We start from the raw sequence: 56,892 nt of genomic DNA on the forward strand, positions 1-56,892 counted from the left end.
AACCGTCAGCAAGGCGGAACAGATTTCTTCCGTACAGATTCCCTATTTGGGGCTGGCGGGGCTGCTGATTATCCTTGCCGTATTTGTCAAACTGATCCGCCTGCCCGACGCGCAAAAAATTGCCGCCGAAAAAAGCGAACACAACCATGACGGCAAAACCGGCGTGTGGCAATACAAACATCTCGTGTTCGGTGCGGCAGGCATTTTCTGCTACGTCGGTGCGGAAGTCTCCATCGGTTCGCTGATGGTCAACGTATTGGGTTATCTGAAAGGGCTGGATCATGCTTCTGCCGCGCATTACCTGTCGTTTTATTGGGGCGGCGCGATGGTCGGACGTTTCCTCGGTTCGGCAGTAATGGCGAAATTCGCGCCCAACCGCTATCTGGCGTTTAACGCATCGGCTGCGGTCGTGCTGCTTGCCGTCGCGATGGCGACGGGCAGCGGCAATGCGGATGTGGCGATGTGGTCGCTGCTTGCCATCGGTTTTTTCAACTCGATTATGTTCCCGACGATTTTCTCTTTGGCAACCAAAGGATTGGGCAAATTCACCAACGCGGCTTCCGGTGTGCTGTGTACCGCGATTGTCGGCGGTGCGGTCGTGCCGGTGATTCAAGGTTGGGCGGCGGATACTTACACCCTGATGTCTTCGTTTGTCGTTTCCGTTATCTGTTACCTGTATATCGTGTTTTTTGCGGTGTACGGATATAGGGCGGACAAATAATCTTTTTCTTGAGAAATGCCGTCTGAACACCTTTCAGACGGCATTTTTGCGTACCGGTGTTTGCGGCGTGTGTGCCGAGGTTTTAATACTTCAATCCATAAAAGTCTTATATGCCAACAAACAAAAAAATAAAAAATTATATTTCAAGAAAATTAATTTAAATTGAGAAAATTGCCGTTTTGTTTCTATCAGGCTTTTGTAAAACGCTAAAATGCCGTCTGAAAACGTCGGGCGGATTCGGTATGGTGTGTTAGAATCCGTTAACTTTATATCAAATCGGGCAAAGAATCATGTTTGCTTTCAAATCCTTACTCGATATGCCGCGCGGTGAGGCACTTGCCGTCGTCGTCGCTCTGATTTCCGCGATGGGCTATACCATCATTTCATTGGAGTGGCTGCCGCATATGTCCATTATTGCCGCCATCGTCGTGCTGATTTTGTACGGCTTGGCGCGCGGTTTGAAATACAACGATATGCAGGCGGGGATGGTTGGCGCGTTGAATCAGGGTATGGGCGCGATTTACCTGTTTTTCTTCATCGGGCTGATGGTCAGCGCGCTGATGATGAGCGGCGCGATTCCGACGCTGATGTATTACGGTTTCGGACTGATTTCCCCGACTTATTTTTATTTTTCCGCCTTCGCGCTGTGTTCCGTCATCGGCGTGTCCATCGGCAGCAGCCTGACCACCTGCGCCACGGTCGGCGTTGCCTTTATGGGTATGGCGGCGGCGTTTCAGGCCGATATGGCGATGACGGCGGGCGCGGTCGTCTCGGGTGCGTTTTTTGGCGACAAAATGTCCCCGCTTTCCGATACGACGGGCATTTCCGCGTCCATCGTCGGTATCGATTTGTTTGAGCACATCAAAAATATGATGTACACCACCATCCCCGCGTGGCTCATCAGTGCGGCACTGATGCTTTGGCTTCTTCCCAGCGTCGCCGCGCAGGATTTGAACAGCGTCGAATCCTTCCGCAGCCAGCTTGAAGCCACGGGATTGGTGCACGGCTATTCGCTGATTCCGTTTGCGCTGTTGGTCGTTTTGGCATTGATGCGCGTCAACGCCGTCGTCGCCATGCTCTTTACCGTCATGGTTGCCGTTGCTGTAACGTATCTGCACAGCACGCCTGATCTGCGTCAGCTCGGCGCGTGGTTTTACGGCGGCTACAAACTCGAAGGCGAAGCGTTTAAAGACATCGCCAAACTCATTTCGCGCGGCGGTTTGGAAAGTATGTTTTTCACGCAGACCATCGTGATTCTCGGTATGAGCCTTGGCGGGCTGCTGTTTGCGCTGGGCGCGATTCCTTCCCTGCTGGATGCCGTCCGCAGCTTTTTGACGAATGCCGGACGCGCGACGTTCAGCGTCGCCATGACTTCGGTCGGAGTGAACTTCCTGATCGGCGAACAATATTTGAGCATCCTGCTTTCGGGAGAAACGTTCAAACCCGTGTACGACAAACTCGGACTGCATTCGCGCAACCTGTCGCGGACTCTGGAAGACGCGGGTACGGTCATCAATCCGCTTGTTCCGTGGAGCGTGTGCGGCGTGTTCATCAGCCACGCCCTCGGCGTACCCGTTTGGGAATATCTGCCGTATGCCTTTTTCTGCTATTTGAGTCTGGCTTTGACACTTCTGTTCGGTTGGACGGGGCTGACTTTGAGTAAAAAATAAGCGGATAAGCGAAATGCCGTCTGAACTTGTTTTCTGGTTTCAGACGGCATTTTTATAGTGGATTAAATTTAAACCAGTACGGCGTTACCTCGCCTTGCCGTACTATCTGTACTGTCTGTGGCTTCGTCGCCTTGTCCTGATTTAAATTTAATCCACTATTAGTACGGTAGCCGTCTTTCACACATTGTTTTCGGCCGGTATACCGTATTTCAGGCTGCCTTTGCAGGCAGCCTGAAATGCGGAAAGCAGCCTAGTCGTGCTGGCATTGCTCGTAGATTTTGTTTTCGGGATAGGTATCTTTGCCCGAAGGGTACCAGCCTTTCTTGCGCACGCAGGCATCTTGCTCACTGTCTCCGCCGCCAATCGGGTCATAGCCGCAGGAAAACATATCGTCGAGCTTTCGCTGTCCATACAGATTCATCTGCCGCAGCATTTCATCACGCTTGGCTCTGCTGGCTTCCGGTGGAGTTTTTTTAGCAGGATAAATTTTGTCTTCGTTGCACAGCTCCCACCAGCCCGACGCATCGGGCGGCACACGAAAGCCGCTGCCGATGTTCAGGCAGCCTGAAAGCAGGACGCAGAGCATAAGGGACGGTATCAGTTTGTTCATTTGGGGTCTCCTGATCGGGGATGATTGGGATTGGTACGGTGGTTTTGCTGTATGTTTGTCGGATGGGGCGGATTGAAACAGAAAACGCCCGTACCGTCATCCTAAACTGTGCAGAAACGGCGGTGCTTACTTCACGCGGGTCGCCATCAGCGTGTGCAGGCGGCGGTTGTCGGCGCGTGCGACGGTAAATTGCAGGTTGCCGATGATGACTTTTTCGCCGCGTACGGGCAGGTGTCCCAATTCCTGAATGACCAGACCGCCGATGGTGTCGGCTTCTTCGCTGCTGTATTCCGTGCCGAAAAAGGCGTTGATGTCTTCGATTTCGGTAGCCGCGTGGATACGCCAGCGTTCGGCGGAAACGGCGTGGATGTTGTCGGCGCTTTCGTCTTCGTCAAACTCGTCTTCGATGTCGCCGACGATTTGCTCGATGATGTCTTCAAAAGTGACCAAACCCGATGTGCCACCGTATTCGTCGATAACGATTGCCATATGGTTGCGCTGTTCGCGGAACTCTTTTAAAAGCGCGTTCAGTGATTTGCCTTCGGGGACGAAGACGGCGGGACGGAGAATGGATTTGAGGTGGAACTGCTCGGGGTTGAACATATATTTGAGCAGGTCTTTGGCGTGCAAAATGCCCAAAACTTCGTCTTTGTCTTCGCCGATGACGGGGAAGCGCGAATGGGCGGTGTCGATAACGTAGGCGGTGATGCGTTCGATGCTGTCGTTTTCTTTCAAAACGTTCATACGGCTGCGCGTAATCATCGCGTCGCGCACTTCCAAATCGGAAAAATCGAGGACTTTTTCCAACCTTAAAAGCGTATCCGCATCAAATACTTCCTGTTCGTGCGCCTGCCGAAGCAGGTTTAATACGTCTTCGGCGGAATCGGGTTCGCGGGCGAGTCGGGCAATCAGGCGTTCAAAAAAATTTGTTTTCGGTTGTGCGCCGTCCATTTTAATGTCCGTCCTCTCGGTAGGGGTTGGGGAAGCCTGCCGCCCGCATCAGGCGGATTTCTTCGGCTTCCATTATTTCGGCTTCATCGTCTTCGATGTGGTCGTAGCCCATCAGGTGCAGCGTACCGTGTATGGTCAGGTGGGCAAAATGCTGCTCGGATGTTTTGCCTTGTTCGGCGGCTTCTTTCAATACGACTTGCGGGCAGATAATCAAATCGCCGTACAGTTTTTCCGAAACTTGACCGGGCAGGGTTTCGCCTTCGTTGAGCGCGAAACTCAATACATTGGTGGCGTAATCTTTGCCCCGGTAGTCGCGGTTGTAGGCGCGTGCTGCTTCTTCGTCCAAAAGGATCAAACCGATGTCGGCGCGGCGGTATCCGCTTTTCAGGGCAGACCAAGCCCAGCGGTAGAAATCACGTTCGGCGGGGATGCCGGCGGCGGAAGAGGCGTTTTCAAAGTTCAAATGGAAACGTTGCCGCTGCAACGTTAAGAAAGGGTATTTTTTGGCGCGTTTCATTGTGGCGGGTTTCGTGTTTTGTGGGCGTAAATATAACATAGACCTGACGGTGCCGTCTGAAGAAACGTTCAAAATATGATAGACTTCACGCCGTTTCCATTCTTTGAACGCATTGAACATGAACCCGAAAAAACTCGTCATCGCCAGCCGCGAAAGCCTGCTTGCTATGTGGCAGGCGAAACATATCCAAGGCCGTCTGAAGGCGCTGTATCCCGATTGCGAAGTCGAAATCTTGGGCATGACCACGCGCGGCGACCGGATTTTGGACAGAACTTTGTCAAAAGTCGGTGGTAAAGGCTTGTTTGTCAAAGAGTTGGAACAGGCTTTATATGACGGTCGCGCCGATTTGGCGGTGCATTCGATTAAGGACGTGCCGATGGATTTGCCCGAAGGTTTCGCGCTTGCCGCCATCGGCGAACGCGCCAATCCGTTTGACGCGTTTGTGTCCAACCAATACGCGCGTTTGGAAGAAATGCCCGAAGGCGCGGTTGTCGGCACATCCAGCCTGCGCCGCGAAGCCCAGTTGCGCGCGCGCTATCCGCATTTGCTTATCAAACCTTTGCGCGGCAATGTGCAAACCCGTTTGTCCAAGTTGGACAATGGCGAATACGACGCAATTATCCTTGCCGCCGCCGGTTTGCAGCGTCTGGAATTGGACGGACGCATCCGCATGATTTTGTCGGAATCCGACAGCCTGCCTGCCGCCGGACAAGGCGCATTGGGTATTGAAATTGCCGCGCACCGCGAAGATTTGTATGAGGTTTTGAAACCCTTGAACCACGGCGTTACCAATGCCTGCGTTACCGCCGAACGCGCCCTCGCACGCGCTTTGGGCGGAAGCTGCCAAGTGCCGCTGGCCGCATATTGCACGGAAGAAAACGGCTTGCTGACCTTGTGCGGCTTGGTCGGTCATCCTGACGGTTCGGTTGTGTTGCAGGCGGACGCGCAAGCACCTGCCGAATACGCCGACGCGCTCGGACGCGCAGTCGCTAAGAAATTGGCGGACGACGGTGCGCAGGAATTGATTGAGGCGGTATTGAATACGGAAAATTGATTTTATCGAAAATTTAAGAAAATAATATAAGTTATTGTTTTTAATTAATTTGTTCCATCATTTTTGCTCGCCTTATTTCGTCATTCCCGCGCAGGCGGGAATCCAGTTTGCTCGGTTTCAGTTGTTTCTAATCAATTCTTGCAGCATTGGGTTCCCGGATTCCCGCCTGCGCGGGAATGACGGCGGAAAGGTTTTTGTGGCTTCGGATAATATAGTGGATTAACAAAAATCAGGACAAGGCGACGAAGCCGCAGGCAGTACAGATAGTACGGCAAGGCGAGGCAACGCAACGCCGTACTGGTTTAAAGTTAATCCACTATACTGTGGCGTTCAAATTTTGAATTTGAGAATGATGATATTCGTATTTTTTATTTGAGTTCATCATATTGGGTTGGTTTTATAGATGTTTTCAGCTTGTTTGAAATTGTTATAGTTTATTGTTTTTTAACAAAAAACAGATGCCGTCTGAACTGGTTGAGGTTCAGACGGCATTTCATATAGCTGCGCTTTTTACAGTACTTTTACAGTACTTTTACAATGCTTTCGCACAGATAATCGATGTTGTCGTCGGTAATGCCGGCGACGTTGATGCGGCCGGAGCGGACGGCATAAATGGCAAACTCGTTTTTCAAACGGTCAACTTGTTCGGGAGTCAAGCCGCTGAAAGAGAACATGCCGTTTTGTTCGATAATGAAATCAAAGTCTTGGTTAGCACCTTTGGCCTTGAGCAACTCGACAAATTTTTGGCGCATGGTTTTGATGCGGCCACGCATTTCATCGAGTTCGGCAATCCATTGTGCTTTCAAATCATCATTTTTCAACACCAGCGCAATGGTGTTCGCACCATGTGAAGCCGGGTTGGAATACAAGGTACGGATGATGGTTTTGACTTGGCTGTGGGCGCGGGCTGCGGTTGCTTCGTCTTCGGCCACCAAAGTGAACGCGCCGACGCGCTCGTTGTACATACCGAAGTTTTTGGAATAAGAGCTGGCAATCAGCAATTCTGTATTGTGTTTCAAGAACACGCGCAGGCCGTAGGCATCTTCTTCCAAACCATTGCCGAAGCCTTGGTAGGCAAAGTCAAACAGCGGCAGCCAGCCTTTTTCGGCAGAAAGTTTCGCCAGAGTTTCCCATTGTTCGGGAGTAGGGTCGATGCCGGTAGGGTTGTGGCAGCAGCCGTGCAGCAGGACGATGTCGCCTTTTTGCGCTTGGTTCAAATCTTCAATCATACCGTCCCAATCCAAACCGTGTTTGGCGGCATCATAGTAGCGATAAGGTTGGTCTTGGATGCCGACGGCTTTGAAAATGGCGTTGTGGTTGGGCCAGGTCGGATTGGAAATCCAGACGGTTTGCGCGTTCAACTGGCGTTTGGCAAACTCGGCGGCAATACGCAATGCGCCCGTACCGCCGAGGCTTTGCGCTGTTTTGGCGCGACGGCTGGCGATAATTTCGTGGTCTTTGCCGAACAGCAGAATTTGGGTTTGCGCGTTGTAGTCGGCAACGCCGTCGATGGTCAGGTAGTTTTTGGTGGTTTCGCTTTCCAACAGGCGTTTTTCAGCCTCTTTGACGGCTTTGACAATGGGTGTTGCGCCGGATGCGTCTTTGTACACGCCGATGCCGAGGTTGACTTTTTCAGGGCGGGTTTCGGCTTTGAATGCTTCGCCCAAACCGAGAATCGGATCGGCGGGGGCGGCTTCGATGTGCTTGAAGAACATAGCTTGCTCCTTGATGGGGACGGAAGGTAATTCGGGTTTGCCGATTTTACGCTGTTTTATATGTGCTGGAAACAGCAGTGCCTATACCTGCCCGATATGGGCGAAGGTTTCCCAGTTTGACCGTATGTGTTCGGCAAGCAGGGGCAGGTCTTGTTCGGCGGCTTCGTAGTATGCGCCGTCCCATTCTTCAAAGTCGGGGAACTGTTTGCGCAGGGATTCGATGTCTGCGCCTCCGTCGGCGAGCGTTTCGATGGTTTCGCCGTGTTGTTCGTAGAGGGCTTTGGCTTTGTCCAAGACTTTCGGCACGGCTTTGATTTTCCAGCGGCGCAGGCTGTCGGCAAGCGGGTTGCGGAAAATGTATTCGCCGTAGCCGGAGGCGATAAGCTGTACGAAGCCGCCTTCTTCGACTTGGCTGTCGAGGTAGCAGAATGCGGTCAGCGTGTGCTGGTCGTCGGACAGGCAGGAGAGGGATTCGTCGCCGGTTTGGGCGGTGTGTTCGAGGTAGGCGGAAACGAGGGTATAGAGCAGAACGGATGGCTCTTGTTGGCGGATGTCTTCCGGAAGGGTAAGCGCAGTCATAGTATGCCGTCTGAAAAGTGGGGATTATAGCGGATTGCGGCTTTGCGCCGAAAATATCCTTTAGCCTGCCGATGGCGTAAAATAGGCGTACACCAACCACGTGAAGGAAAATCGAATGGACAATCTGAATCCGCAGGAAATTTCCGTGTTGCCGGAAAATCTGCCGCTGTATTGCTCGGGACCGGACAACGAGCAGTGGAACGGACATCCGAGGGTGTTTTTGCCTTTGGGCGAAGGAGAGTCGGGCAGCGTTGCCTGTCCGTATTGCGGCACGCGCTACCGCCTTGACGGAAAGATGCCGCATCATCACTACGCCTGAATGCAAACGGCGGAAAAATGCCGTCTGAAGCCTTTTCCGGTTTCAGACGGCATTTGTTTGGCTGGGCGGGCTTGTTCCGGCACGGGTATTCTGCCCGACGCGCCGCCCTGACGGGGGAACGGCGGTTTCCGTTCCCCGTATGGTGCTGCCGCTATGGATGGCGGCGTTTCGCCTAGAGGAAGAAAATCATTGCCACGACGACGGCAATCACGCCGTAAATCGCCATCGGGATAACGGTTTTCTTGATAATCGCACCTTCGGAATTTTTCACGTCCAATACGGTACATACGGCGATGATGTTGTTGAGGCACACCATATTGCCCATCGCGCCGCCGACGGATTGCAACGCCAGAATCAGGGTAACGGACAGGCCGGTATCCAAGGCGATTTGCTGCTGAATCGGGCCGAAGGTCAGGTTGGACACGGTGTTGGAGCCGGAGAAGAACGCGCCGATCGCGCCCAAATACGGCGAGAAGTAAACCCAGTGTTCGCCCGCCATTGCGGCAAATTCCTTACCGATGATTTTCACCATCGAATTGTCGCCGCCGACCAGCATCAGCTGAACCATAATCAGCGCGCCCATCAGGGCAAGCAGCGGTTTTTTGGTTTGATTGAAGGTTACGGCATAAATCGTCCAAGCATCTTTGAATTTGGTCTTATACAGCAGGATGCAGATCCAAACGGTAAAGACAAACGGAATCCAAGCGGGAACGTACAGCGTTTGGTAGGACGCGCTGACATCTTGTCCGAAAATATTGCCGAAGGTAATTGTCAGGGAGTCGCTGACGGTAATTTTGGACAAATCAAACGGCAGTTGGAAGCTGAACCATTCTTCTTTGCTGGTCAAAATGCCTTTGATGCCAAGTTGTTTGATGCGCGTAACCACCAGCATACCGATCAGCATACCCAAAGGGGCGAGTGCTTTGGCGACTTGGGCGAACGGCACTTTTTCGGCATTCGGGTCTTTGGCGTGGTCTTTGCTCAAGCCCCAGCCTTTATTAGCTGCAAATACGGAAAACATCAGACCGATTGCGCCGGCAACCAAAGAAGGAAATTCTTCGTTGACCATTGCCAATGCGACATAGGGAAGGGTACAGGAGAAAACGGCAATGGCGACGAAGCCCAAGTTTTTGCGGATTTCAGACCAAGGTACGATAAAACTCAAGCCGATGACGGGGATGACGAAACCTGCGAAGAAGTGCATCACGCCGGTCTGCCTGCCGATGGCGAGGATATCTTCGGCACTCAGGTTCAGCGGTGCAAAACCGAACCAAGTCGGCGTACCGACCGCACCGAAAGAGACGGGGACGGAGTTCATCACCAAAGTGAAAATCGCTACTTTCAACGGATTGAAGCCCAAGCTCATCAGAATCGGCGCGGCAATCGCGGCAGGCGTGCCAAAGCCGGATGCGCCTTCAATCATAAAGGCAAACGACCAGCCGATAATCATCAGTTGCGCTACGGGGTTCGGGCTGATGGTCGCCAGCCATTTGCGGATGACATCGATGCAGCCCGTGGTTTCCATCATACGGTTGAACATAATCGCGCCGAAAATCACGGTAATCGGCGTGAGCGTTTTGACGAGGCCGGAAGCGGCGGTGGCGTTGAGCAGCATTCCCGCATCGCCGAAGTAGAAAAGTTTGATGGCGTAAATCAGCACTGCGGTAATCGGCAGTGCGACGTAGGAAGGCATACTGTTTTTTTTCACCATCAGCCAAATCAGCAGGACGATGGGGAATATGCTGAGGAAAAGTGCCATAACGAATCCTTTTTAGGCATTTGCATCATAAGGCGCGTCGAGGTTTGGAAAGACGTTCAAATCCCGCACACCCGATATTCTGGTTAAAAGATAAATTGGTAAGACCAATTATTATGCGTTTGCACACTTTACGTAATCTTATGTAATCGGTCAAGCATTTTATCGATAATAGCTATTAATGCGGGTTAAGGATGGTGATGATGCGGCGGAGGGAGTGTGGGAAAGGGGCGTGTAAAAAAAGCCGTCCGAAAGGCTTCAGACGGCATTTTCAGCATTTTTCCAGCGGCACGAATACCGCGCCGTCCCCGTCCACACGGAGGATTGAAGCATAGTCGTTATGCCAGTCGCCCAAAACGATGCGGGTAAAGCCGTTTTCGTGATGGATATGCTCGCGGTGGGTGTGCCCGTGTATCAGCCTTTCCGCGTTAAAGGCGCGAACCTGCCGCGTGGTAAAGGCGGCATTGACATCCATAATATCGGCGGGCTTGACCTGTTTTTCCATTTTGCTGACACGCCTGATTTTGGCGGCAAGGCGTGTGCGCCACTTCAGAGGCAGCATCAGGAACAGTTTTTGCAGCCGCTTCCGATGCACGATTTTGCGGAAACGTTGGTATGCCCTGTCATCCGTACACAGAGTGTCGCCGTGGCAGATGAGGGTTTTGCAGCCGAACAAGTCCAAAACCGAGTAATCCGGCAGTAGCGTCATGCCCGCACGCCGGCAAAAATCCTGACCGATTAGGAAGTCGCGGTTACCCCTGACAAAGAACACGGCAACGCCTTTGTCGGACAATTTCCTGATTTCACGCGCAACCGAAGTATTCAACTCGGAAACTTCGTCATCGCCCACCCAGAAATCAAACAAATCGCCCAAAATATAAACCGCCCGCGCCTGTCCGGCGGCGGAAGAACGTAAAAAACGCAGCAACAGCGCGGTCAGTTCGGGATGCTTTTCGCTCAAATGCAGGTCGGAGATGAAATAGGCGGGTTTCATAGGTTGCTTTCCAATCGGGCGGATGTAGTGGCGGATTATAACGCGCCCAGCGGCGGGGCAATACGGCAAATGCCGCGCCAAGCATCGGGCGTTGGCGGAACCGGGGTTCGGGCGCGTTAAAAATGCCATCTGAAGGCTTCAGACGGCATCGCGGGTGCGGGATGCGGTAAGGTTTTGCCGGAAAGATATGGGGTGGTGCAGCGAGATTTCCGTTAAAATACGCTTCTTTTTTATTTTTTCCGACCATTATGCGCCTGACCCACATCAAACTCTCCGGCTTCAAATCTTTTACCGACCCGACCACGATTCATGTTCCGGGGCAGCTTGTTGCGGTTATCGGGCCGAACGGCTGCGGCAAGTCGAATGTGATTGATGCGGTGCGCTGGGTGTTGGGTGAGGCTTCGGCGAAACAGCTTCGCGGCGAGAGTATGCAGGACGTGATTTTTAACGGTGCGGCGACGCGCCGTCCTGCGCCGAGGGCTTCGGTGGAGCTGGTGTTTGACAACAGCGACCACAGTTTGCAGGGCGCGTGGGGGCAGTACGCCGAGGTAAGCATCAAGCGGCAGCTGACGCGGCAGGGCGAATCGACTTATTTCATCAACAATCAGACCGTGCGCCGCCGCGACATTACCGATTTATTTTTGGGTACGGGCGTGGGTGCGCGCGGTTATGCCGTTATCGAGCAGGGGATGATTTCGCGCATCATCGAAGCGCGGCCGGAGGAGTTGCGCGCCTATATCGAGGAGGCGGCGGGCGTGTCCAAATATAAGGAACGCCGCAAGGAGACGGAAGGCCGTCTGAAAGACACGCGCGAGCATTTGCAGCGTTTGGGCGATTTGCAGAACGAGTTGGCGCGTCAGGTGGAAAAGCTGGAAAAACAGGCAGAAACCGCCGAACGCTACCAATCCCTGACCGCGCAGTTGAACCAACAACAGGATTTGCTCGATTACGCCCAATGGCAGCAATCGCTTGCCGCCGCCGACAAGGCGACCGCGCAGCATCAGTCTTTGCAGGCGCAGCAGGACGAAACCGCCGCGCAGGTTCAGGCGTTAAACGACGAAGTACACGCCTTGCAGACCGCCGAGCAGTCGCAGCAGCAGGCGGTACACGAATTGAGCAATAAACGCGGCGTGTTGCGCGAACAGATTGCCCGTTTGGAAGAACAAATCCGCCATCAACAAAACCTGCACCAACGCATCGAACGCGACAAGCAGGCGGCTCAGGCGCAGTTGCAACGCATCCATCAGGAGCAGCAGCAAATCCGCGTGCAGCTTGAAGAAAACGAGTTGCAGGCCGAAGAAAAGCAAACCGAGCTGGCGGAATGGGCGATGCAGGTTGCCGAACACGAAGAACGTCTGCCCGAATTGGAAGAAGCCCAAGCCACGCTCAACACCGCCTTCCAAACCCAGCAGGACGAGGCAAACCGCATCCGCCGCGAACTGGCGTTGAAGCAGCAGCAGCTTGCCCATACCGGACAAACCGTTGCCAAGCACGAAGAGCGCAAAGGTCGTCTGAAACAGGAAAACCAAGCCCTGAACCTGCCCGACGAAGCCGAAACCGCCGCTGCGCAGGAAGCCGCCGCCTTGTTGCAAAGCCGGCAAGAGCATTACGAAGAACAAATCATTGCCGCCGAAGAAGCCTTACACGCCGCCCGCGAGGCGTTTCAGACGGCCTCAAACCGCTTCCAAAACCTGAAGCAGCGACACATCACCTTGCAGGCGCAGCAGCAGGCGTTGTCGCAAATCCTGTCGCAACAGCAGGAAGCCGCCGACTTCTGGCAGGCAACCGACCACGCCGCCGCGCCGCAGCTGTGGCAACACATCACCGCGCCCGCCGAGTGGCAGCACGCCTTGTCCGTCATCCTTGCCGAACGCCTGCACGCCCGCGCCGTGCCGCACGGCTTCGTTCCCCCCGTGCCGTTGCCGCAGGGGCAGGCAGCATGGCTTTCAGACGACCTCTCAGGCGGCCTCAAAAAATCCCTGCCCGTACAGGCATTGCTGAACCAAATCCAAGCACAGCCGCCGTTTCAGACGGCATTGCACCACTGGCTCGACGGCGTATTGTGCGCACCCGATTTGAGCTACGCCCTCGCGCATCAAAGCGATTTGGGCGCACACCAAATCTGGCTCACGCCCGAAGGCCATCAGGTCGACAAAGTCAGCGTCCTGCTCTATGCCAAACCCGCGCAGGAAAGCCTGATTGCCCAAAAAGCGCGCCTCGACGGCATCGCGTCCGAACTGGAAAACCTCGCCCCCGAACTCTCCGCCGCCGAAGCCGCGTTCAAACAGGAGGAGGCTGCTGTGCGCTCGTCCGAAGTGCAGCACAAAAACCTGATGCAGCAGCAACAACAGCACACGCGCCAATACAGCCAAGCGCAGCAACGCGCCGCCGAACTCTTGGCGCGCACCAACCAAGGGCAAATCCGCCGCGAACACATCGAGCGCGAACTGGCGCAATTGGCGGAAGAACAGACCGTGTTGCAACACACGTCCGACGGGCTTTCAGACGACATCGCTACTTTGCAGGAAGCCGCCGCCGAACTTGAACACCAACAGCAAACCACCGCACACAGCCGCCAAGAGCAGCAAGGCCGTCTGAAACAGGCGCAGCTTGCCCTATTGGAAGCCAACCGCCAATACGGGCTTGCCGAAGTCGCCGTCCACAAGCTCAACCAGCAAAAACAAAACTACCAACAGCAAATCGCCCGACTCGAACAGCAAACCCTAGACTGGCAGGAACGCCAGCAAGAGCTTGCCCTCGCCTATGAAACCGAGTTCCAAAACGACGAGCAGCACATCAAGCTCGACGAGCTGACCGAAGCCGTGCACACGCTGGACGAAGAATACATCGCCGTGCAGGAAAAACTCGCGCAGATTCAGGAGCAGGGCAGGGAGCAATACGCCCGCGTACAAACCCTGCAAACCAAGCTGCCGCAGCTTCAGGCCGCCACCCAAACCGCCCTGTTGCAGCAGCAGGAAGCCCTGATTAACGCCAAACGCTACCATCAAAACCTGACCGAACGCGCCGCCGATTTGGACGCGCTCGAAGCGTTGGCGAAAGAATCGCCGAAAGTATTGAACAGCAGCATCGGCAGCCTCACCCGGCAAATCGAAGCCCTCGGCGCCGTCAACCTCGCCGCCCTGCAAGAACTCGAAGAAGCGCGCGAACGCGACGGCTACTACCGCAGCCAGAGCGAAGATGTACAGGCAGCCATCACCCTTTTGGAAGAAGCCATCGCCCAAATCGACGACAAAACCAAAGCGCGTTTCAAAGAAACCTTCGATGCCGTCAACGGCAAAGTCCAAACCTTCTTCCCGACCCTGTTCGGCGGCGGCGAAGCCACCCTCAAAATGATAGGCGACGACCTCCTGACCGCCGGCGTATCCATCATGGCGCGTCCGCCCGGCAAGAAAAACAGCACCATCCACCTCCTCTCCGGCGGCGAAAAAGCCCTCACCGCCATGAGCCTCGTGTTCGCCCTGTTCAGCCTCAACCCCGCCCCCTTCTGCCTTTTGGACGAAGTCGATGCCCCGCTGGACGACGCCAACACCTCGCGTTTCTGCAACCTGGTCAAAGAAATGTCGGCGCAAACCCAATTCCTCTACATCTCCCACAACCGCCTGACCATGGAAATGGCGGAACAGCTGGTCGGTGTAACCATGCAGGAAAAAGGAGTATCGCGTGTCGTCGCCGTGGACATCAAACAGGCATTGGAAATGGCGGAAGCCGTTTAAACGGGTTGCAGAACGGCTGAATCTTGCCGTTTTTAATGACGTGTTGCGATACGGGTTTTCAGACGGTATAGTGAATTAAATTTAAACCGGTACAGCGTTGGCTCGCCTTAGCTCAAAGAGAACGATTCTCTAAGGTGCTGAAGCACCAAGTGAATCGGTTCCGTACTATCTGTACTGTCTGCGGCTCGCCGCCTTGTTCTGATTTTTGTTAATTCACTATATTTCAAACAGAACGGATTAAAATCAAATCCAAATCCATAAAAAATGCCGTCTGAACAGCGTTCAGACGGCATTTCGATGTGTACCGCCACGTCAAATCAGCGGTGGTGGCCGCAGCCGCATTCTTTTTTCATATCGATTACCATACGGCCGGTGATTTTGCCTTCGCGCATTTCTTGGAAAATGGCGGGAGCTTCATCCAAAGCACGCAGTTGGACTTTGGGTACAACCAAACCTTCCGCGCCGAATTGGAAGGCTTCTTCCAAATCTTTACGCGTGCCGACCAAAGAGCCGACCACTTCGATGCCGTCCAAAACCAAACGCGGGATGGACAAATCCATCGATTCCGGCGGCAGTCCGACGGCAACCACACGTCCGCCCGCACGGACGCAATCCACGGCAGAGTTGAATGCGGCAGCAGATACGGCGGTTACGACCGCAGCGTGTGCGCCGCCGGTTTTTTCCTGAATCACTTTGGCAGCGTCTTCTTTGGCGGCGTTGACAACCAAATCCGCGCCGGTTTCTTTGGCAAACGCCAGCTTGTCGTCGTTGATGTCGATGGCAACGACGTGTGCGCCGAATACTTTTTTCGCGTATTGGACACCCAAGTTGCCCAAACCGCCCGCGCCGTAGATGGCAATCCACTGTCCCGGACGCACGCCGGACACTTTCACGGCTTTGTAGCAGGTAACGCCGGCGCAAGTGATGCTGGACGCTTGGGCGGGGTCGAGTCCGTCGGGGACTTTGACTGCATAATCCGCATTGACGATGCAGTGGGTCGCCATACCGCCGTCGGCGGTGTACCCCGCGTTCAATACGGAACGGCACAGGGTTTCGCGGCCGGTGTTGCAGTATTCGCAAGAGCCGCAGCTTTGGAACAGCCAGGCGATGCTGACGCGGTCGCCGACTTTCAGATTTTTCACACCGTCGGCAACTTCTTTAACCAAACCGATGCCCTCGTGTCCCAGCACGCGGCCCGGTTTGTCGCCGTAGTCGCCTGCCGCAACGTGCAGGTCGGTGTGGCACACGCCGCAATATTCGACTTCGACCAACGCCTCGCCGTATTCCAACGGGCGAACCTCGCGTTCGACTACTTCCACATCGCCCGCTACATTTTTATTCACAACAACTGCCTGCATTTTCATGATTGCGCTCCTTTTCAAGGTAAAAAACCTGTAAACGGAATGTTGTCCGATATAGGGGTAAGCATACGCTTCCGCATCTTGAGGGTCAAATGGTATGTTGTTGAAAAATATGGATCATATGTTATATTATAACAGTTAGGGAGGCGCGGCATCGTGGAGGTTGCCGGATGCGGGGCGGCAGGTTTCAAGTTTGAAAAAACGGATGGGCGAACCCGTAAAAATGCCGTCTGAAGCTGTGTCCGGACGGCATTTTTACGGGTTTGGGGGCTTCGGCGGAGGGTCAGTCGAAGTCCGGGCAGTCCTGCCCGCTGCCGGCGGCGGAAAGCGTGCCGCCGTCGTTGAGCGTAACGATGCAGGTTTCGCCTTCGTTGGTCGCCCGATTGGGGTCGGCCTGAAGGGTGAAGTGGTCGGGGCTGACTTTGCTTAAGGTAATGTCGAAATATTTGTTTTGTTTCAGTTTGGTTTCGTCGTAGTTCTCAAACGTTCCTTTTTGGAGGTAGTAACGTTCCAAGTTTTGCGCGTTCATCAGCAGGGTGGATTTGACTTCCGACAGGCGGATGCGGCGGGTGTAGGTTTTATAGGAGGGGTAGGCGATGAGCGTCAGGATGCTGAGGATGGCGACGGCAATCAGCAGCTCGATCAGCGTGAAGCCTTTTTGAACGTTTTTCATAGCAATGTGTTTCCATTTGTTTATCAGTCGGCGGCATTATAACGCCGTATCGGAAATGGCGGAATATGTAAACGGATTGAAATTTTAGGGAAAGCAGATTGTATAAGCCATTTAAAACAAATGGTTATTTTTATTGTCGGTGGTTTGCCGCCTTGGATGGGGCAGGGACTTGCGGTAGAATCCGCTTCCGATTTATGGGATTGGCGCATACAGAGAATTGAAAATATGGCAAAAATGATGAAATGGGCGGCTGTTGCGGCGGTCGCGGCGGCAGCGGTTTGGGGCGGATGGTCTTATCTGAAGCCCGAGCCGCAGGCTTCTTATATTACGGAAACGGTCAGGCGCGGCGACATCAGCCGGACGGTTTCCGCGACGGGGGAAATTTCGCCGTCCAACCTGGTATCGGTCGGCGCGCAGGCTTCGGGGCAGATTAAGAAGCTTTATGTCAAACTCGGGCAACAGGTCAAAAAGGGCGATTTGATTGCGGAAATTAATTCGACCACGCAGACCAACACGCTCAATATGGAAAAATCCAAATTGGAAACGTATCAGGCGAAGCTGGTGTCGGCACAGATTGCATTGGGCAGTGCGGAGAAGAAATACAAACGCCAGGCGGCGTTATGGAAGGATGATGCGACCTCTAAAGAAGATTTGGAAAGCGCGCAGGATACGCTTGCCGCCGCCAAAGCCAATGTTGCCGAGCTGAAGGCTCTAATCAGACAGAGCAAAATTTCCATCAATACCGCCGAGTCGGAATTGGGCTACACGCGCATTACCGCGACGATGGACGGCACGGTGGTGGCGATTCCCGTGGAAGAAGGGCAAACCGTGAACGCGGCGCAGTCCGCACCGACGATTATTCAGCTTGCCAATTTGGGTATGATGTTGAACAAAATGCAGATTGCCGAGGGCGATATTACCAAGGTGAAGGCGGGGCAGGATATTTCGTTTACGATTTTGTCCGAACCGGATACGCCGATTAAGGCAAAACTCGACAGCGTCGACCCCGGGCTGACCACGATGTCGTCGGGCGGCTACAACAGCAGTACGGATACGGCTTCCAATGCGGTCTATTATTATGCCCGTTCGTTTGTGCCGAATCCGGACGGCAAACTCGCCACGGGGATGACGACGCAGAATACGGTTGAAATCGACGGTGTGAAAAATGTGCTGATTATTCCGTCGCTGACCGTGAAAAATCGTGGCGGCAAGGCGTTCGTACGCGTGTTGGGTGCAGACGGCAAAGCAGTGGAGCGCGAAATCCGAACCGGTATGAAAGACAGTATGAATACCGAAGTGAAAAGCGGTTTGAAAGAGGGGGATAAAGTGGTCATCTCCGAAATGACCGCCGCCGAGCAACAGGAAAGCAGCGAACGCGTCATGGGCGGCCCGCCGCGCCGATAAACGAATATGCCGTCTGAACACGGAAACGGTTTCAGACGGCATTTGTTATTGATTTACGGAACATTATGAGCTTGATCGAATGTAAAAACATCAACCGCTATTTCGGCAGCGGCGAGAACCGCGTCCATATTTTGAAAGACATCAGCCTGTCGATAGAGAAGGGCGATTTTGTCGCCATTATCGGGCAGTCCGGTTCGGGCAAGTCTACGCTGATGAACATACTCGGCTGTTTGGATACCGCCGGTTCCGGTTCGTACCGAATCGACGGCATCGAAACTGCCAAAATGCAGCCTGACGAACTGGCGGCATTGCGCCGCGAACGCTTCGGTTTCATCTTCCAACGCTACAACCTCTTAAGCTCGCTGACCGCAAGGGACAACGTCGCGCTGCCAGCCGTGTATATGGGTATGGGCGGCAAAGAGCGTTCCGCGCGGGCGGAGAAGTTGTTGCAGGATTTGGGTTTGGCAAGCAAAGAGGGCAACAAGCCCGGCGAACTCTCGGGCGGACAGCAGCAGCGCGTCTCCATCGCCCGCGCCCTGATGAACGGCGGCGAAATCATCTTCGCCGACGAGCCGACCGGCGCGCTCGATACCGCCAGCGGCAAAAACGTGATGGAAATCATCCGCAGGCTGCACAAAGCGGGCCATACCGTCATTATGGTAACGCACGACCCCGGCATCGCCGCCAACGCTAACCGCGTCATCGAAATCCGGGACGGCGAAATCATTTCCGACACCTCGAAAAATCCCGAAATCCCCGCAAGCAATGTCGGGAGGATTCAGGAAAAAGCCTCGTGGTCGTTTTATTACGACCAGTTTGTCGAAGCCTTCAGAATGTCGGTGCAAGCAGTATTGGCGCACAAAATGCGTTCGCTTCTGACGATGCTCGGCATCATCATCGGCATCGCATCCGTCGTCTCCGTCGTCGCACTGGGCAACGGTTCGCAGAAAAAAATCCTCGAAGACATCAGCTCGATGGGGACGAACACCATCAGCATCTTCCCCGGGCGCGGCTTCGGCGACAGGCGCAGCGGCAAAATCAGGACCCTGACCATAGACGACGCGAAAATCATCGGCAAACAAAGCTATGTTGCTTCCGCCACGCCCATGACTTCGAGCGGCGGCACGCTGACTTACCGCAACACCGACCTGACCGCCTCGCTTTACGGCGTGGGCGAACAATATTTCGACGTGCGCGGGCTGAAGCTGGAAACGGGGCGGCTGTTTGACGAAAACGATGTGAAAGAAGACGCGCAAGTCGTCGTCATCGACCAAAATGTCAAAGACAAACTCTTTGCGGACTCGGATCCGTTGGGTAAAACCATTTTGTTCAGGAAACGCCCCTTGACCGTCATCGGCGTGATGAAAAAAGACGAAAATGCTTTCGGCAATTCCGACGTGCTGATGCTTTGGTCGCCCTATACGACCGTGATGCACCAAATCACAGGCGAGAGCCACACCAACTCCATCACCGTCAAAATCAAAGACGATGCCAACACACAGGTTGCCGAAAAAGGGCTGACCGAGCTGCTCAAAGCACGGCACGGCACGGAAGATTTCTTTATGAACAACAGCGACAGCATCAGGCAGATGGTTGAAAGCACCACCGGTACGATGAAGCTGCTGATTTCCTCCATCGCATTGATTTCGTTGGCAGTCGGCGGCATCGGCGTGATGAACATTATGCTGGTGTCCGTTACCGAGCGCACCAAAGAAATCGGCATACGGATGGCAATCGGTGCGCGGCGCGGCAATATTTTGCAGCAGTTTTTGATTGAGGCGGTGTTAATCTGCATCATCGGAGGCTTGGTCGGCGTAGGTTTGTCCGCCGCCGTCAGCCTCGTGTTCAATCATTTTGTAACCGACTTCCCGATGGACATCTCGGCGGCATCCGTTATCGGGGCGGTCGCCTGCTCGACCGGAATCGGCATCGCGTTCGGCTTTATGCCTGCCAATAAGGCGGCCAAACTCAATCCGATAGACGCATTGGCGCAGGATTGAGGTTGGCACAAAGATGCCGTCTGAAGCTGCCGGGCAGGCTTCAGACGGCATTTGAAAAAGGCTTGGAACACGGTTCCAAGCCTTTTGTTTTGCGGATGGATTATTGATTTTTGCGGATGATTTCCTCCAGTTGGGGCATCGGGCTGTAGCCGCTTTGGGTGCGCCCGTTGGGGAAGACGAGGGTCGGTGTGCCGTTGAATCCGAACTGTTCGCCCAAGGAAGTGGTTTCCGCGACGGGGTTGTCGCAGATGCTGCCGCCGGCCGGGAATTTGCCTTTACGCATCCATTCCGTCCACGCTTTGGCGCGGTCGTGCTGGCACCATAAGATTTGCGCTTTGCGTGCGGCATCGGGGTGCAGGCCGGCAATGGGCATCATAAAGCTGTAAACCGTCACGTCGGTCATTTTTTCAAACTCGTGTTCCAAGCGTTTGCAGAACGGACAATCCGGGTCGGAGAAGACGGCGACTTTCAGCTTGCCGTTGCCGCGTACTTCTTTGATGGCTTTGTCCAAAGGCAGGGAGGCGAAGTCGATTTTGTTCAAATCTGCCATACGCTGTTCGGTGAGGTTTTTCCGGTTGTTGATGTCAAGAAGTTCGCCGGAAAATAGATAATCGGCGTTTGCATCGGTGTAGATAATCTGCCTTCCGCTGATGACGACTTCGTAAATGCCTCTGACCGGTGTTTCGCTGACGCTGATGACTTTCAGGTCTTGGGATTCGTAAATTTTTTCGAGGCGTGCTTTCAAGGCTTCGCCGACTTTTCCTTGTACGGGGGCGGCGGACTCGGCTTTGACGGCGGGTTCGGCGTTGGCGTTGGAAACGGGCGTTTGACCGCACGCCAGCAGCGGGAGGACGGTAAAGGGGGTTAAGATTTTGATTAACTTGGTTTTCATATCAGATGATTGCGCGTGTTGGAAAAGCGGCATTGTATCAAACCTCTGTTGCGCCTGCATTGCGCCGAGGCTCAATTTATCGTCTGAAAATAGCTTCCGGCTGTTAAAATACGCAAAAATAATTTGATTGTTTGTATGATCTACCACCGCATCGCTGTAAATATATGGCTAAGCGGATTTTAGTGCGGTTTGAGGCCGTCTGAAAGATTTGCTGCGGGCAACTGAAAGATTTTACCGACACTTTGAGAAAAATGATGAACCAACAAGAATACGCTGAATATCTGTTTAAGCTGCTGGGCGAAGAGCCGCAGGCAGCAGATAAATATAATGGCTGGGAAGATTATTTCTACGGTTTGTTTCAAGGTTTTATGCCCGACGGAGAAGGCGTGGCTGCGGTGTTTGAACCTTTGGAAAAGGGACAGGAATTGCTGGCGCGCATCATGCCTGTGTATCAAAACACTGCCGAACACAATCAAGAAATCCTCGACGGCGGCTATATTCCCGGCTATTTCTGCCCGCCTGTGCAAGATGAGGCAGAAGTGAGACAGACGGGCGAGCGTTTGCTGGAAGGTCTGCGCGAATTTGCCCGCTTTGTTGAAGACGAAGAGCTGATTGCAGCCTTGGCAGCGATTAAACAGATACGTTTGGGTGAGCCTGCGGAAGAGTTTGACGATACTCGGGACTTGTTTGGAGAAGCATTTGATGAATGGCGGATTAGTAATACAGATGACAACAGCCCCGAACAAGTGTTGGACGAAGCCTATTATTCTATAAATTGCGATTATTACCTGTCCGCCTATCTGCAATATCCGCTTTACCGCAACAAGCCTGACAGCGATTTTCTCCGTCCTTATTTCGATTTGTGGAAACAGGGTTACGGCTTTATTTTAGATAAAGACTGTTTGTATTTGTGCAAATAGCTTCCGTTTTTTCAGACGGCCCCAAACATTTTTACACACCATGATCTACCACCGCATCGCCGTAAACGTGCCGCTTTCAGACGGCCTTTTGACTTATTCGTATTCTGAGCCGCTTCCTCCGGGAACGCGGGTGCTTGTGCCTTTCCGCAACAAGACCGTGGTCGGGATGGTGTGGGAAACGGATATTGCGCCCGATATGGATACGGCGCGGATTTTGAGCGTTCAGACGGCCTTTGTGGAAGAAAAGCCGTTGCCTCAAAGCTGGCGTGATTTGTTGGCGTTTACGTCGCGTTATTACCACTATCCGACGGGGCAGGCGGTGTTTGCCGCGCTGCCGCAGGGTTTGAAGGAAACGCGCGCAGTGGAAATGCCGCAGCCGCCGTTGTTTTACGCGCTGAACGAAGCGGGCAGGGCGCAAACGCCGCCGCTGGCACGGTTTAACAAAAAAGCGGCTTTGTGGGACACGCTGCTGTCGGGCGGGATGACGATGGCGGCGTTGAAGCAGGTAAACGCGCAGGCGGCGAAATTGATTGAGGATTGGGCGGAGCAGGGCTGGATTGAAACGACGGAAGCGGCGAATCCTATATTAAGGTCGTCTGAATTTCAGCTCAACGTCGACCAGCAGAAGGCTTCCGATGAAATTCAGACGGCCTTCGGCAGTTTTCAACCGTTTCTGCTGTACGGCATCACCGGCAGCGGCAAGACCGAGGTGTATTTCGATGCGATGGCGAAAGTGTTGGCGCAGGGGCGGCAGGTGTTGTTTTTGTTGCCCGAAATCAACCTCACGCCGCAGCTTTTGAAGCGGGTGGAAAACCGTTTTGCCGACGTACCGACCGCCGTGTTGCACAGCCAGATGGCGGCAGGCAAGCGCACGCAGGATTATCTGCGCGCCATGTTGGGACAGGCGAAGCTGGTGATTGGCACGCGGCTGGCAGTGTTCACGCCGATGGATGATGTCGGGCTGATTGTGGTCGATGAGGAACACGACGGCTCGTTCAAACAGGACAACGAATTGCGCTACCACGCCCGCGATTTGGCGGTGTGGCGGGCGAAACAGAGCGGCTGCCCCGTCGTGTTGGGCAGTGCCACGCCCAGCTTGGAGAGCTGGCACAAGGCGCAAAGCGGCGCGTACCGCCTGCTGCAACTGACCGAACGCGCCCATACCGCCGCGCAACTGCCGCAAGTGGACATCCTCAACGTAGGTCGTCTGAAACTCGACAACGGCTTCTCGCCGCAAGCCTTGCAGCTTTTGAAACAGAACTTCGAAGCAGGCGGCATGTCGCTGGTGTACCTCAACCGTCGCGGCTTCGCGCCTGCGCTGTTTTGCGGCGACTGCGGCCATACCTTCGGCTGCCCGAACTGCTCCGCCAAAATGGTGCTGCACCAACGCGCCCGCCAACTGCGCTGTCACCACTGCGACCACCGCGAACCCGTCCCGTTCAAATGCCCCGACTGCGGCAACCAAGACCTGACCGCCGTCGGCCACGGCACACAGCGCGTCGAAGAAACCTTGCGCGCCTTCTTACCCAAGGCCGCCGTCGTCCGCGTCGACAGGGACAGCACCGCGCACAAAAACGACTGGGCGGATTTGTACCGCCGTATCGCCGACAACGAAATCGACATTTTGGTCGGCACGCAGATGCTCGCCAAAGGCCATGATTTCGAGCGGCTCAACCTCGTTATCGTGTTGAACGCCGACGGCAGCCTGTACAGCGCGGATTTCCGCGCGCCAGAAAGGCTGTTCGCCGAGCTGATGCAAGTGTCCGGCAGGGCGGGGCGTGCCGACAAACCCGGCAAGGTGCTGATACAGACCCAACTGCCCGAACATCCCGTCTTCGCCGCCGTCAAAGCGCAGGACTACGCCGTGTTTGCCGAAAACGAATTGGACGAGCGGCAAATGTTCGCCATGCCGCCCTTCGGTTTCCAGACCGCCGTTCGCGCCGACGCGCCGCGCGTTGCCGATGCGATGGAATTTCTCAACGCCGCCAAAGAAACCCTCGCCCCGCTTTTGCCCGAAAGCATTTCCCAGTTCGGCGCGGCCCCGATGCTGATGGTGCGCCTTGCCGAACGCGAACGCGCGCAAGTTTTCCTCGAATCGGTATCCCGACAGGATTTGCACCGCGCCGTGAGTTTGTGGGTGCAGGTGTTGCAGCAAAACCGCGACGGCAAAATCAGATGGTCGGTGGATGTCGATCCGCAGGAGGCTTGATTATTGGCAATCCGATGCCGTCTGAAAACCGTTTCAGACGGCATTTTTATTCCGGATCGTCTGTAAACGCGTTCGCCCGAAAAATAGGTACGAATGTCAGCAGGTAAAGCACGAACACGGCGGCGGTCAGAATCGCGGGGACGGTGATGAAGAATATCGGGTTCACGTTCATTAAAACAGCGCGCGAGACGGCGGCGGCGAAGAGGATGGGGACGGCGATGCGGCAGAGTTTGGGGTAGTCGAGTTTGGTAAAGCCGCTGTGCCACAGTCCGGCAGTCAGCCACACCATCATCACGCCACCCATCATGCCGCCGAGGGTAATCAGGTGCAGGGGGGCGGAGGCGGGCAGGTTTTGCAGTTTCGCCGCGCCTGCCCACAGATAGCCTACGGCGGCAAAGAGTTGGAGCAGGTAATAGGTGCGGACGTAGTGTTTGCGCAGGAGTTCGTGATGGTGCAGTTCGCGCAGCTTGGCGAGCAGGATGAAGCCGACGGCAAGCGCGGTAAAGCCGGCAGTTTGTGCAGGCAGCCAAAGTTCGGCGGCGGCGTGCAGCAGCAAGAAAGTAATAGCAATGTTTTTATAAACGATATTTGGAATAAAAACAGGGTCTTTCAGACGGCATTCTTTCAGGGCTTCCGCACCCAAGAGGACGCTGACGCGGACGGATACGAACATGACTGCCGCCATGTTCAGATGCACTTGCGCACGCAGCAGGTTCAAATCGCCGCTGACGGCATAGGCCGTCTGAAAAACGGTAAATGCGGCAAGCAGCATCAACAGGGCAAAGTTGTCGGTGTTACGGTCGAGCCAAATCAGCCAGGCGCAGAACAGCAGCAACACCAGCCAATAGGCGGCGACGAAAAACGAAGCGGTTTGCGGCGCAAACGGCAGCAGGGCGGATGCGGCGAGCAGTAATGCCGCCATCAAAGTAGCGACAGGTTTCAGACGGCCTTGATAGCCCGTCCATTCAAGCATAGCGGCAGTCAGAAAACCGCCGTATGCCGCAGGCAGCATGAGTTCTAAGAAGATTTGGCGGTGCAAAATGACGGCACTAGGGCTGATGAAAAACACCAACGCGCCGAGTATGGCAAGTACCGCCGCGCCGACGAAAAACGGCCGCATAGGGTGGGTGAAAAATTTATTCATGGCTTGGCTTGATTCTGCATGAAGATGCTTTCGGATATGGATTTATTGGGCGGACAGGGCTGTATCTTTTGCCAAAGAGGCAAGCCGCAAGGTTTGTCAGATACTCAAATGCCCGTATCATTCATATTATTGATATTATTGTTCGAATTGTATTATTTTCAATAATAATAAATAACCCTAAACCAATATAAATAACAGCCATTATCCAACGACTAAACTTCTCTATAATTTCACCAACACCTGAAATATTAGCCAATCTTTGTGCTGTATATACTAAAACAAAAATCAATATTAAAAATACAAGAAGAGTAACTAATAAGTCGACAAGATCTAAAGTCACAAAGTAAGGAACAAAAAGTCCAATATTATCTGCACCACAACTAGCAACTGTAACCAAAGCAACAATACCGACTAATTTTGACAACCCTTTTTCATCCAATTCTTTTTTAGCTCTTTTTTCGCCCTCACAATCGTCGTAAATAGCAACTTTAATACCTAAGTAAATCGGTATTAAACCTAATAAACCCAACACCCATTTTTCCGGAACATAATTCAAAACAAAAGCTAGAAATAAACTAACTAATATTAAAATTACAGAACCTAAATATTGTCCGATATAAATATCTCGATATTCTTTTCTAGTATTTGCTCTAGCAAAAAATATTAATAGTATTACCAACAAATCTACTGCTGTAGCAATATATAAAACAGCAGCAGTAATCACAGTCGAAAACATAAAGCACCTCATAATGAATCCCCTGCCTCCTTGGCACCACGGCTTTTTCAAAAACCGAATCGCGTTCGGATAACAGATTCGTATCTTTCGCTAAAGAGGCAAGCCTGCGGCTTGCTTACCCTCTCCCTGGCCCTCGCCCCGTGGGAGAGGGTTAGGGAAACGAACCGCAAGGTTCGTCAGATACTCAAATGCCCGTATTATTCATAATAATGAATCCCCTGAAACTCCCTTGCCACCACGGCTTCTTCAAAAGCTGAATTGCGTTCTGACAACGGCGTGGGCAGGGTTATCACGTTTTGCACGTTCATGCCCTTAGCGGAAAGCAGCATGATTTCATGGCTCAGGCGCGCGGCTTCGAAGCGGTCGTGCGTGACCAGCATACACGCCATGCCCTGCCGCTCGATTTTTTTCACCAGCATGGCAACCAAAATATCGCGCAAATCGCGGTCCAAACCGACAAACGGCTCGTCCAGCAAGGCAAGGTCGCAACCACACAGCAGCAGGCGCAGAAACGCCACCCGTTTCGCCATGCCGCCGGACAACTCGGTCGGATATTTGTTCAAATCGCCCGCAGTCAGCCCGACTTTCGCCGCCAGCGCGATGATTTCGTCCTCATCGGGTTTATCCATAAAAATGGCGATATTCTGCATCGCGGTCAGGTTTTCCGGCAGGCGGTTTTCCTGAAACAGAAAACCCGTTTTGCGAAAAGTATTGCGTATCGTGCCCGATTTCGGCGTTTCCAAGCCCGCAATCAGCCGCAAAACCGTCGTCTTGCCGCAGCCGCTCGGTCCGAACAAGGCCTTCACTTCGCCGTGTTGCAGGTTCAAACTGAAATCGCGCACGATGGGGTCGCGGAGAATTTCAAAACGCACGTTTTCAAGACAGAGCATCATCTTCTCCACGGCATAAACAAAATTTCCAAAGGCTTGGTAATCAGGTATTCAAACAGCGACACAAACACGATGACCAACACCACATAAGCCATCACCGTTGAAGTCTCCAGCATCGCCCTCGCGTCCGCAATCCGCGCGCCCACGCCTTCGCTCGCGCCCAAGAGTTCCGCCATAATTACCACCTTCACCCCCATCGCCACCGCCACGCCGATGCTGGAAATCACATAGCCCGTCAGATGCGGGATATACAGATAGCGGATTTTTTTCAGACGGCCTAATTTATAAGCGTCAAACAACTCTTCATGCTGCTTGTTCACGCTCGCCATCCCGACCGCCGCACTCGCAAACGTCAGCGGCGCAACCAACACAATGATGGTAAACAGCACGCTCGGATTGCCGAAACCGAACCAAAACAACGCCATCACCACCCAAATAATCGGCGGCATCGCCAACAAAATCGTAATCACAGGCTTGAGCAACGCCATCGCCGTCTTAAAACTGCCCGCCACCAGCCCCGCAGCCAATCCCGCTACCAAAGCAATCGAAATCCCCACCACCGACCGCCACAGCGAAATGCCGATTTCGTTTTCCTGAAAATGTTTCAATAAATCAAACGACTTTTGAAACACCTCGACCGGCGCAGGCAGCATAAACTCGCCGAACACGGCGCTGCCCCACGCCCACAACGCCACCACCACCATCGCCACGCCCAGACCGGCAAAGCCGCTCCAAAGGTAGTCGATGATGTAAAACACCGCGGGCTGCGGTTTGCGGATTTTGTCGGTTTTAATCATGGTTTGAGTGTTGGTTGATGGGGATGGTTTGGGGACGATAGGTCGTCTGAAAAATGGTAATTGGGTTAGACGGAACACAGTAACCCAACGAAACGGTTTGATTTCCCAAATAGTGTTTTTCAGACGACCTTGGTTTGGAGTTTCAGGGGTATAACTACGCCAGCATACTGTTGCTGCTTATTATTTTATAAATTGAATTTAAAATTTTCAGGTGGATCATACAACTTAGAACGTTTAAATTTAAATTCACCCGTCTCAAAAATTTGACCTTTATATGCCTCTTTCAAATATGGATTTATCCTAGGGTCAAACAGGAGATCCTTAAATAATTCTGTTGGTTTAATATCAAATTTAAAGATGTCTTCTTTGCATAACCCATCTTGTCCAAAATAGATTAAGCGTACTTCATTTTCATGTTGGAATGCTTCTCGTTTGTACAATAACGATTCTGCGATACCGCTTCCATCTGTTTTTAATAGTTCTATTTTTTGAAATTTATTTATCAAATCCTTACTTGTCGCATACTGCACCTGACCAAGAAAACCACGAAATTTTGCAAACTTTCCGATTTCCTTATGTAAAGCTGCTAATAATTTTCTAGGTGTTGTAGAAACTCTAATACCATCTTTATTAGGAGAGTAAATGCGCCACATTGCATCTGATTCCCGATGCCAAGTCCAGCATTGACCATATACTGAATTTCTCGCCTCTATGCTGGTTTCTTCTCCTGACATGATGAATGTTGAAGATAATAGGGCATTTTCAAACGGGTCATCCCATAATTTGGGTTTTACCAAAGTCAATTTATTGGTATCTAAAATTTCTAAAAAACGGTGTATAGGAAAAATTCTATAAATTGTTGTATCTAATTTTTTGTGATCTATAAATAGGAAATTCTTTTCCATAAATCATCCCTTTCAATAAAATATTGTATTGAACTTGTAGGTTGGATCATGACCTAACATTTCAGGCAATCCAACGGTTTTGTTGAGTTTAACAACTCAACCTACGGTTATCACCCACCGTCATTCCCGCGCAGGCGGGAATCCAGAGGTTTGACGTTGCTGCAATTTTAAAACATTCCTGCAATATCAAAGACTGGATTCCCGCTTGCGCAGGAATGACGGCTCTTTGTGTACTGTTTGAACTATTATCTGATAGGCCGTCTGAAAAGAGTAGGTCGGATACTTGTATCCGACAGCCCCGTTTAGCCGAAATATCGAATTCAAGAATCCGACCTACGCTGCTGATAATGTCCTTATAGGCCGTCTGAAAATGACAAGTCAGATTTCATGGCTACTCCACTATTTTCAGACGGCCTTTTTCCTCTTCTAAGCCAAGAAGAACCCGTTATCCGGCAGCTTGCCGCCCAAAAGTTTTGGGTTGAATTGCATCAGGATTTCGTAAAACTTCAAAATCTCGTTCTTCACTTCGCTGCCTTTGGTTACCGTTAGCCGCGCGCCGTCCAAGCCCATGACTAGGGCGGGTTCGGGGGCGGGGAGGTAGTTTTTGCCGATTTTCGCGGCGCTTTGGCGGTTGGCGAGTATCCAGTTGAGCGCGTTTTTCAAATCCTGATGGAAGATGTCGAACTGTGCCTTGTGTGCGTGGAAATATTCTTCGTTGGCGATGATGCCTGCCATCGGAATCAGCGGTTTGGTGTCAAACGCCTGCCCCCATGCTTTCACCAAGTCAAATCCACGCACGACGTTTACGCCCATGGTTTTGCCTTTAAGTAGGCTGGCTGTTGCCATCGGTTCGGGCAGGATGGTGGCGTGGTAGTCCTTGCTCAAAAATAGTCCGACTGCTTCGGGCGGCGTGGCGGTGTAAGTGATGCCGACTTTATGCGCGTCGATTTTCAGTTTTTTCAGCAAGGCTTGCAGCACGATGTCGGGCATATCGTTTTTAAACGGCACGAGGATTTTTTTGCCGACCAAATCCTGCGGCGAGGCAATCGCGCTGCCTTTGCACATCAGCTGCGTGATGCCGTTGGTCAAAATATTCACCATGCCGACTTTCTGCCCTTGGTTGCGCAGGTTCACGCCGACATTGCTCGGACTCATCATGACTTTAAATTGTCCGCTTGCTACACCTGCGCGCAGTTGGTCGGGTGAACGCCAAATTTTCAGCGATACATCCGCCTGTTTCGCCAGCTTGCCTTGCAACGCCGCTACGGCAATGGTTACGCTGGGCATTGCTGGTGCGCCGTACACGGTAAATTGTTCTTTACCGGCAGCCAACAATGAAGGCGAAACGCCTGCCGCTGCCAGAGCGGCGGTCATTTTTAAGAAATCGCGTCTTTTCATATCCATTTTTTATCTCCTAATTCTTAATAAGCCAGTGTAGGCATTCTTTCAGACGGCCTGATTTTAAAACGCCGCATGCAAACTCAACCAATATGTCCTGCCCGGTGCATACACTACGCTGGGCGACAGGGCGAGGACGTGGTCGCCGCTGATGTGTTCGGCGTATTTTTTGTTGAACACGTTGTTCACGCCCAAGCGTAAGCCGTATTTGTCTTTGATGTTTACGCCTGCGTAAAGGTCGGCAACGGTAAAGCCTTTGGCGGCTTCGCGTTTGTCTATGCCCAGACCGCTTGCCGCGTCAAAATCGCCGCGCGTTTGTTTGGCGACAAAGCGTGTTGCGGCGCCGATGTTGTAGCTGCCGTGGGCAAAGTAGTTTTTGTAGTCGGCTTGGACGGCGGCTTCAAACGGACGGATTTGATAGAGCGGTCTACCGTCGGTTTCATTGTGTCCGTAGTTGTAGGTGGCTTTAATGCCTGCCGCCCAATGCGGATTGAAGTTGTAACGCGCGTAGGCCTGTGCGGTGAACAGGCGCGCATCGACATTGCGTGTGATGATGCCGTTGCCTTTGGATGAAATACCGCTTTGTCCGCGTGCGCGGTCAAAAATAATCAGGTCTTTGACTTTGTCCGCTACAAGCGTGCCGCCCACGTTCCATCCCGCGCCTGCGAGCGAGTTCATATAGCCGTTGTAGTAGTCGTTGCGGCTGTCGGCGGTGAGCTTGATGCGGTTGTGTTTTTCAGTTTTCAGCAGGGGATTGCCTGCGATGGTGGCAAGCGAGTTGAAGCGTTCGGTGTTGTCGCCGATGCGTTCTAAGTGAGCAAGGGAAACGCTGTATTTTTGCGTTTCAGACGGCGTGAAATCGTATTTGAGTTCGCCCGACAAAGCATGACGGCGCACTTTGCCGTTGAAGTCGTAGCCGTAATGGGTTTTCCAGATTTGTTGTGATGAGGCGAAGGCGAGATTGCGGTTCATCGGATGGGCGGGCTGCGCCGTATTTTTGCGTACGTCCGCTTCGTTGATTTCGTAGCTTAAGCCCAAGTCCAGTTTGTGTTGGTCGTTGAACTTGTAAGACAGGGTATCGGTAATGCGCCAGCGGTCGAGGTGTACATCGGCGAAACGGTAGCCGTTGAGGAAATCGCGCATGGGAGTGTGGGCGTTGCGCTCGCCGTTTTGGCTGTCGTTGCGGTAGCTGACGGCGGCGTTGTTGTGGAATTTGCCGAAATCCGCGTCGTGTTTGAGCGAGAAGTCGTACACTTTGCGGTCAAGTTCTACGAACACTTTCTGCTGCGTATTGTTTGGACGCAGGGAGTAATTGTCGGCATGGCGTTTGAGTTTGATGATGCCTGCTTCCGCGCTGACCGTATTGCTCAAATCTGCATTGCCCCAACGCGCGTTGAGTTTGGCGATGTGGCGTTCGGTGTCCAATGCGTCGTTGACGAACTGCGGTTGGCGGTCGTTGTTGATGTCGTCGTGCAGATAAGTGAGGCGGTATTCTTGATTTTCAGACGGCACGAAACCGAGTACCAAAGCCTGATTGAAGCGGCTGTATTTCCAATCGGTCTGATTGCCGTCGCCGTCTTTATAGCCGTTTGCCTTGGTATGGTTGATATTGGCAATGCCGTAAACATTCGCCCCACGCGCTTTCGCGGTAACGGAATTGTAAAAACTTTTGCCGTAAAAACCGCTGTTTGCCTTCAGCGGACGGAAGGCTTGGTCTATGTTTTCGGTAACAAAGTAATGATCGCTGCGGTCGGAGCGGTCGAATTGGTTTTCGGGGAAATAGCCTTGCGCTGCGGTCGGTGCAATCGGTTTGGGAGGGGAGAAGGTTTTGACGGATTGTATTTCTTCAGTATTTGCCAGTTGTTCTGCCCAAGATGGAGCAACGGACAAAACGGTCATCAAAGCCCATGTGAGAGTATTTAGTTTCATTTCTTATCTCATGATAATAATTATTATTTATTATCCTATTAAAAAAAATTTAAGTAAATAAGAAAATGATATAAAAACGCCTAGAGCATGATACATCGGTTGAAACTTGATTTTTGGAGCGTAGCAGCAGATTGATTTGGAACTGTTGCCATACTGTCGTTTTTGCCGCGGCTGATAAAAAAGGCTGTATTTTAATAATCCGTTGATTGCAACTATTTGTCAGGGAAAAGAAAATTATTTTTTCGGTTGGGTAGAAACCTATCCTATTAAATACCTTGAAGCCGAGTATGCCTGTCGGTACTATATTAAAACACAGCCTAAAAAAGCGCGAACCAAACGGTTCGCGCTTTTTTCAGACGGCATCAATTATTTTTTGTCGTCTTTAACTTCGGTAAAGTCTGCATCGACCACGTCATCGTCTTTTTGGGATGATGCGTCCGCTTGTGCGTCCTCGCCGGTTTGGGCTTCGGCTTGCGCTTGTGCGTAAACCATTTCGCCCAGTTTTTGGCTGGCTGCACCCAAAGCTTCGGCTTTGGCATCGATGGCGGCTTTGTCGTCGCCTTTCACGGCTTCTTCGGCTTCTTTCAGCGCGGCTTCGATTTTTTCTTTCTCGGCTGCGTCGAGTTTGTCGCCGTAGTCGGTCAAAGATTTTTTCACGGAGTGAATCAGGGCTTCGGCTTGGTTGCGGGAAGCGACCAATTCAGTCAGTTTTTTATCTTCCTCGGCATTGGCTTCGGCATCTTTCACCATGCGTTCGATTTCTTCTTCGCTCAAACCTGAAGAACCTTGGATGGTGATGTTGGCGGCTTTGCCTGTGCCTTTGTCTTTGGCGGAAACGTGCAGGATCCCATTGGCGTCAATGTCGAAGGTTACTTCGATTTGCGGCATGCCGCGCGGTGCGGGTGCGATGTCGCCCAAGTTGAACTGACCCAAAGATTTGTTGGCGGAGGCGCGTTCGCGTTCGCCTTGCAGCACATGGATGGTTACTGCGCTTTGGTTGTCTTCGGCGGTAGAGAACACTTGCGACGCTTTGGTCGGGATGGTGGTGTTCTTCTGAATCAGCTTGGTCATCACGCCGCCCATGGTTTCGATACCCAAAGACAGGGGCGTTACGTCCAGCAGCAATACATCGCTGCGGCCGCCGCTCAATACTTCGCCTTGAATCGCCGCGCCTACGGCAACGGCTTCGTCAGGGTTCACGTCTTTGCGCGGTTCTTTGCCGAAGAAGTCTCTAACGGCTTCTTGTACTTTCGGCATACGGGACTGACCGCCGACCAAAATCACGTCGTCGATGTCGCCGGTGCTCAAGCCGGCATCTTTCAATGCGATTTTGCAAGGTTCGATAGAGCGGGCAATCAGGTCTTCAACCAGGCTCTCGAATTTGGCGCGGGTAATTTTCATCGCCAAGTGTTTCGGACCGGTTGCGTCCATGGTGATGTATGGCAGGTTGATTTCGGTTTGCTGACCGCTGGACAATTCGATTTTGGCTTTTTCGGCAGCTTCTTTCAGGCGTTGCAAAGCCATCACGTCTTGTTTCAAATCAATGCCTTGTTCTTTTTTGAACTCGGCGATGATGTGGTCAATCAAGCGTTGGTCGAAGTCTTCGCCGCCCAAGAAGGTGTCGCCGTTGGTTGCCAAAACTTCAAATTGTTTGTCGCCGTCGAGGTTGGCGATTTCGATGATGGAAATATCGAAGGTGCCGCCACCCAAGTCATACACGGCGATTTTACGGTCTTTGCTGTCGCCTTTGTCCATACCGAATGCCAAAGCGGCTGCGGTCGGTTCGTTGATGATGCGTTTTACATCCAAACCAGCGATGCGACCTGCGTCTTTAGTCGCTTGACGTTGGCTGTCGTTGAAGTAGGCCGGAACGGTAATCACGGCTTCGGTTACTTTTTCGCCCAAGTAAGCTTCGGCGGCTTCTTTCATTTTACGCAGGACTTCTGCGGAAATTTGGGGAGGAGACAGCTCTTTGCCTTGTGCTTTCACCCACGCATCGCCGTTGTTGGCTTTGATGATTTCAAAAGGCATAGATTCGATGTCGCGTTGGACTTCTTTGTCTTCAAATTTGTGACCAATCAAACGTTTGGCGGCGTAAATAGTGTTTTTAGCGTTGGTTACCGCTTGGCGTTTTGCCGGTGCGCCGACGAGGATTTCACCGCCGTCCAAATAAGCGATAACGGACGGCGTAGTGCGTGCGCCTTCTGCGTTTTCGATAACTTTGGTTTGACCGTTTTCAGAAATGGATACACAAGAGTTGGTTGTACCTAAGTCGATACCGATTACTTTTGCCATGTGGATACTCCTATTTGATTTTGCTTATTTTGCGAAATATGTTGGAACATTTTGTCCCGATGGGCTGTAAATAGGGCAGGCGGCGGGCTGTTTCAAGCCACAGTACGGGTATAAGTATGTAACTTTATGAATATATTGGTTTTATATTTGATTTAATACATTTGGCTCCAATGCATTCCAGCATAATATTTCAAATGGCAGGCAGGTTTATTCATAGACGATGCCGGCGAGCATTTCCTGTTCGTTCAAGTTGCCGTACTCTTTTTCCCAGTCGTGTGAAGACTCGATGATGTCGCATTCTTTGGAAAGGGAGACTTGTTCTGCATCCATATCTTTGGCGTTCAGCATATTGAATTGTTCGCACAGGGATGCGGATAAAGTGATGTCGGGCTGTTTGGCTTCAGAACGGTTTTCTTGGAAGGCAAAGCAGAATGCGGTAAATGCCGTAGTATAGATAAGATATTTGCCGGTTTTCTTCATTTTTTTATCCTTTTTCTGTCAATTCAGGATCAAACCTATGGAAAATCTGAAAAATTATGCGTTAAGTAAGGAAAATCATAACTTAAATTTAGTTTATCATAGTTATTCCGTTTTTTGGATAGCTAAGGTAAAATATATTTTATGTTTACTTTAAATGATTGAATGAAGGGGAACGGAAGGATATTTATGGAAACCTTTAAAGACAGACTGGTTTTTTTATGGAAAAGCGAAGCGAAGCAGGCAAAAATCGCATCCGATATTGAAATGACGATTGCGGGCTTCAGCAGGATATGGAATGAAGGCGGTCTGCCGAAGTCTGAAACATTAAAAAAAATCAAGCAGTTGAAGGGGTGTAGTATCGATTGGCTGCTGACGGGGGAGGGTAATCCGTTTCCGGATGAAGCCCCAAAAAAATCCCTTGCTTACGATACCTTGGGCAATGAAGTTGATACTGACGAGTTTGTCTTCGTGCCGAGATATGATATTCGGGCGGCTGCGGGATACGGGCAGTTTGTCGATCATGAGGAACCGGTATTTACAATGGCGTTCAGACGGCATTGGATTGAGAATTATGTTACCCGTGATGTGAAAAACCTGTCTGTAATTTCCGTCAAGGGGGATTCGATGGAGGGGGTTTTGAATGACGGGGATTCAATTTTGGTCAACCATAGCGAGAATACGCCGAAGGACGGACTGTATGTGTTGCGGATTAATGAAAACTTGTTGGTCAAACGCCTGCAAATCGTCCCCGGCGGGATTATCAATGTCATTTCCGCCAACGAGGCTTACCCTGCTTTTGAAATCAATTTGAACGACTTGACCGATGATGTGGAGATTATCGGGCGTGTCGAGTGGTTCGGCAGGGCAGTTTGAGTTTGGGGCTTGAAATTGCAGGCGGCCAAACTTATCTATTGGGACAATTCCTTTTTCAAAGGCGAAGCCCTGCTTGCCTTTGAAGGGGGTTTGAGAGAGAATGCAGAAAATACTATATTAAGGAATAACACCATGTCGGATGAAAGTCCCATTATTTTTACTGACAGCTGCTGTGCCAAAGTTGCCGATTTGATTGCCGAAGAAAACAACCCTGATTTGAAATTGCGGGTTTTTGTCAACGGCGGCGGCTGCTCGGGTTTCCAGTACGGATTTACTTTTGACGAAATCAAAAACGACGACGATTTTGAAATTGAGAAAAACGGTTTGGTCTTTTTGGTCGATCCGATGAGCTATCAATATCTGGTCGGTGCGGAAATTGACTATACGGAAAGTTTGCAGGGTTCGCAATTCGTCATCCGTAATCCCAATGCGGAAACGACCTGCGGTTGCGGATCGTCGTTTTCCGTATGACCGCTTGGTTCGTGTGATGCCGTCTGAACGTTCAGACGGCATTTTTACTTTTGGAAAATATATTATCGGGATGAATTCACATATAATCCGATTGTTTGAAGATGAATCGGGTTTCCCGAAAGGAACGGGCGGAACGGTATCAGGCGTATTTGTTCCCTTATGATTGAGATGAGTAAAGATTACCGAAACGATTTGTACGATGTATATGTTTCCTACCCGCCCCAAGTGGATCGCGGGCTTATCCGGGAGTGCCTTAAGGAGAATCTCGGCGAAGAAAAGGCGGAAGGATTGATTGAATCGCTCGATTCCAAACCGCAAGTGCTGGTTGAGGAAAAATGCACTTGGGCGAAACGGGAAGAGTTGCACGATTATTTCAGCTATTTGGGTTTGGATATTATTACCCGGAGATATATGGAGTTGGAAACGGTTGTGCCTCCAGAGGAAGGGGAGGGCGAAGGAGAAGGCGCGGATGGGGAAATGCCCGAATATCTTGAACTTCACGGCGGGCGGGAAGATGATATTTCCGCACCTTCGCAACCCGAACCGCCGCCCCGCAATATCAAACCGCTGGTTTTCGGGCTGCTGATTGCCTTTTTGGGCTATCTGCTTGGTAAGATTTTTTGATTGTCCGATAAATGCTGTATTCGGGATTTTATATATGAAATGGTTGAAACGCCTGACGGTCATTGTCGGGACTTTTTACCGCTATCGGCTGGCAGGCCTGTGCGCTTCGCTGATGGGTAGCGGTTGGATATGCGCTCTGCTGAAAATGATGCCGCAGTCGTCCAAATTGAAAAACGAACCGCCCGCCGTCCGCCTGCGCCTTGCCTTGGAAAGCCTGGGGCCGATTTTCATCAAGTTCGGGCAGGTATTGTCCACACGCCCCGATTTGATTCCGCACGATTACGCCGTCGAACTGGCAAAGCTGCAAGACAAAGTACCGCCTTTTGACGCGCGGCTTTCGCGTGAACAAATCGAAAAATCGCTGGGGCAGCCCATCGAAAAGCTGTATGCGGAATTTGAAACCGAACCCGTCGCCAGTGCGTCCATCGCTCAAGTACACAAAGCCCGCCTGCATTCGGGCGAACGAGTGGCGGTCAAAGTTTTGCGCCCCAACCTCTTGCCCCTTATCGAACAGGACTTGTCGCTGATGCGTTTCGGCGCGGCTTGGGTCGAACGCTTGTTTTCAGACGGCAAGCGTCTGAAGCCGCACGAAGTGGTGGCGGAGTTCGACAAATATCTGCACGACGAGTTGGATTTGATGTGCGAAGCCGCCAATGCCGGACAGCTCGGACGCAATTTCCAAAACAGCAATATGCTGATTGTGCCCAAGGTGTTTTACGACTACTGCACAAGCGACGTGCTGACCATCGAATGGATGGACGGCACGCCGGTTTCCGACATCGCCAAACTCAAAGCAGACGGCATCGATTTGCACAAACTCGCCGATTACGGCGTGGAAATCTTTTTCACGCAAGTCTTCCGCGACGGCTTTTTCCACGCGGATATGCACCCCGGCAATATTTTGGTCGCCGCCGACAACCGCTACATCGCCCTTGATTTCGGCATCGTCGGCACGCTGACCGATTACGACAAACGCTATCTCGCCATCAACTTCCTCGCCTTTTTCAACCGCGATTACCGGCGCGTCGCCACCGCCCACATCGAATCGGGCTGGGTACCTGCCGACACGCGTGCGGAAGAATTGGAAGCCGCCGTCCGCGCCGTTTGCGAACCGGTGTTCAACAAACCGATTTCGCAGATTTCCTTCGGCTTGGTACTGATGCGCCTGTTTGAAGTCAGCCGCCGCTTCAACGTCGAAATCCAACCGCAGCTGGTATTGCTGCAAAAAACGCTGCTCAACATCGAAGGCTTGGGCCGCCAACTCGATCCCGATTTGGACTTGTGGAAGACCGCCAAACCGTTTTTGGTGCGCTGGATGAACGAACAGGTCGGCCCCAAAGCCCTTTGGCGCAACCTCAAAAACGAAGCCCCCGACTGGGCGCAAATCATCCCTTCATTGCCGCGCAAAATCAATGCCTTGGTCGATGAGGCGCGCCGGCAGGAAATGCGCGATGCCTATATCCATTTGGTCAAAGTGCAGCAGCGGCAAAGCCTGTGGCTGGCGGCGATAGCGGTTGTTTTGCTGCTGATTTTGCTTTTGAAATAGGCTTTGTCCGAATCATCGCCCGACTCCGCCCGTTTATAAGGAAATCGGTTATTTCCGGTTGTGTGGGAATCGGGTGTATCGAATAAAAGGCATTTTGTCCGACTGGCAAGTGCCGGCATCGGCGGCTTGAAGCGGGCAATGCCGTCTGAAGCCCGTTTGGCGTTTCAGACGGCATTGGTGCGGATATTCAAATCATAAAGTCGATTTCGGCAAACTGGATATTTTGATCCATATCCGCCGACGGGGTTTTGAGCGATCGCGCCACGGGTTTGGCGGGTACGCCGACAACCGTGATGGACGGCGGCACGTCTGAAACCACGACGCTGCCCGCGCCGATTTTGGCATTGCTGCCGATGCGGATATTGCCCAATATTGAGGCGTTTGCGCCGATCATCACGCCGTCGCCGATTTTGGGGTGGCGGTCGCCGCCTTCTTTGCCCGAACCGCCTAAGGTTACGCCGTGTAGAATCGAAATGTTGTTGCCCAACACGGCAGTCTCGCCGGCAACAAAGCCTGTGGCGTGGTCGAGCATCAGTCCGTATCCGAAACGGGCGGCAGGATGGATGTCCACGCCGAATACTTCGGACATACGGTTTTGCAGGAAATACGCCAGCGTTTTGCGCCCGTCGAGATACAGCCGGTGGTTGATTCGGTGTGCCTGAATCGCGTGGAAGCCTTTGAAATATAAAAGCGGCAGCGAATATTCGTCGCAGGCGGGATCGCGTTCGTAGATGGCTTTTAAGTCTGCTTCGACACATTTGCCGATTTGGGTGTCGCTGCCCAACGCCTGCTGGTAGATTTCAAACAGCGCACGCACGTCCATAATCGGGCTGCCGAGTTTGCTGGAAAGGTGGTAGGCAAGGACGGAGCCGAGGGACTCGTGGCGCAACACGGTTTGGTGCAAAAAACTTGCCAGCATCGGTTCGGCGGCGGCGGCGGCCGCGGTTTCTTCGCGGATGGTGTGCCAGAGGTCGAAACCGTTTGTGTTCAAATGGTTTTTTTTCATAATGGATGCCGTCTGAAAAGCATAAGGTCGGCGGTATCTTACCGTTTATATGGTTTTTGCGGTAGGGTATTCGGAGATAAGTTTGAGATTTTCTGTTTCGTCTTGAAGTTTCTTTCCGGCGTCCTTATATTCAGCGCAATCAGATTTTGATTTCCAATTTGTTTTAAGGGATACGATATGAGCGAACAGACGCAGCAGCAAAATAGTGAAGAGGCGGTTGAAAATGTGGAAACAGTTGAAACCGTAGAGGCTGCCGAAACAGCAGAAAATGGTGCAGGGGAGCAGGAACCAGTCTCTGCCGAGCCGACTTATGAGGATTTACAGGCGCGGATTGCCGAGCTGGAAGCGCAGTTGAAAGACGAGCAGCTGCGTGCTTTGGCAAACGAGCAAAACCTGCGCCGCCGCCATCAGCAGGAAATTGCCGATACGCACAAGTTCGCCGGACAGAAGTTTGCCGTGGAAATGCTGCCGGTCAAGGATTATCTGGAAATGGCGCTTTTGGATCAGAGCGGCAATTTCGATGCGCTGAAAATGGGCGTGCAGATGACTTTGAACGAGTTGCAGAAAGCATTTGATGCCACGCAAATCAAGGAAATCAACCCTAAAGCGGGCGACAAGCTCAATCCGAATATCCATCAGGCGATGCAGGCGGTGGCCAGTGAGCAGGAACCCAATACCGTGGTCGGCGTGATGAAGAAGGGTTATACGCTGTCCGACCGCGTGTTGCGCCCGGCTATGGTTACGGTGGCACAGAAGGAAGCCTGAAGGCGTCTGGGGAATAATCTGATTTATTTCCTGAAGCGCGTTTTGCGTATGAACCGATTGAAGTAAAACGGCAATGCCGTCTGAACCCGCCTGTCGGGCTTCAGACGGCATTTTATAGTGGATTAACAAAAATCAGGACAAGGCGACGAAGCCGCAGACAGTACAAATAGTACGACAAGGCGAGGCAACGCTGTACTGGTTTAAATTTAATCCACTATATTTCGGCGTTAACGGTCAACCCGTATGCCGCCTGCCTGTTTTTCTTTATCCAGTTTCTTTTGCAGGGTGTCGCAAGGCGTGTCGCAGTCGCACATTTTTTTCATACCCAAGGCGGTAATGCCGCCGCAACTGCCTTTGATGGTGCGTTTGGAGAAAATATAGCCGACCGCCATACCGATGATGACGGTCAGGAAGATGCCGAAGGTGAGGAGCAGGGTTTTCATAGTGTTTCCCAATCGGTGTGTGTTTAACGGAGCAGTTTTTCAAATTCGGAAGACATGGCGGTGCGGTAGCCGCCTTTATCCCTGACAATCAGGAAAATGGCGAGTTTTTCGCGCTCTGCCAGCTTCAGGGCTTCGGTTTCTCCTAAAACAAATAATCCTGTGGACAAGCCGTCCGCCGTCATTGCACTGTCTGCGACCACGCTGATGGAGGCGAGGTTGTGGCTGATGGGGCGTTTGTTGTTCGGGTTGATGATGTGGGAGAGGCGTTTGCCGCTTTTATCGACGTGGAAAATACGGTAATCGCCGGAAGTGGCAAGCGAACGGTTGTTCAGCGGGACGATAATCTGCGTATTGCCGCCTTGGACGATATTGGGCTGTTCGATGCCGATGCGCCACGGTTCGCCGCGCGCGTTTTTGCCTTTGCCGTGCAACTCGCCGCCGATTTCGACCAGATAATTTTGAATGCCGTATTTTTCCAGTTCGCCCGCAACTTTATCAACGCCGAAGCCTTTGGCAATCGAAGATAAATCCAAATAGGCCTTGGGGTGGGTTTTGCTCAAGGAGGCGTAATCTTTGCCTTGTTTCAAAATGATTTTGTCTATGCCCGTATAAGATGCCGCCTGTTTGATTTGTTCCGGCGACGGTTCACGGGTAACGGATTTGTCGGGGCCGAATCCCCAAAGGTTGACCAAGGGGCCGACAGTTACGTCCAGCGCGCCGTGTGTCAGGCGGTTCAGGCGGACGGCCTCGGCGGTAACGTGTGCGAAGTCGCTTGAAATGCGGAGGGGCTTGCCGGCTGTGTGTTGGTTGAACCGGCTGATTTCGGAGTCGGGCTGATAGGTGGACATCTGCCGGTTGACTTCTTTAAGCGCGTCATCGATGCGCTTTTGTATTTCGGCAGGTGAGGGGAGTTTGTCCCGATTATTTGAAAGGTATTTGACGGTATAGGTCGTGCCCATCGTTTCGCCTTGCAGGGTAACGGTTTGCGCGGTTTGTTCCGAACAGGCGTTCAGGAAGATGAAACCCAGGGCAAATATCAAGGCGCGGATAAGGTTCGGCAGGCGTGTTTCAGACGGCATAGTGTTTGACGGTTTTGGCAAATGGCTTGAATTATATCGCAAAATGGCCGATATGTTTCTATGCCGATGCCGTCTGAAGGGTGTTCGGGCGGCATCGCCCGTCGTTTGGGTGGCGGTAATATAGTGGATTAAATTTAAATCAGGACAAGGCGACGAAGCCGCAGACAGTACAAATAGTACGGCAAGGCGAGGCAACGCCGTACTGGTTTAAATTTAATCCACTATAAAAAACAAACCGGTGTTTTACCAACCGGTTTGTCAGGGTTTAATGGTCAGCGCGTCCTGCGTTGCCATTTGTTGTAGTAGTATTCGTAATCTTCATCACGACCGCCCGATTCAATCCAATCATCGTATTCGGGGCTGTTTTCAAAGCTGTCAGACATTATCCGTACCTCGCAAAATGAGTTTATCGATACTTTTTTAGTTATGGAATCAACCATAACTAAAAAGAAGTATACTTCTTTGCTTTTCCGCCAAAATATTTAACCGCACATCCGCCGCAGGGTAAAAATGGAAGTTCAACGATATTGATACGGGTATGGGCGGATGCCGTCTGAAGGGTGTTCGGACGGTATCGGATAAAAAAAAGGAAGAAACCGAGGTTTCTTCCTTTTGTGTTTGAAGCCGAATATTTAACCGCCGAAATCGTCCAAGAGGATGTTTTCGTCTTCCACGCCCAAGTCTTTGAGCATTTTAATGACGGACTGGTTCATAATCGGGGGGCCGCACATATAAAATTCGCAGTCTTCCGGTGCTTCGTGGTTTTTCAGGTGGTTTTCGTAAACCACGTTGTGGATGAAGCCTGTGTAGCCGTCCCAGTTGTCTTCCGGCAGCGGATCGGACAGGGCGACGTGCCACGTGAAGTTCGGGAATTCTGCCGCGAGTTGGTCAAAGTCTTCGACATAGAACATCTCGCGTTTGGAACGTGCGCCGTACCAGAAGGTAATCTTACGTTTGGAGTTCAAACGTTTCAACTGGTCGAAAATGTGGGAACGCATCGGAGCCATACCCGCACCGCCGCCGATAAATACCATTTCGGCATCGGTGTCTTTGGCGAAAAATTCGCCGAACGGGCCGGAAATCGTAACTTTGTCGCCGGGTTTGAGCGACCAGATGTAAGACGACATTTGTCCCGGAGGCGCATCGGGTACGCGCGGAGGCGGCGTGGCGATACGCACGTTCAGCATAATGATGCCTTTTTCTTCAGGGTATGAAGCCATAGAGTAGGCGCGCAAAATCGGTTCGTCCACTTTGGAAACGTATTGCCACAGATTGTATTTGTCCCAGTCTTCGTGATATTCCTCAGGAATGTCGAAGTCTTTGTAGGCAACAGTGTGCGGCGGGGCTTCGATTTGGATGTAGCCGCCGGCGCGGAAAGGCACTTCTTCGCCTTCCGGAATGGCAAGCTTGAGTTCTTTAATGAACGTGGCTTTGTTGTCATTGGAGATGACGGTACATTCCCATTTTTTCACGCCGAACACTTCTTCGGGGACTTCAATCTCCATATCGGTTTTGACGTTGACTTGGCACGACAGCCGGCAGCCTTCGCGCGCTTCGCGTTTGTTGATGTGGGACAGCTCGGTCGGCAGGATGTCGCCGCCGCCGCTTTTTACGACGACGCGGCACTGACCGCACGAACCGCCCCCGCCGCAGGCGGAGGGGATAAAGATGCCTTCGTTGGCAAGCGCGCCCAAGAGTTTGCCGCCGGCGGGCATCGTCAGCTCTTTTTCGCCGTTGACTTTGATGGTGATGTCGCCTTCGCTCACCAACTTGGATTTGGCAAACAGAATCATCAGTGCCAAAACCAAAACGATGACGGTAAACATCACAATACCTAAAATAATCTCCATACCGGTCCCTTTCTTATAACTGGATGCCGGAGAACGACATAAACGCCATCGCCATCAGGCCTGCGGCGATAAAGGTAATGCCCAAGCCTTTGAGGCCTTTGGGAGCGTCCGAATATTTCATTTTTTCGGTAATGCCCGCCAAAGCGACAATCGCCAACATCCAGCCCAGGCCTGCGCCGAAGCCGTACACGACGGACTCGCCGAAGTTGTATTCGCGTTGCGCCATAAACGATACGGCACCGAAAATCGCGCAGTTTACGGTAATCAGCGGCAGGTAGATACCCAATGCGTTGTAGAGGGCTGGGACGAATTTGTCCAAGAACATTTCCAAAATCTGTACCAAAGCGGCAATCACGCCGATGAAGGTGATGAATTTCAAAAAGGTCAAATCCACGCCTTCGACAATCGCGCCGTCTTTGAGCAGCGAGTAAACGAGTTGGTTGGCAGGGACGGACAGCCCGAGTACGAAAATTACCGCCACACCCAAACCGAATGCGGTGGATACTTTTTTGGATACCGCCAAAAACGTGCACATACCCAAAAAGAAGGATAGCGCCATATTTTCAATGAAGACGGATTTGATGAAGAGGCTCAAATAGTGTTCCATAGCTTATTCCTCCGCCTGTTCGGGTTTCCAAGTACGCAGTCCCCAAATCAAAAAGCCGATGATGAAGAACGCGCTGGGGGCGAGCAGGAAGAGGCCGTTGGTCTGATACCAGCCGCCGTCCTGCACGGTTTGGAAAACGGTGTAGCCCAAGAGCTTGCCCGAGCCGATCAGTTCGCGGACGGTGGCGACGACAAGCAGCATCATCCCGTAGCCCGCGCCGTTGCCGATGCCGTCGATCAGGCTTTCCAGCGGCGGCTCTTTCATCGCAAATGCTTCGGCGCGGCCCATCACGATACAGTTGGTAATAATCAGACCGACGAATACGGAAAGCTGTTTGGACAATTCGTAGGCAAATGCCTGCAAGAGTTGGTCGACCAGCGTAACCAGTGACGCGATAATCGCCATTTGCACGATAATACGGATGCTGTTGGGGATGTAGTTGCGTACCAGCGAAATGAAGAAGCTGGAAAAACCGGTTACCAAAGCTACGGAAATACCCATCACGATGGCCGTCTGAAGTTTGGTGGTAACCGCCAAAGCCGAACAAATACCCAAAACCTGCAAGGCAATCGGGTTGTTGTCGATAAAGGGTGAAAACATCAAATGTTTCAAGCGTTTCATATCAGCCATTATTGCGCTCCTGCTGATTTCAATTTGTTCAGGTAGGGGATATAGCCGTTTTCGCCGAACCAGTAGGCGAACGAACCTTGCACGCCTTTGGATGTCAGCGATGCGCCGGAGAGGGCATCTACGCCGTGTTCTTTGTCCGAACCCGCGCCTTTGCCGACGTGCAGGGCGAGTTTGCCTTGTCCGTCAAACAGTTTTTTGCCGACGAATTTTTGCTGCCACAAAGGATTGCCGATTTCGCCGCCCAAGCCCGGGGTTTCGCCTTGCTCGTAGTAGGTAATGCCGTTGATGGTGTTGCCGTCGGGTTGGATGGCGACAAAGCCGTACATGACCGACCACAAACCGTTGCCGTGCATCGGCAGGATGATTTGGCCGATTTTGCCGTCTTCGCCTTTTACCAAATAAACCTCGGTGTATTTGGCACGGCTTTTGATGCCTGCCAAATCGTCTTCAGGTTTGATTTGGATGCTTTGCGCGGGGTCTTTGCCGGCAATGCGCGCGCTGAAGTCTTTCGGCGCGTCTTTCACATATTCGCCGGTCGCCAAGTCCACGACACGTTGCTCGATACGCTCGGCAAAGGTTTTGCTAATGTCGGTGTTTTTATCCATCAAACCGGCTACGCTCAAGATATAGCCTTGTTTGTCTTGGAGTTTTTGTTTCTCTTGGATGGGTTTCAAGCCGACGACCGCACCGGCAACGATGACCGAGCAAATCAGGCTGACCGCCAACACGACAATCAGCGTGCCGCTGAAGCTGTCTTTATCGAATTTCTTAGCCATTGCTGCGCGCCTTTCTGCGTTTGATGTTCGCTTGTGCGACGAAATAGTCGAAAATCGGGGCAAACAGGTTGGCAAACAGAATCGCCAACATCATGCCTTCGGGGTAAGCAGGGTTGACCACGCGGATCAACACGCACATCACGCCGATCAGCGCGCCGTACCACCATTTGCCGACATTGGTAAAGGAAGCGGAAACAGGGTCGGTCGCCATAAACAGCATACCGATGGCGAAGCCGCCGACGACCAAATGCCAGTACCAAGGCATAGCAAACATAGCGTTGGTGTCCGAACCGATGAAGTTGAACAGCGAAGACATTGCAATCATACCGATCATCACGCCGGCAATAATGCGCCAAGAAGCGATGCGGGCAAACACGATAAACGCGCCGCCGATTAAGAGTGCCAAAGTGGAGACTTCGCCAATGGAGCCGGGCAGTTTGCCGATAAACGCGTCCATCCAAGTGATGGTTTGACCGGTTACGGCGTTTTTCAGGCCGTCTGCACCGTGTGCCGCCCATTGCGCTAAAGCAGTGGCACCGGAATAGCCGTCAACCGCCGTCCAAACCGCATCGCCGCTCAGGTTGGCGGGGTAGGCGAAGAACAGGAAGGCACGCCCTGCCAGCGCAGGGTTCATGAAGTTTTTACCCGTACCGCCGAATACTTCTTTTGCAACCACCACGCCGAAGGTAATGCCCAATGCAGCCTGCCACAGCGGCAGCGTGGGCGGAACAATTAAGGCAAACAGAATCGAAGTAACAAAGAAACCTTCGTTGATTTCGTGTTTGCGCACGGTGGCGAACAAGACTTCCCAGAAGCCGCCCACAACAAATACAGTCGCGTAAATCGGCAGGAAGAAAATCGCGCCGAAGAGCATTTTGCCCAACACGCCCGCTTCAGACGACATATTGATGCCCAAAGCGTCGGCAAGGGCGTAATGCCAGTCGTTGGCGATGCTTTGTTGCAGCAAATCGGGCGTTAAGGCACCGAATGCCTGTACGCCGACGTTGTACATACCGTAAAACATAGCGGGGAACAAAGCCAGCCACACCAAAATCATCATGCGCTTGGAGTCGAGCGCGTCGCGGACGTGTGCCGCTTTGCGCGTTACCGCGCCGGATGTATAGAAAATCGTCGCCGCAGCTTCGTAGAGGGCATACCATTTTTCATGTTTGCCGCCCGGCAGGAAGTGCGGTTCGATTTTTTCAAGAAAATGTTTCAAGCCCATAATCAGCCTTCCTTCTCAATGGTTTCCAGCACCTTGCGCAACAGCGGGCCGTATTCGTATTTACCCGGGCAGACGAAGCTGCACAAAGCGAGGTCTTCTTCGTCCAATTCCAAGCAACCCAAAGCCTGCGCGCTGTCGGTGTCGCCGACGATTAAATCGCGCAGAAGCAGGGTAGGCAGGATGTCCAGCGGCATCACGCGCTCGTAAGTACCGATCGGCACCATGGCGCGGTCGCCGCCGTTGACGGCTGTCGTGAACTTGAAGAGTTTGTTTTTCAGGAAATGGCCGAGGGTCGTGCGCGTAATCGAGTATTTGTCCGGCTGCGGCGCAACCCAGCCGAACAGCTCTTTGCTGCGGCCTTCTTCGATAACGGAAATCTGATTGTGGTAGCGGCCGAGGTAATCGTGCGCGCCTTGCGCAATCGCGCCGTTCAATACCGAACCGGAAATGACGCGGTTGTCTGCATCAACCAATTCGCCCGCAGTAATTTGCGATACTTTCGCACCCAAAACGGTACGCAAGAGGCGCGGTTTGTTGACTTGAGAACCACCCAAAGCAATCACGCGCTCGGTGTTCAGACGGCCTGTTGCAAACAAACGGCCAATGGCAATTACATCTTGATAATTGATGGTCCAAACGGTTTTGTTCGCACCGACCGGCTCGATGAAATGAATGTGTGTGCCGCTCAAACCCGCGGGATGCGGGCCGCCGAATTCGTGCGTTTCAATGTTGGCGGCGTTTTCAGACGGCACGTCCGCACCGGCTGCTTTACACACATGGATTTTACGTTCGGTCAGGCGGCTTAATACCAACAGACCGCGTTTGAAGTCTTCGGCGGCTTCTTTGATAACGACCACGGGATCGGCAGCCAGCGGGTTAGTGTCCATCGCATTGACGAAGATGGCGAACGGCTCGGCATCGACGGCAGGGATTTTGCTGAACGGACGGGTACGCAGCGCAGTCCACAAACCGGATTGAATCAGGTTGCGGCGCACTTCTTCGCCGCTTAAGTTTGCCAACGCTTCGGGCGCGTAGCGTTCAAACTCGATTTCGTCGTTGCCTTCAACGGCAATCACGACCGACTGAAGTACGCGCTTTTCGCCACGGTGAATCGCGGCGATTTTGCCTGAAACCGGAGCAGTAAATACTACGCCCGGATTCTTTTTGTCTTCAAACAGCACTTGGCCTTTTTTGACGGCATCGCCTTCCTTGACTTTCATCGAGGGGCGCATACCGGCATATTCTTCGCCAAGCAACGCGACTTCGGTAATGGCCGGACCGTCATAAATGACTTGCTCCGGTCTGCCTGCGATGGGCAGGTCTAGACCTTTTTTGATTTTAATCATAGATTTGCATTACTTGTGATGGTTAAGGTAAAAACGGCGTGTTTTTGATACGGTGTCGCGGGGCATCAAAAGCATTGAATAAATTAATGTAGCAAAGTGTTAGATTTTATCAGGAATTGTACCTGTTTGTCAGATTTGCCGCTTTTTTCCTTGCGGAAGCCGTTTTTAATTGTCGGAAGGGGGAATATCGATTTGATTATGCTGAAATTTAAAATGCCGTCTGAAGGTTCAGACGGCATAGCGTTTACAGCAGTTTGAAAACGAAAAAGACAAGGGTGTGGATGATGAAGACGGGTATCAGGAAAGCAACCGACCACATCATATAGCCGAAGAAAGTCGGCATCGGTACGCCGCGCTGTTCGGCAATGGCTTTGACCATAAAGTTCGGCGCGTTGCCGATGTAGGTCAGTGCGCCCATAAATACCGAACCCATAGAAACGGCCAGCAGGGTATGGAACAGGGGTCCCGTCATCAAGGCTTGGGCATCGCCGCCCGCCATATTGAAAAACACGAGATAAGTGGGCGCGTTATCCAAGAATGCCGACAATATGCCGCTCATCCAAAAATACATCGTATTGATCGGATGGCCTGCCGTATCGTGAACCAGCGATACCACCCCGCCCAGCGCGCCTGCCTCGCCTGCTTTCAGAATGCTCAGGACGGGGAAGATGGTGATGAAGATGCCGAGGAAGAGTTTGCCCACTTCGGCGATGGGTTCAAAGTTGAATTCGTTGCCTGCGCGGACTTGTTTGGGCGTGATTGCCATAGATACGGCGGTCAATGCAATCAGGATGACATCGCGGACGAGGTTTTGCAGGGCGTAACGGCTGCCGAGGATTTCAAATCCCGGGTGTTCGGGTTTCCAAAGACCGGACATTAGAACCGCGCCGACCACGCCTGTCAGCAGGAGGAAGTTCCATTTGCCGAAGATGGCGATTTTTTCGGGTTTTTCCTGTTGTGCCGGTGTATCTTGTGCAATGTTTTCCTGTTTGAAGAAACGGTTGTCGATGAAATAGAAGGCGGTCAACAGGACGGCGGTGCTGATCAGGACAGGGGTAAGCATATGTTTGACCGTCCACATGAAATCTACGCCTTTGAGGAAGCCGAGGAAGAGTGGGGGGTCGCCCAAAGGGGTCAGGCCGCCGCCGATGTTTGCAACCAAGAAAATGAAGAAGATGACGATGTGCACGCGTTGGGCACGGGTTTGATTGGCTTTCAGCAGCGGACGGATCATCAGCATTGCCGCGCCGGTCGTGCCCATAATTGAAGCCAGTGCCGTGCCGACGGCAAGCAGGGCGGTGTTGAGCTTGGGTGTGCCGTTCAAGTCGCCCCAAACCAAAATGCCGCCTGAAATGGTGTACAGGGCAAGCAGCAGCAGGATAAAGGGGATATATTCTTCGATTAATGCGTGTGCGACGGTATGTATGCCGGCGGACGCGCCAAAAACCAAACTGAACGGGATGAGGAAGAGCAATGTCCAAAAGGCGGTGATTTTGCCGTAATGGTGATGCCATGTATGCGAAAAAAACAAGGGGCCCAATGCGATAGACAGCAAAATCAGGGCAAAGGGCAGACCCCACAGCAGGTTTAGGTTTGCGCCGTCCAAATTTGCGGCGTAAACCGATGCCGGGAAAAGCATTAGTGAAAACAGGGGTAGGTGGCGCATCGTGTTTCCTCGATTCAAGCACTGCCTTGCGCGGAGCGCGGGAGTGATACAGGCTTCGTGCCGCCCGGACATAGGCGGACTGTGCTGCCTGTTTGTTTTTGAAAAAAGTTTTCCGATTGATTGTAAAGTAAATAATTAGGATAAACCAGTTTCCCAAACCGGAAGGCGGCGGGAAGGGGGATTGGCCGTGCTTGGGAATATATGTTCTTTTTGATAAATAATTTTATTTAAAACAAAGAAATATATATCTTTAATAAATAATCTATCAAAAACGAAAAATGAATTTATTTTAACATATATTTGCAATGAAGCAGGTTTGCCCCGTCCGTTTGTTTGCCCTTATCCCTTTCAGACGGCATTCAAGATTCGGGCCTGCGCCACATCCATATGGCGACAAGGGAACAGAAAACCGATGAAATTGCGCCTACCCACCAGCGTTGGGGGAACTGCCAAAACATCATCAGGCAGGATGCGGTCATCATGCTGATGGCGAAAATCTTGGCTTTGCGCGGTACTGCGCCGTTTTGTTCCCAGTTATGAACCATCGGGCCGAAATAACGGTGCCGGTGCAGCCAGCGGTGAAAACGCGGGGATGCCTTTGCCCAGCAGGCGGCGGAGAGCAGTACGAACGGCGTGGTCGGCAACAGCGGCAAAAAAATGCCGATTATCCCCAGCAGCAGGGAAATGCAGCCGCAGGCAATCAACAGGTAGCGTATCATTTTTCACCCTGCTGTTTATTGCGGGTAAACGGACATTGCGAAATCCCCAGTTTTTCCCAACCTTCATGCCCCATTTTTTCCAGCAGGGCGATATTGCGTTCGAATATTGCTGAAGCGTCGGGAAAGGCTTGCGCAGCTTTGGCAATGCTGTCTTCTCGGATGAGGTGCAGCGTCGGATAGGGAGAACGGTTGGTGTAGTTGCCGATGTCGTCGGGTTCGGTATTCTGAAAGCGGAATTGGGGATGGAACGGTGCGATTTGGACGATGCCTTCCAAGCCGTTTTCGACAACGGCGGCATCGGCAATGTCGAGCATATCGTTGAATACGTCGAAATCGGGGAATAGGGTCGGGTGAACCAGCAGGGTGGTTTCCAGTTCGGTGGCGGGCGTATTGCCCAGTCGCTGCAGTTCTTCGTCCAAGTCTTCCAAAAAACCGTCAAGGTGTTTGGCTTCGCTGATTGCGATGCGGACAAGGTTTTTAACGTGGGGGGCTTTGGCAAAGGGACACAGGTTCAGACCGATGACGGCTTTTTCCAACCATTGTCCGGTGTGTTCGGCAACAGCATCTTTATTTTCGGAAGTATTGATATTCATTATTGTCATGTAAATGTGTTTGCAGATTGCATGTGCGGGAAAGGAAGGACATTATTCCTTCAGCAGGTGGTTGAGCGGCAGGGATGTGGTGTGTTTGATTTCTTTTAAAACAAAGCTCGATTGCGCATCCTGTACGCCGTGGTGGGACAGGAGCGTATCCAAAACAAAATGGGAAAACGCGTTCATATCGGTAAAAAATGCCTGAAGCAGGTAGTCGGTTTCCCCTGTCAGGGCGAAGCAGCTCAAGACTTCCGGCCATTTTCGAACCGATGCGGCAAAATCTTCCCGCGCATCTTTTGCTTTGCTGATGGAAACGCGGATAAATGCCTGAAGCCCCAGATTAACGGATTCCGGAGACAGCAGCGCGGCATATTGGCGGACGATGCCGGCATCTTCCAACTGCTTCAGACGGCGCAGGCACGGAGAAGGCGAAAGTGCGACACGTTCGGACAGTTCGACATTGGTGAGCCTGCCGTTTTCCTGGAGAACCTGTAAGATTTTAATATCGGTTTTGTCTAAAGTGAGTTGGGGCATATTTGCGTTCCGTTTTAAGGAATCCGGATTGTCTGTCCGTATGTTTGCGGCAATCCGCACAGATGGAGGCCATATTAACATATAAAAAGTTATACCGTCATCCGGGACAAATTTTGTTTTCGGAAAATCATGTGGAAACAGAGGCGGTCGGTTTGCATCTTTTTAAGACGGCTTGCCCAAACCGCCGATTCAAGACATAATCGCGCCATGTGCAGGAGAGAGCTACACCCGATTACGCGTAGCCGCCGAAGGCGCAGATGCCCTTAAATCGCTCAGGCAACAGGGACTGCACATTGAAATAAAACATCTGGAGAGCGGCGTTTCCCAAAGATACGCCCACCGAAGGGGAGAAGGCCGTCTGAACCACCATTCAGACAACCGCGCAAAGCAGTGAGCAGACTGGTTTGCCATCAAGCGGATACGGCCGAAAATCTCAGGTCCAAGGACAGATAGGGTCTTCCGCGCATCTTGTGCGGACGACATCTGAACAATAAATCTGGAGAAACTTGAGAATGACTGCCCTGAAAACCACCCCATTTCATCAAGCCCATCAAGATGCAGGCGCGAAGCTGGTAGATTTTGTCGGCTGGGAGCTGCCCATCCATTATGGTTCACAAATCGCCGAACACGAAGCCGTGCGCACCGATGCTGGTATGTTCGACGTATCCCATATGCTCGTTACCGACGTCGCCGGAGCGAACGCCAAAGCCTTTTTCCGCAAACTGATTGCCAACGACGTTGCCAAACTTGCTTTCGTCGGCAAAGCCCTTTATTCCGCGCTGCTCAACGACAACGGCGGCGTGATTGACGACTTAATCGTTTACCGCACCAACGAAGCCGAAACCCAATACCGCATCGTGTCCAACGGCGCGACCCGCGAAAAAGACACGGCGCAATTCCACAAAGTTGGACAAGAGTTCGGCGTTGTCTTTAATCCGCGCTACGACCTCGGCATGCTCGCCGTGCAAGGTCCTAAAGCCATCAAAAAACTCCTGACCGTTAAACCCGAATGGGCGGATGTCGTCCACAACCTCAAACCGTTCCAAGGCGCGGATTTGGGCAACGATTGGTTTGTCGCCCGCACCGGCTATACCGGCGAAGACGGCGTCGAAGTGATTCTGCCGAGCACTGAAGCCGTCGCATTCTTCAAAGCCCTGCAAGCAGCAGGCGTACAGCCTTGCGGCCTCGGCGCACGTGACACCCTGCGCATGGAAGCTGGTATGAACCTCTACGGCAACGATATGGACGACAATACCAGCCCGCTCGAAGCAGGCATGGGTTGGACCGTTGACTTGAAAGACGAAAGCCGCGACTTCGTCGGCAAAGCAGCCTTGCTGGCATTGAAAGAAAAAGGTGTTGCCGTCAAACAAGTCGGTTTGCTGCTCGACAAAGGCGGCATCCTGCGCGCGCATATGGAAGTGTTGACCGACAAAGGCAAAGGCGAAACCACCAGCGGCGTATTCTCGCCCAGCCTGAAACAATCCATCGCCATCGCCCGCGTACCGAAAGATTTTGACGGCGATACCGCCAAAGTGCTGATGCGCGGCAAGGAAGTGGACGTGCGCATACTGAAGCTGCCGTTCGTCCGCAACGGTCAAAAACAGTTTGATTAATATCGGTTCAGACGGCATTTTCATTTCATATGCCGTCTGAAAGCAGGTTTTAATTGTTGTCCGATACGGACGTTTGTAGAAAGCCTTGAACAAGGTATCTGTGGATATTGATTTATACAGATGCCGTCTGAAAATAACCCCCTACCAATGGAGAATCAAACCATGAGCAACAACATCCCGGTCGAACTGAAATACGTTGCCAGCCATGAATGGCTGCGCCTTGAAGAAGACGGTACCATCACCGTCGGCATTACCCACCACGCGCAAGAGCTGTTGGGCGACATCGTGTTTGTCGAGCTGCCTGAAGTCGGCGCGAACCTTGCCGCCGAAGAACAAGCCGGTGTGGTTGAGTCTGTAAAAGCCGCATCTGACGTGTACGCGCCGGTTGCAGGCGAAGTCGTTGCCGTCAATGATGACTTGCCCAGCGCACCGGAAACTGCCAACAGCGACCCTTACGGCGCAGGCTGGTTCTTCAAAATCAAACCTGCCAATCCTGCCGATTACGACGGTCTTTTGACTGCCGAACAATACGCGGGCGAAGTAGATTAAACTGCCTGACGGCAACCGTCGGACAAACGGAAACTGCACCTTCAGACGGTATTTCTGCGGTCGGAGGTGCAGTTTTTTGTCCGTGTTTTAAGGAAGCAGTTAGGCTATAATAACGGCCTATATTCATCTTTACCGATTTTTTCATGCAACTTACCGCCGTCGGACTCAATCATCAAACCGCACCTTTAAGCATACGGGAAAAGCTGGCGTTTGCCGCCGCCACCCTGCCTGAAGCTGTCCGCAATCTTGCCCGAAGCAATGCGGCAACGGAGGCGGTAATCCTTTCTACCTGCAACCGCACCGAGCTTTACTGCGTCGGCGATTCGGAAGAAATCATCCGATGGCTTGCCGATTACCACAGTTTGCCGATTGAAGAAATCCGTCCGTATCTGTACACGCTGGATATGCAGGAAACCGTGCGCCATGCTTTCCGCGTCGCCTGCGGGCTGGATTCGATGGTGTTGGGCGAGCCGCAGATTTTGGGGCAGATTAAGGATGCGGTCAGAGTTGCTCAAGAGCAGGAAAGTATGGGTAAGAAACTCAATGCCCTGTTCCAAAAAACCTTTTCTGTTGCTAAAGAGGTCCGTACCGATACCGCTGTCGGCGAAAACTCGGTTTCCATGGCTTCAGCTTCCGTCAAATTGGCAGAGCAGATTTTCCCCGATATAGGCGACCTTAATGTTTTATTCATCGGTGCGGGTGAGATGATTGAGCTGGTTGCCACTTATTTTGCTGCTAAAAACCCCAGATTGATGACGGTTGCCAACCGGACGTTGGCGCGTGCACAGGAGTTATGCGACAAGCTCGGTGTTAACGCCGAACCGTGCCTGCTGTCCGATCTGCCTGCCATTCTGCACGATTACGACGTAGTGGTTTCTTCAACGGCGAGCCAGCTTCCGATAGTCGGCAAAGGTATGGTGGAGCGTGCATTGAAACAAAGGCAGAGTATGCCGTTGTTCATGCTTGATTTGGCAGTGCCGCGCGATATTGAAGCGGAAGTCGGCGATTTGAATGATGCCTATCTTTATACTGTGGACGATATGGTCAATATCGTCCAAAGCGGTAAGGAGGCAAGGCAGAAGGCCGCCGCCGCCGCCGAAACGCTGGTGTCCGAGAAGGTTGCCGAATTTGTCAGGCAGCAGCAGGGCAGGCAGAGTGTCCCCTTGATTAAAGCCTTGCGGGACGAGGGCGAAAAAGCGCGCAAACAGGTGTTGGAAAATGCGATGAAACAGCTTGCCAAAGGCGCAACGGCAGAAGAGGTTTTGGAAAGGCTGTCGATCCAACTGACCAACAAGCTGCTGCATTCGCCGACCCAAACCTTGAATAAGGCGGGGGAAGAAGATAAAGATTTGGTTCATGCCGTCGCGCAGATTTATCATTTGGACAAATAACGGTGCGCCGGGAAAAATGCCGTCTGAAGAGGTTTCAGACGGCATTTTTGTGCAGGCCGGCAACATCGTAAAATCCCACATTATATAGATGTAATCACAAAGTATTATCTTGTATGCGGATTGGTTTTAAGATTTGTAAACTTGACTTGCGTCAAAAAAATGCCGTTAGTTGATTCATATAATATCCATATTAAAGAGTATCGGTATATCGGTGATGGCTATGTCCTGTTTTTCAATCCGGCGTATGTCCGTGTTTCGGGCGCGGATAACGGCGTTTTTTGCCGCCTTTGTCTTTTTGACGGCGGCATTGCCCGCCTATGCGGAGCGTCTGCCTGATTTTTTGGCGAAAATCCAACCTTCGGAAATCTTCCCGGGAGCGGATCGTTACGGCAAGCCGGAAGGCAAGCCTATGGTCGCCCGCGTTTACAAAGGCGATGAGCAGCTCGGTTTGGTCTATATCACGACCGATGTGGTTAATACGCGCGGTTATTCGAGCAAGCCGATCGATACGCTGATGGCGTTGGCAAACGACGGCACGATAGCAGGGGCGAAACTGGTCGATCATCACGAGCCGATTATGCTGATCGGTATTCCGCAGTCGCGTGTCGATAAATTCATCGACAAATATATCGGTCTGAACTTTATTAAAAATCCGCCGACTCCGGGCGTGGCGCCGGGCGACATTATCAGCGGTGCGACTGTTACGCTGATGGTGATTAACGACAGTATCCAGCGTTCGTACAAGGTCATTGCCAACCAATACCGCTTGGGTTCGGATAAGGCTCTTCAGACGGCATCCGCTTCCGATGTTCAGGAAGCCGCGCCTGCGGTAAAAACCCGTCCGCGCCGTATGGCAAATCCCGACAAGCAGGATATTTTGTCTTGGGACGAACTTTTGAAACAAAAGGCCGTCGGCCATCTGCATATCACGCTCGATCAAATCAACAAGCTTTTTGAGAAAGGCGGCAAGGCCGGCGTGGCCGATCACGCCGAACAGGGCGATCCTGACGATACCTTTATTGATTTGTATGTTGCCTTGGTCAGCCAGCCTTCCATCGGTAAAAGCTTGCTGGGTGAGGACGGCTGGGCGCATCTGCAAAAACGGCTGAAGCCCGGGCAGCAGGCGGTTTTGGTTGCCGGAGAGGGCCGTTATTCTTGGAAAGGTTCGGGCTATGTGCGCGGCGGTATTTTCGACCGTATCGAGATGATTCAGGGGGAGAACAGCTTCCGTTTTACCGATGCCCAACACGAACGCGTCGTCGCACTGTCTGCCGCCGGTGCGCCGCGTTTTAAAGAAGTTTCTTGGTTTACCATCCCTGAAGGCGTAGAGTTTGACGGTGCGGAGCCGTGGCGGCTGCAATTGATGGTTCAGCGCGTATTGAGCGTGAACGATAAAGCCTTCGTTACCGCCGATTTGGATTACGAACTGCCCCAAGGTTATTACGTCGACGACCCTAAAGCGCCGCCCGTAGAAATCAGCGCGCCTGTCGAAGCCGTACCTGCCGCAGCATCCGATACCGCTTCAGACGGCATTGCCGAAGATGCGTCAGCTGAAAACGGTGTATCCAACCAATTATGGAAACAGATTTGGAAAGCGAAACAGGGGCAGATTATCGTTGTCGGCATTGCGCTGACCATCCTGCTTTTGGTATTCCTGTTCCAAGACTGGATTGTGCGTTACGAAAAATGGTACGACCGCTTCCGCCTCGCCTTTTTGACCTTCACGCTCTTCTATATCGGCTGGTATGCGCAGGCACAGCTTTCGGTCGTCAATACGCTGACGCTGTTTTCCGCCATCCTTACCGAATTTCATTGGGAATTTTTCCTGATGGATCCGATAGTGTTCATCCTTTGGCTGTTTACGGCTGCAACTATGCTGCTGTGGAACAGGGGGACGTTTTGCGGTTGGCTGTGTCCGTTCGGCTCATTGCAG

At 52.3% G+C, this 56,892-nt stretch carries 54 protein-coding genes and 1 riboswitch (2 of these 55 running past the window's edge); of the genes, 21 read left to right on the plus strand and 33 right to left on the minus strand.

All coding sequences use genetic code 11. The features are described 5' to 3' along the window. Both DBY86_RS00345 and nhaC read left to right on the plus strand, forming a co-directional pair. Window positions 1-721 carry the 3' portion of an MFS transporter gene (locus DBY86_RS00345; RefSeq protein ID WP_107818484.1) on the plus strand. The gene continues 503 nt to the left of window position 1, outside the view, so the window shows 721 of its 1,224 coding nt (coding positions 504-1,224); its start codon lies off the left edge, out of view; its stop codon occupies window positions 719-721. Between the two features lie 290 nt (window positions 722-1,011). Beyond that, entirely contained in the window at window positions 1,012-2,391 is a 1,380-nt protein-coding gene (nhaC, locus tag DBY86_RS00355) for a Na+/H+ antiporter NhaC (protein ID WP_107818485.1), read from the plus strand. A gap of 250 nt (window positions 2,392-2,641) precedes the next feature. Here the strand turns inward: nhaC and DBY86_RS00360 are convergent, their stop codons facing one another. From DBY86_RS00360 to ybeY, 3 genes are all read right to left on the minus strand, one after another. Next, entirely contained in the window at window positions 2,642-3,001 is a 360-nt protein-coding gene (locus tag DBY86_RS00360; RefSeq protein ID WP_107818486.1) for a hypothetical protein, read from the minus strand. 126 nt (window positions 3,002-3,127) lie between these two features. Further along, on the minus strand, window positions 3,128-3,952 hold the full coding sequence (locus DBY86_RS00365; protein WP_107818487.1) for an HlyC/CorC family transporter: 825 nt from the start codon (window positions 3,950-3,952) through the stop codon (window positions 3,128-3,130). A gap of 1 nt (window position 3,953) precedes the next feature. Continuing rightward, entirely contained in the window at window positions 3,954-4,469 is a 516-nt protein-coding gene (gene ybeY, locus DBY86_RS00370) for an rRNA maturation RNase YbeY (protein ID WP_107818837.1), read from the minus strand. A 118-nt stretch (window positions 4,470-4,587) separates the two neighbouring features. On the opposite strand from ybeY, the gene hemC reads away from it, so the two are divergent. After that, entirely contained in the window at window positions 4,588-5,523 is a 936-nt protein-coding gene (gene hemC, locus DBY86_RS00375; protein WP_107818488.1) for a hydroxymethylbilane synthase, read from the plus strand. A gap of 521 nt (window positions 5,524-6,044) precedes the next feature. On the opposite strand, the gene DBY86_RS00385 is transcribed toward hemC, so the two are convergent. Both DBY86_RS00385 and DBY86_RS00390 read right to left on the minus strand, forming a co-directional pair. Continuing rightward, entirely contained in the window at window positions 6,045-7,238 is a 1,194-nt protein-coding gene (locus tag DBY86_RS00385; RefSeq protein ID WP_107818490.1) for an amino acid aminotransferase, read from the minus strand. 81 nt (window positions 7,239-7,319) lie between these two features. Then, window positions 7,320-7,817 carry a DNA-mimic protein DMP19 gene (locus tag DBY86_RS00390; protein ID WP_107818491.1) on the minus strand — a complete coding sequence of 166 codons (498 nt, stop codon included), beginning with the start codon at window positions 7,815-7,817 and terminating at the stop codon, window positions 7,320-7,322. A gap of 115 nt (window positions 7,818-7,932) precedes the next feature. Between DBY86_RS00390 and DBY86_RS00395 the strand changes: the two genes are divergently transcribed. Both DBY86_RS00395 and DBY86_RS12810 read left to right on the plus strand, forming a co-directional pair. Continuing rightward, a complete protein-coding gene (locus DBY86_RS00395; protein WP_002241191.1) occupies window positions 7,933-8,136 on the plus strand; it encodes a zinc-finger domain-containing protein in 204 nt (67 codons plus the stop codon). A 17-nt stretch (window positions 8,137-8,153) separates the two neighbouring features. Further along, window positions 8,154-8,312: a hypothetical protein gene (locus DBY86_RS12810; protein WP_159068528.1), complete on the plus strand. Its 159-nt coding sequence runs from the start codon at window positions 8,154-8,156 to the stop codon at window positions 8,310-8,312. Here the strand turns inward: DBY86_RS12810 and DBY86_RS00400 are convergent. Further along, a complete protein-coding gene (locus DBY86_RS00400) occupies window positions 8,309-9,895 on the minus strand; it encodes an L-lactate permease (RefSeq protein ID WP_003711191.1) in 1,587 nt (528 codons plus the stop codon). The genes DBY86_RS12810 and DBY86_RS00400 overlap by 4 nt on opposite strands. A 268-nt stretch (window positions 9,896-10,163) precedes the next feature. Next, a complete protein-coding gene (gene lpxH, locus DBY86_RS00405; RefSeq protein ID WP_107818492.1) occupies window positions 10,164-10,886 on the minus strand; it encodes a UDP-2,3-diacylglucosamine diphosphatase in 723 nt (240 codons plus the stop codon). A gap of 248 nt (window positions 10,887-11,134) precedes the next feature. On the opposite strand from lpxH, the gene smc reads away from it, so the two are divergent. After that, window positions 11,135-14,620 carry a chromosome segregation protein SMC gene (gene smc, locus DBY86_RS00420; RefSeq protein ID WP_107818493.1) on the plus strand — a complete coding sequence of 1,162 codons (3,486 nt, stop codon included), beginning with the start codon at window positions 11,135-11,137 and terminating at the stop codon, window positions 14,618-14,620. Between the two features lie 107 nt (window positions 14,621-14,727). Here the strand turns inward: smc and DBY86_RS13215 are convergent, their stop codons facing one another. From DBY86_RS13215 to DBY86_RS00435, 3 genes are all read right to left on the minus strand, one after another. Continuing rightward, on the minus strand, window positions 14,728-14,913 hold the full coding sequence (locus DBY86_RS13215) for a hypothetical protein (protein ID WP_192879270.1): 186 nt from the start codon (window positions 14,911-14,913) through the stop codon (window positions 14,728-14,730). A 24-nt stretch (window positions 14,914-14,937) separates the two neighbouring features. Beyond that, window positions 14,938-15,984 (minus strand): alcohol dehydrogenase AdhP, encoded by a 1,047-nt coding sequence (adhP, locus tag DBY86_RS00430; protein ID WP_192879269.1) that lies wholly within the window; start codon window positions 15,982-15,984, stop codon window positions 14,938-14,940. 280 nt (window positions 15,985-16,264) lie between these two features. After that, a complete protein-coding gene (locus DBY86_RS00435; protein ID WP_107818494.1) occupies window positions 16,265-16,654 on the minus strand; it encodes a type IV pilin protein in 390 nt (129 codons plus the stop codon). Window positions 16,655-16,879: 225 nt separating this feature from the next. On the opposite strand from DBY86_RS00435, the gene DBY86_RS00440 reads away from it, so the two are divergent. Together DBY86_RS00440 and DBY86_RS00445 are read left to right on the plus strand one after the other, a co-directional pair. Beyond that, window positions 16,880-18,058 carry a MacA family efflux pump subunit gene (locus DBY86_RS00440; protein WP_107818839.1) on the plus strand — a complete coding sequence of 393 codons (1,179 nt, stop codon included), beginning with the start codon at window positions 16,880-16,882 and terminating at the stop codon, window positions 18,056-18,058. 65 nt (window positions 18,059-18,123) lie between these two features. After that, window positions 18,124-20,058, plus strand: coding sequence for a MacB family efflux pump subunit (locus DBY86_RS00445; protein WP_107818495.1), 1,935 nt, complete (start codon window positions 18,124-18,126; stop codon window positions 20,056-20,058). A gap of 100 nt (window positions 20,059-20,158) precedes the next feature. On the opposite strand, the gene DBY86_RS00450 is transcribed toward DBY86_RS00445, so the two are convergent. Continuing rightward, window positions 20,159-20,950 (minus strand): DsbC family protein, encoded by a 792-nt coding sequence (locus DBY86_RS00450; RefSeq protein ID WP_107818840.1) that lies wholly within the window; start codon window positions 20,948-20,950, stop codon window positions 20,159-20,161. Window positions 20,951-21,204: 254 nt separating this feature from the next. On the opposite strand from DBY86_RS00450, the gene DBY86_RS00455 reads away from it, so the two are divergent. Together DBY86_RS00455 and DBY86_RS00460 are read left to right on the plus strand one after the other, a co-directional pair. Next, window positions 21,205-21,870: a hypothetical protein gene (locus DBY86_RS00455; protein ID WP_107818841.1), complete on the plus strand. Its 666-nt coding sequence runs from the start codon at window positions 21,205-21,207 to the stop codon at window positions 21,868-21,870. 40 nt (window positions 21,871-21,910) lie between these two features. Continuing rightward, the gene (locus tag DBY86_RS00460; protein WP_107818496.1) at window positions 21,911-24,079 is read left to right on the plus strand and encodes a primosomal protein N'; all 2,169 of its coding nucleotides are present in this window, start codon (window positions 21,911-21,913) and stop codon (window positions 24,077-24,079) included. Window positions 24,080-24,125: 46 nt separating this feature from the next. On the opposite strand, the gene DBY86_RS00465 is transcribed toward DBY86_RS00460, so the two are convergent. The 9 genes from DBY86_RS00465 to DBY86_RS00510 all read right to left on the minus strand — a co-directional run bounded on the left by DBY86_RS00465 (window position 24,126) and on the right by DBY86_RS00510 (window position 34,653). Beyond that, a complete protein-coding gene (locus tag DBY86_RS00465; RefSeq protein WP_107818497.1) occupies window positions 24,126-25,223 on the minus strand; it encodes an NnrS family protein in 1,098 nt (365 codons plus the stop codon). Window positions 25,224-25,344: 121 nt separating this feature from the next. Next, window positions 25,345-25,959, minus strand: a complete 615-nt coding sequence (locus DBY86_RS00470; RefSeq protein WP_167435446.1) for a CadD family cadmium resistance transporter — start codon at window positions 25,957-25,959, stop codon at window positions 25,345-25,347. Between the two features lie 197 nt (window positions 25,960-26,156). Next, a complete protein-coding gene (locus DBY86_RS00475) occupies window positions 26,157-26,849 on the minus strand; it encodes an ATP-binding cassette domain-containing protein (protein ID WP_199901021.1) in 693 nt (230 codons plus the stop codon). Continuing rightward, window positions 26,849-27,646, minus strand: coding sequence for an ABC transporter permease (locus DBY86_RS00480; RefSeq protein ID WP_107818500.1), 798 nt, complete (start codon window positions 27,644-27,646; stop codon window positions 26,849-26,851). Before DBY86_RS00480 ends, DBY86_RS00475 begins: the two co-directional genes overlap by 1 nt. Window positions 27,647-27,831: 185 nt before the next feature. Beyond that, complete coding sequence (locus tag DBY86_RS00485; protein WP_107818501.1) at window positions 27,832-28,551, minus strand: DUF2971 domain-containing protein; 720 nt, start codon at window positions 28,549-28,551, stop codon at window positions 27,832-27,834. A gap of 426 nt (window positions 28,552-28,977) precedes the next feature. Beyond that, window positions 28,978-29,955 carry an ABC transporter substrate-binding protein gene (locus tag DBY86_RS00495; protein ID WP_107818502.1) on the minus strand — a complete coding sequence of 326 codons (978 nt, stop codon included), beginning with the start codon at window positions 29,953-29,955 and terminating at the stop codon, window positions 28,978-28,980. A 57-nt stretch (window positions 29,956-30,012) separates the two neighbouring features. Then, on the minus strand, window positions 30,013-31,878 hold the full coding sequence (locus tag DBY86_RS00500) for a porin family protein (RefSeq protein ID WP_107818503.1): 1,866 nt from the start codon (window positions 31,876-31,878) through the stop codon (window positions 30,013-30,015). Window positions 31,879-32,244: 366 nt separating this feature from the next. Continuing rightward, on the minus strand, window positions 32,245-34,173 hold the full coding sequence (gene dnaK, locus DBY86_RS00505) for a molecular chaperone DnaK (protein WP_107818504.1): 1,929 nt from the start codon (window positions 34,171-34,173) through the stop codon (window positions 32,245-32,247). Between the two features lie 207 nt (window positions 34,174-34,380). Continuing rightward, entirely contained in the window at window positions 34,381-34,653 is a 273-nt protein-coding gene (locus DBY86_RS00510; RefSeq protein WP_107818505.1) for a hypothetical protein, read from the minus strand. 186 nt (window positions 34,654-34,839) lie between these two features. Between DBY86_RS00510 and DBY86_RS00515 the strand changes: the two genes are divergently transcribed. The 6 genes from DBY86_RS00515 (at window position 34,840) to DBY86_RS13225 (ending at window position 38,365) form a co-directional block, all read left to right on the plus strand. Next, window positions 34,840-35,526: a S24 family peptidase gene (locus DBY86_RS00515; RefSeq protein ID WP_107818506.1), complete on the plus strand. Its 687-nt coding sequence runs from the start codon at window positions 34,840-34,842 to the stop codon at window positions 35,524-35,526. A 132-nt stretch (window positions 35,527-35,658) separates the two neighbouring features. Beyond that, window positions 35,659-35,997 carry an iron-sulfur cluster insertion protein ErpA gene (gene erpA / locus DBY86_RS00520; RefSeq protein WP_002219692.1) on the plus strand — a complete coding sequence of 113 codons (339 nt, stop codon included), beginning with the start codon at window positions 35,659-35,661 and terminating at the stop codon, window positions 35,995-35,997. A gap of 16 nt (window positions 35,998-36,013) precedes the next feature. Further along, window positions 36,014-36,160, plus strand: a complete 147-nt coding sequence (locus DBY86_RS13220; RefSeq protein ID WP_003709540.1) for a hypothetical protein — start codon at window positions 36,014-36,016, stop codon at window positions 36,158-36,160. Continuing rightward, window positions 36,157-36,621 (plus strand): peptidase, encoded by a 465-nt coding sequence (locus DBY86_RS00525; RefSeq protein ID WP_107818507.1) that lies wholly within the window; start codon window positions 36,157-36,159, stop codon window positions 36,619-36,621. Before DBY86_RS13220 ends, DBY86_RS00525 begins: the two co-directional genes overlap by 4 nt. A gap of 34 nt (window positions 36,622-36,655) precedes the next feature. Next, window positions 36,656-38,167, plus strand: a complete 1,512-nt coding sequence (gene ubiB / locus DBY86_RS00530) for a ubiquinone biosynthesis regulatory protein kinase UbiB (protein WP_107818508.1) — start codon at window positions 36,656-36,658, stop codon at window positions 38,165-38,167. 60 nt (window positions 38,168-38,227) lie between these two features. Then, a complete protein-coding gene (locus tag DBY86_RS13225; RefSeq protein ID WP_199901027.1) occupies window positions 38,228-38,365 on the plus strand; it encodes a hypothetical protein in 138 nt (45 codons plus the stop codon). Here DBY86_RS13225 and cysE read toward each other — a convergent pair. Next, window positions 38,355-39,173 (minus strand): serine O-acetyltransferase, encoded by an 819-nt coding sequence (gene cysE / locus DBY86_RS00535; protein WP_003712488.1) that lies wholly within the window; start codon window positions 39,171-39,173, stop codon window positions 38,355-38,357. The two genes, DBY86_RS13225 and cysE, sit on opposite strands and share 11 nt — an antisense overlap. Window positions 39,174-39,350: 177 nt before the next feature. Between cysE and grpE the strand changes: the two genes are divergently transcribed. Next, window positions 39,351-39,938 (plus strand): nucleotide exchange factor GrpE, encoded by a 588-nt coding sequence (gene grpE, locus DBY86_RS00545; protein WP_107818510.1) that lies wholly within the window; start codon window positions 39,351-39,353, stop codon window positions 39,936-39,938. Window positions 39,939-40,165: 227 nt separating this feature from the next. On the opposite strand, the gene nqrM is transcribed toward grpE, so the two are convergent. The 12 genes from nqrM to DBY86_RS00610 all read right to left on the minus strand — a co-directional run bounded on the left by nqrM (window position 40,166) and on the right by DBY86_RS00610 (window position 51,406). Next, window positions 40,166-40,381 carry a (Na+)-NQR maturation NqrM gene (nqrM, locus tag DBY86_RS00550; protein ID WP_025457876.1) on the minus strand — a complete coding sequence of 72 codons (216 nt, stop codon included), beginning with the start codon at window positions 40,379-40,381 and terminating at the stop codon, window positions 40,166-40,168. A 23-nt stretch (window positions 40,382-40,404) separates the two neighbouring features. Beyond that, window positions 40,405-41,460 carry an FAD:protein FMN transferase gene (locus tag DBY86_RS00555; RefSeq protein ID WP_107818511.1) on the minus strand — a complete coding sequence of 352 codons (1,056 nt, stop codon included), beginning with the start codon at window positions 41,458-41,460 and terminating at the stop codon, window positions 40,405-40,407. Window positions 41,461-42,092: 632 nt separating this feature from the next. Next, window positions 42,093-43,310 (minus strand): NADH:ubiquinone reductase (Na(+)-transporting) subunit F, encoded by a 1,218-nt coding sequence (gene nqrF, locus DBY86_RS00560; protein WP_107818512.1) that lies wholly within the window; start codon window positions 43,308-43,310, stop codon window positions 42,093-42,095. A gap of 13 nt (window positions 43,311-43,323) precedes the next feature. Next, the gene (nqrE, locus tag DBY86_RS00565; protein ID WP_002223986.1) at window positions 43,324-43,917 is read right to left on the minus strand and encodes an NADH:ubiquinone reductase (Na(+)-transporting) subunit E; all 594 of its coding nucleotides are present in this window, start codon (window positions 43,915-43,917) and stop codon (window positions 43,324-43,326) included. 3 nt (window positions 43,918-43,920) lie between these two features. Beyond that, a complete protein-coding gene (locus tag DBY86_RS00570) occupies window positions 43,921-44,547 on the minus strand; it encodes an NADH:ubiquinone reductase (Na(+)-transporting) subunit D (RefSeq protein WP_002214361.1) in 627 nt (208 codons plus the stop codon). Further along, on the minus strand, window positions 44,547-45,323 hold the full coding sequence (locus tag DBY86_RS00575; RefSeq protein ID WP_107818513.1) for a Na(+)-translocating NADH-quinone reductase subunit C: 777 nt from the start codon (window positions 45,321-45,323) through the stop codon (window positions 44,547-44,549). Before DBY86_RS00575 ends, DBY86_RS00570 begins: the two co-directional genes overlap by 1 nt. Next, window positions 45,316-46,548: an NADH:ubiquinone reductase (Na(+)-transporting) subunit B gene (locus DBY86_RS00580; RefSeq protein ID WP_107818514.1), complete on the minus strand. Its 1,233-nt coding sequence runs from the start codon at window positions 46,546-46,548 to the stop codon at window positions 45,316-45,318. Before DBY86_RS00580 ends, DBY86_RS00575 begins: the two co-directional genes overlap by 8 nt. A 2-nt stretch (window positions 46,549-46,550) precedes the next feature. Then, window positions 46,551-47,894, minus strand: coding sequence for a Na(+)-translocating NADH-quinone reductase subunit A (locus tag DBY86_RS00585; RefSeq protein ID WP_107818515.1), 1,344 nt, complete (start codon window positions 47,892-47,894; stop codon window positions 46,551-46,553). A 244-nt stretch (window positions 47,895-48,138) separates the two neighbouring features. Continuing rightward, window positions 48,139-49,560, minus strand: coding sequence for a sodium:proton antiporter (locus tag DBY86_RS00590; protein ID WP_107818516.1), 1,422 nt, complete (start codon window positions 49,558-49,560; stop codon window positions 48,139-48,141). 359 nt (window positions 49,561-49,919) lie between these two features. Further along, window positions 49,920-50,279, minus strand: a complete 360-nt coding sequence (locus DBY86_RS00600; RefSeq protein ID WP_107818517.1) for a YbaN family protein — start codon at window positions 50,277-50,279, stop codon at window positions 49,920-49,922. Beyond that, the gene (locus DBY86_RS00605) at window positions 50,276-50,881 is read right to left on the minus strand and encodes a DUF1415 domain-containing protein (RefSeq protein ID WP_107818518.1); all 606 of its coding nucleotides are present in this window, start codon (window positions 50,879-50,881) and stop codon (window positions 50,276-50,278) included. The genes DBY86_RS00600 and DBY86_RS00605 overlap by 4 nt, the downstream gene beginning before the upstream one ends. 42 nt (window positions 50,882-50,923) lie before the next feature. After that, window positions 50,924-51,406 carry an Lrp/AsnC family transcriptional regulator gene (locus DBY86_RS00610; protein WP_107818519.1) on the minus strand — a complete coding sequence of 161 codons (483 nt, stop codon included), beginning with the start codon at window positions 51,404-51,406 and terminating at the stop codon, window positions 50,924-50,926. 202 nt (window positions 51,407-51,608) lie between these two features. Then, a riboswitch (glycine riboswitch) is annotated at window positions 51,609-51,705 on the plus strand. A gap of 213 nt (window positions 51,706-51,918) precedes the next feature. Between DBY86_RS00610 and gcvT the strand changes: the two genes are divergently transcribed. The 4 genes from gcvT to DBY86_RS00640 all read left to right on the plus strand — a co-directional run. After that, entirely contained in the window at window positions 51,919-53,019 is a 1,101-nt protein-coding gene (gcvT, locus tag DBY86_RS00620) for a glycine cleavage system aminomethyltransferase GcvT (protein WP_107818520.1), read from the plus strand. Between the two features lie 162 nt (window positions 53,020-53,181). Next, window positions 53,182-53,568, plus strand: a complete 387-nt coding sequence (gene gcvH, locus DBY86_RS00625) for a glycine cleavage system protein GcvH (protein ID WP_021439899.1) — start codon at window positions 53,182-53,184, stop codon at window positions 53,566-53,568. A 143-nt stretch (window positions 53,569-53,711) separates the two neighbouring features. Then, window positions 53,712-54,959 carry a glutamyl-tRNA reductase gene (gene hemA / locus DBY86_RS00630; RefSeq protein WP_107818521.1) on the plus strand — a complete coding sequence of 416 codons (1,248 nt, stop codon included), beginning with the start codon at window positions 53,712-53,714 and terminating at the stop codon, window positions 54,957-54,959. A 244-nt stretch (window positions 54,960-55,203) separates the two neighbouring features. Continuing rightward, on the plus strand, window positions 55,204-56,892 hold the 5' portion of the coding sequence (locus DBY86_RS00640) for a NosR/NirI family protein (RefSeq protein WP_234403344.1). The gene runs 618 nt beyond the window's last position; the window shows 1,689 of its 2,307 coding nt (coding positions 1-1,689); it begins with the start codon at window positions 55,204-55,206; its stop codon lies beyond the right edge, outside the window.

Source organism: Neisseria bergeri (genome assembly GCA_003044455.1).
GTDB classification, from domain to species: Bacteria; Pseudomonadota; Gammaproteobacteria; order Burkholderiales; family Neisseriaceae; genus Neisseria; species Neisseria bergeri.

Excerpts from the sequence above, each read along its gene's own strand:
- nhaC (WP_107818485.1), top strand. The coding sequence starts at position 1,012 with ATGTTTGCTTTCAAATCCTTACTCGATATGCCGCGCGGTGAGGCACTT.
- DBY86_RS00360 (WP_107818486.1), bottom strand. The coding sequence starts at position 3,001 with ATGAACAAACTGATACCGTCCCTTATGCTCTGCGTCCTGCTTTCAGGC.
- DBY86_RS00365 (WP_107818487.1), bottom strand. The coding sequence starts at position 3,952 with ATGGACGGCGCACAACCGAAAACAAATTTTTTTGAACGCCTGATTGCC.
- ybeY (WP_107818837.1), bottom strand. The coding sequence starts at position 4,469 with ATGAAACGCGCCAAAAAATACCCTTTCTTAACGTTGCAGCGGCAACGT.
- hemC (WP_107818488.1), top strand. The coding sequence starts at position 4,588 with ATGAACCCGAAAAAACTCGTCATCGCCAGCCGCGAAAGCCTGCTTGCT.
- DBY86_RS00385 (WP_107818490.1), bottom strand. The coding sequence starts at position 7,238 with ATGTTCTTCAAGCACATCGAAGCCGCCCCCGCCGATCCGATTCTCGGT.
- DBY86_RS00390 (WP_107818491.1), bottom strand. The coding sequence starts at position 7,817 with ATGACTGCGCTTACCCTTCCGGAAGACATCCGCCAACAAGAGCCATCC.
- DBY86_RS00395 (WP_002241191.1), top strand. The coding sequence starts at position 7,933 with ATGGACAATCTGAATCCGCAGGAAATTTCCGTGTTGCCGGAAAATCTG.
- DBY86_RS12810 (WP_159068528.1), top strand. The coding sequence starts at position 8,154 with ATGCCGTCTGAAGCCTTTTCCGGTTTCAGACGGCATTTGTTTGGCTGG.
- DBY86_RS00400 (WP_003711191.1), bottom strand. The coding sequence starts at position 9,895 with ATGGCACTTTTCCTCAGCATATTCCCCATCGTCCTGCTGATTTGGCTG.
- lpxH (WP_107818492.1), bottom strand. The coding sequence starts at position 10,886 with ATGAAACCCGCCTATTTCATCTCCGACCTGCATTTGAGCGAAAAGCAT.
- smc (WP_107818493.1), top strand. The coding sequence starts at position 11,135 with ATGCGCCTGACCCACATCAAACTCTCCGGCTTCAAATCTTTTACCGAC.
- DBY86_RS13215 (WP_192879270.1), bottom strand. The coding sequence starts at position 14,913 with ATGCCGTCTGAACGCTGTTCAGACGGCATTTTTTATGGATTTGGATTT.
- adhP (WP_192879269.1), bottom strand. The coding sequence starts at position 15,984 with ATGAAAATGCAGGCAGTTGTTGTGAATAAAAATGTAGCGGGCGATGTG.
- DBY86_RS00435 (WP_107818494.1), bottom strand. The coding sequence starts at position 16,654 with ATGAAAAACGTTCAAAAAGGCTTCACGCTGATCGAGCTGCTGATTGCC.
- DBY86_RS00440 (WP_107818839.1), top strand. The coding sequence starts at position 16,880 with ATGGCAAAAATGATGAAATGGGCGGCTGTTGCGGCGGTCGCGGCGGCA.
- DBY86_RS00445 (WP_107818495.1), top strand. The coding sequence starts at position 18,124 with ATGAGCTTGATCGAATGTAAAAACATCAACCGCTATTTCGGCAGCGGC.
- DBY86_RS00450 (WP_107818840.1), bottom strand. The coding sequence starts at position 20,950 with ATGAAAACCAAGTTAATCAAAATCTTAACCCCCTTTACCGTCCTCCCG.
- DBY86_RS00455 (WP_107818841.1), top strand. The coding sequence starts at position 21,205 with ATGAACCAACAAGAATACGCTGAATATCTGTTTAAGCTGCTGGGCGAA.
- DBY86_RS00460 (WP_107818496.1), top strand. The coding sequence starts at position 21,911 with ATGATCTACCACCGCATCGCCGTAAACGTGCCGCTTTCAGACGGCCTT.
- DBY86_RS00465 (WP_107818497.1), bottom strand. The coding sequence starts at position 25,223 with ATGAATAAATTTTTCACCCACCCTATGCGGCCGTTTTTCGTCGGCGCG.
- DBY86_RS00470 (WP_167435446.1), bottom strand. The coding sequence starts at position 25,959 with ATGTTTTCGACTGTGATTACTGCTGCTGTTTTATATATTGCTACAGCA.
- DBY86_RS00475 (WP_199901021.1), bottom strand. The coding sequence starts at position 26,849 with ATGCTCTGTCTTGAAAACGTGCGTTTTGAAATTCTCCGCGACCCCATC.
- DBY86_RS00480 (WP_107818500.1), bottom strand. The coding sequence starts at position 27,646 with ATGATTAAAACCGACAAAATCCGCAAACCGCAGCCCGCGGTGTTTTAC.
- DBY86_RS00485 (WP_107818501.1), bottom strand. The coding sequence starts at position 28,551 with ATGGAAAAGAATTTCCTATTTATAGATCACAAAAAATTAGATACAACA.
- DBY86_RS00495 (WP_107818502.1), bottom strand. The coding sequence starts at position 29,955 with ATGGATATGAAAAGACGCGATTTCTTAAAAATGACCGCCGCTCTGGCA.
- DBY86_RS00500 (WP_107818503.1), bottom strand. The coding sequence starts at position 31,878 with ATGAAACTAAATACTCTCACATGGGCTTTGATGACCGTTTTGTCCGTT.
- dnaK (WP_107818504.1), bottom strand. The coding sequence starts at position 34,173 with ATGGCAAAAGTAATCGGTATCGACTTAGGTACAACCAACTCTTGTGTA.
- DBY86_RS00510 (WP_107818505.1), bottom strand. The coding sequence starts at position 34,653 with ATGAAGAAAACCGGCAAATATCTTATCTATACTACGGCATTTACCGCA.
- DBY86_RS00515 (WP_107818506.1), top strand. The coding sequence starts at position 34,840 with ATGGAAACCTTTAAAGACAGACTGGTTTTTTTATGGAAAAGCGAAGCG.
- erpA (WP_002219692.1), top strand. The coding sequence starts at position 35,659 with ATGTCGGATGAAAGTCCCATTATTTTTACTGACAGCTGCTGTGCCAAA.
- DBY86_RS13220 (WP_003709540.1), top strand. The coding sequence starts at position 36,014 with ATGCCGTCTGAACGTTCAGACGGCATTTTTACTTTTGGAAAATATATT.
- DBY86_RS00525 (WP_107818507.1), top strand. The coding sequence starts at position 36,157 with ATGATTGAGATGAGTAAAGATTACCGAAACGATTTGTACGATGTATAT.
- ubiB (WP_107818508.1), top strand. The coding sequence starts at position 36,656 with ATGAAATGGTTGAAACGCCTGACGGTCATTGTCGGGACTTTTTACCGC.
- cysE (WP_003712488.1), bottom strand. The coding sequence starts at position 39,173 with ATGAAAAAAAACCATTTGAACACAAACGGTTTCGACCTCTGGCACACC.
- grpE (WP_107818510.1), top strand. The coding sequence starts at position 39,351 with ATGAGCGAACAGACGCAGCAGCAAAATAGTGAAGAGGCGGTTGAAAAT.
- nqrM (WP_025457876.1), bottom strand. The coding sequence starts at position 40,381 with ATGAAAACCCTGCTCCTCACCTTCGGCATCTTCCTGACCGTCATCATC.
- DBY86_RS00555 (WP_107818511.1), bottom strand. The coding sequence starts at position 41,460 with ATGCCGTCTGAAACACGCCTGCCGAACCTTATCCGCGCCTTGATATTT.
- nqrF (WP_107818512.1), bottom strand. The coding sequence starts at position 43,310 with ATGGAGATTATTTTAGGTATTGTGATGTTTACCGTCATCGTTTTGGTT.
- nqrE (WP_002223986.1), bottom strand. The coding sequence starts at position 43,917 with ATGGAACACTATTTGAGCCTCTTCATCAAATCCGTCTTCATTGAAAAT.
- DBY86_RS00570 (WP_002214361.1), bottom strand. The coding sequence starts at position 44,547 with ATGGCTGATATGAAACGCTTGAAACATTTGATGTTTTCACCCTTTATC.
- DBY86_RS00575 (WP_107818513.1), bottom strand. The coding sequence starts at position 45,323 with ATGGCTAAGAAATTCGATAAAGACAGCTTCAGCGGCACGCTGATTGTC.
- DBY86_RS00580 (WP_107818514.1), bottom strand. The coding sequence starts at position 46,548 with ATGGGCTTGAAACATTTTCTTGAAAAAATCGAACCGCACTTCCTGCCG.
- DBY86_RS00585 (WP_107818515.1), bottom strand. The coding sequence starts at position 47,894 with ATGATTAAAATCAAAAAAGGTCTAGACCTGCCCATCGCAGGCAGACCG.
- DBY86_RS00590 (WP_107818516.1), bottom strand. The coding sequence starts at position 49,560 with ATGCGCCACCTACCCCTGTTTTCACTAATGCTTTTCCCGGCATCGGTT.
- DBY86_RS00600 (WP_107818517.1), bottom strand. The coding sequence starts at position 50,279 with ATGATACGCTACCTGTTGATTGCCTGCGGCTGCATTTCCCTGCTGCTG.
- DBY86_RS00605 (WP_107818518.1), bottom strand. The coding sequence starts at position 50,881 with ATGACAATAATGAATATCAATACTTCCGAAAATAAAGATGCTGTTGCC.
- DBY86_RS00610 (WP_107818519.1), bottom strand. The coding sequence starts at position 51,406 with ATGCCCCAACTCACTTTAGACAAAACCGATATTAAAATCTTACAGGTT.
- gcvT (WP_107818520.1), top strand. The coding sequence starts at position 51,919 with ATGACTGCCCTGAAAACCACCCCATTTCATCAAGCCCATCAAGATGCA.
- gcvH (WP_021439899.1), top strand. The coding sequence starts at position 53,182 with ATGAGCAACAACATCCCGGTCGAACTGAAATACGTTGCCAGCCATGAA.
- hemA (WP_107818521.1), top strand. The coding sequence starts at position 53,712 with ATGCAACTTACCGCCGTCGGACTCAATCATCAAACCGCACCTTTAAGC.